General features: G+C 69.5%; 42 protein-coding genes, 2 tRNA genes and 1 pseudogene (2 of these 45 running past the window's edge). 22 read left to right on the top strand and 23 right to left on the bottom strand.

What is annotated here, in order from left to right:
- Positions 1-1,217 carry the 5' portion of an acetyl-CoA acetyltransferase gene (locus ACWIFB_RS09260; protein WP_454058074.1) on the bottom strand. Its footprint begins 382 nt before the window's first position, so only the first 1,217 of its 1,599 coding nucleotides appear in the window; it begins with the start codon at positions 1,215-1,217; its stop codon lies off the left edge, out of view.
- 148 nt (positions 1,218-1,365) lie between these two features.
- Here ACWIFB_RS09260 and ACWIFB_RS09265 point away from each other — a divergent pair, with 148 nt between their 5' ends.
- Both ACWIFB_RS09265 and ACWIFB_RS09270 read left to right on the top strand, forming a co-directional pair.
- Positions 1,366-3,189 (top strand): thiamine pyrophosphate-requiring protein, encoded by a 1,824-nt coding sequence (locus tag ACWIFB_RS09265; RefSeq protein WP_454058075.1) that lies wholly within the window; start codon positions 1,366-1,368, stop codon positions 3,187-3,189.
- Positions 3,186-3,407, top strand: a complete 222-nt coding sequence (locus ACWIFB_RS09270) for a hypothetical protein (protein ID WP_230930010.1) — start codon at positions 3,186-3,188, stop codon at positions 3,405-3,407. Before ACWIFB_RS09265 ends, ACWIFB_RS09270 begins: the two co-directional genes overlap by 4 nt.
- Before the next feature lie 49 nt (positions 3,408-3,456).
- Here ACWIFB_RS09270 and ACWIFB_RS09275 read toward each other — a convergent pair.
- Positions 3,457-3,528: transfer RNA gene (locus ACWIFB_RS09275), tRNA-Gln, on the bottom strand.
- Positions 3,529-3,737: 209 nt separating this feature from the next.
- Here ACWIFB_RS09275 and ACWIFB_RS09280 point away from each other — a divergent pair.
- Both ACWIFB_RS09280 and ACWIFB_RS09285 read left to right on the top strand, forming a co-directional pair.
- Positions 3,738-4,409: a TetR/AcrR family transcriptional regulator gene (locus ACWIFB_RS09280; protein ID WP_452100639.1), complete on the top strand. Its 672-nt coding sequence runs from the start codon at positions 3,738-3,740 to the stop codon at positions 4,407-4,409.
- Between the two features lie 24 nt (positions 4,410-4,433).
- Complete coding sequence (locus ACWIFB_RS09285) at positions 4,434-5,108, top strand: hypothetical protein (protein ID WP_454058076.1); 675 nt, start codon at positions 4,434-4,436, stop codon at positions 5,106-5,108.
- A 132-nt stretch (positions 5,109-5,240) separates the two neighbouring features.
- Here ACWIFB_RS09285 and ACWIFB_RS09290 read toward each other — a convergent pair whose 3' ends face one another.
- From ACWIFB_RS09290 to ACWIFB_RS09300, 3 genes are all read right to left on the bottom strand, one after another.
- Positions 5,241-5,411, bottom strand: a complete 171-nt coding sequence (locus ACWIFB_RS09290; protein ID WP_454058077.1) for a DUF4287 domain-containing protein — start codon at positions 5,409-5,411, stop codon at positions 5,241-5,243.
- Positions 5,412-5,808: 397 nt separating this feature from the next.
- Positions 5,809-6,378: an HdeD family acid-resistance protein gene (locus ACWIFB_RS09295; RefSeq protein ID WP_454058078.1), complete on the bottom strand. Its 570-nt coding sequence runs from the start codon at positions 6,376-6,378 to the stop codon at positions 5,809-5,811.
- A 195-nt stretch (positions 6,379-6,573) separates the two neighbouring features.
- Positions 6,574-7,275: a vitamin K epoxide reductase family protein gene (locus tag ACWIFB_RS09300; RefSeq protein WP_344994256.1), complete on the bottom strand. Its 702-nt coding sequence runs from the start codon at positions 7,273-7,275 to the stop codon at positions 6,574-6,576.
- A 186-nt stretch (positions 7,276-7,461) separates the two neighbouring features.
- Here ACWIFB_RS09300 and mfd point away from each other — a divergent pair, with 186 nt between their 5' ends.
- The 4 genes from mfd to ACWIFB_RS09320 all read left to right on the top strand — a co-directional run bounded on the left by mfd (position 7,462) and on the right by ACWIFB_RS09320 (position 14,273).
- Positions 7,462-11,211 (top strand): transcription-repair coupling factor, encoded by a 3,750-nt coding sequence (gene mfd / locus ACWIFB_RS09305; protein WP_454058079.1) that lies wholly within the window; start codon positions 7,462-7,464, stop codon positions 11,209-11,211.
- Entirely contained in the window at positions 11,208-12,035 is an 828-nt protein-coding gene (locus tag ACWIFB_RS09310) for a MazG family protein (RefSeq protein ID WP_454058080.1), read from the top strand. The genes mfd and ACWIFB_RS09310 overlap by 4 nt, the downstream gene beginning before the upstream one ends.
- 335 nt (positions 12,036-12,370) lie before the next feature.
- The gene (locus ACWIFB_RS09315) at positions 12,371-14,119 is read left to right on the top strand and encodes a sodium:solute symporter family protein (RefSeq protein WP_454058081.1); all 1,749 of its coding nucleotides are present in this window, start codon (positions 12,371-12,373) and stop codon (positions 14,117-14,119) included.
- Positions 14,120-14,141: 22 nt separating this feature from the next.
- Complete coding sequence (locus ACWIFB_RS09320; protein WP_230930000.1) at positions 14,142-14,273, top strand: putative transporter small subunit; 132 nt, start codon at positions 14,142-14,144, stop codon at positions 14,271-14,273.
- A gap of 245 nt (positions 14,274-14,518) precedes the next feature.
- On the opposite strand, the gene ACWIFB_RS09325 is transcribed toward ACWIFB_RS09320, so the two are convergent.
- The 6 genes from ACWIFB_RS09325 to ACWIFB_RS09350 all read right to left on the bottom strand — a co-directional run bounded on the left by ACWIFB_RS09325 (position 14,519) and on the right by ACWIFB_RS09350 (position 20,125).
- Positions 14,519-15,115, bottom strand: a complete 597-nt coding sequence (locus ACWIFB_RS09325) for an N-acetyltransferase family protein (protein WP_454058082.1) — start codon at positions 15,113-15,115, stop codon at positions 14,519-14,521.
- 5 nt (positions 15,116-15,120) lie between these two features.
- Complete coding sequence (locus ACWIFB_RS09330) at positions 15,121-16,185, bottom strand: CNNM domain-containing protein (RefSeq protein ID WP_454058083.1); 1,065 nt, start codon at positions 16,183-16,185, stop codon at positions 15,121-15,123.
- A complete protein-coding gene (locus ACWIFB_RS09335) occupies positions 16,185-17,561 on the bottom strand; it encodes a hemolysin family protein (RefSeq protein WP_454058084.1) in 1,377 nt (458 codons plus the stop codon). The genes ACWIFB_RS09330 and ACWIFB_RS09335 overlap by 1 nt, the downstream gene beginning before the upstream one ends.
- A 44-nt stretch (positions 17,562-17,605) precedes the next feature.
- Positions 17,606-18,052 (bottom strand): hypothetical protein, encoded by a 447-nt coding sequence (locus tag ACWIFB_RS09340; RefSeq protein WP_452100626.1) that lies wholly within the window; start codon positions 18,050-18,052, stop codon positions 17,606-17,608.
- On the bottom strand, positions 18,049-18,738 hold the full coding sequence (locus ACWIFB_RS09345) for a hypothetical protein (protein WP_454058085.1): 690 nt from the start codon (positions 18,736-18,738) through the stop codon (positions 18,049-18,051). Before ACWIFB_RS09345 ends, ACWIFB_RS09340 begins: the two co-directional genes overlap by 4 nt.
- Before the next feature lie 175 nt (positions 18,739-18,913).
- Entirely contained in the window at positions 18,914-20,125 is a 1,212-nt protein-coding gene (locus tag ACWIFB_RS09350; protein ID WP_454058086.1) for an oxygenase MpaB family protein, read from the bottom strand.
- 46 nt (positions 20,126-20,171) lie between these two features.
- On the opposite strand from ACWIFB_RS09350, the gene ACWIFB_RS09355 reads away from it, so the two are divergent.
- The 8 genes from ACWIFB_RS09355 (at position 20,172) to ACWIFB_RS09390 (ending at position 28,281) form a co-directional block, all read left to right on the top strand.
- On the top strand, positions 20,172-20,768 hold the full coding sequence (locus ACWIFB_RS09355) for a TetR/AcrR family transcriptional regulator (protein WP_454058087.1): 597 nt from the start codon (positions 20,172-20,174) through the stop codon (positions 20,766-20,768).
- A gap of 141 nt (positions 20,769-20,909) precedes the next feature.
- A complete protein-coding gene (locus ACWIFB_RS09360; protein ID WP_454058088.1) occupies positions 20,910-21,668 on the top strand; it encodes a lytic transglycosylase domain-containing protein in 759 nt (252 codons plus the stop codon).
- 40 nt (positions 21,669-21,708) lie between these two features.
- The gene (locus tag ACWIFB_RS09365) at positions 21,709-22,509 is read left to right on the top strand and encodes a helix-turn-helix domain-containing protein (protein WP_454058089.1); all 801 of its coding nucleotides are present in this window, start codon (positions 21,709-21,711) and stop codon (positions 22,507-22,509) included.
- A complete protein-coding gene (locus ACWIFB_RS09370) occupies positions 22,506-23,051 on the top strand; it encodes a TIGR03086 family metal-binding protein (protein ID WP_452100618.1) in 546 nt (181 codons plus the stop codon). Before ACWIFB_RS09365 ends, ACWIFB_RS09370 begins: the two co-directional genes overlap by 4 nt.
- Positions 23,052-23,232: 181 nt before the next feature.
- Entirely contained in the window at positions 23,233-24,975 is a 1,743-nt protein-coding gene (locus ACWIFB_RS09375) for an ABC transporter ATP-binding protein (protein WP_454058090.1), read from the top strand.
- Positions 24,972-26,735 (top strand): ABC transporter ATP-binding protein, encoded by a 1,764-nt coding sequence (locus tag ACWIFB_RS09380; RefSeq protein ID WP_454058091.1) that lies wholly within the window; start codon positions 24,972-24,974, stop codon positions 26,733-26,735. Before ACWIFB_RS09375 ends, ACWIFB_RS09380 begins: the two co-directional genes overlap by 4 nt.
- A 141-nt stretch (positions 26,736-26,876) precedes the next feature.
- Positions 26,877-27,944 (top strand): zinc-binding dehydrogenase, encoded by a 1,068-nt coding sequence (locus ACWIFB_RS09385; protein ID WP_454058092.1) that lies wholly within the window; start codon positions 26,877-26,879, stop codon positions 27,942-27,944.
- A 160-nt stretch (positions 27,945-28,104) separates the two neighbouring features.
- On the top strand, positions 28,105-28,281 hold the full coding sequence (locus ACWIFB_RS09390; RefSeq protein ID WP_454058093.1) for a hypothetical protein: 177 nt from the start codon (positions 28,105-28,107) through the stop codon (positions 28,279-28,281).
- Between the two features lie 17 nt (positions 28,282-28,298).
- On the opposite strand, the gene ACWIFB_RS09395 is transcribed toward ACWIFB_RS09390, so the two are convergent.
- From ACWIFB_RS09395 to ACWIFB_RS09410, 4 genes are all read right to left on the bottom strand, one after another.
- Positions 28,299-29,114, bottom strand: coding sequence for a hypothetical protein (locus ACWIFB_RS09395; RefSeq protein ID WP_454058094.1), 816 nt, complete (start codon positions 29,112-29,114; stop codon positions 28,299-28,301).
- 17 nt (positions 29,115-29,131) lie between these two features.
- The gene (locus tag ACWIFB_RS09400) at positions 29,132-29,893 is read right to left on the bottom strand and encodes a MerR family transcriptional regulator (protein WP_454058095.1); all 762 of its coding nucleotides are present in this window, start codon (positions 29,891-29,893) and stop codon (positions 29,132-29,134) included.
- Positions 29,894-30,002: 109 nt separating this feature from the next.
- Positions 30,003-30,560 carry a hypothetical protein gene (locus ACWIFB_RS09405; protein ID WP_454058096.1) on the bottom strand — a complete coding sequence of 186 codons (558 nt, stop codon included), beginning with the start codon at positions 30,558-30,560 and terminating at the stop codon, positions 30,003-30,005.
- 114 nt (positions 30,561-30,674) lie between these two features.
- The gene (locus tag ACWIFB_RS09410) at positions 30,675-31,757 is read right to left on the bottom strand and encodes a DEAD/DEAH box helicase family protein (RefSeq protein ID WP_454058097.1); all 1,083 of its coding nucleotides are present in this window, start codon (positions 31,755-31,757) and stop codon (positions 30,675-30,677) included.
- Positions 31,758-31,981: 224 nt separating this feature from the next.
- On the opposite strand from ACWIFB_RS09410, the gene ACWIFB_RS09415 reads away from it, so the two are divergent.
- Positions 31,982-32,455: a hypothetical protein gene (locus ACWIFB_RS09415; protein ID WP_454058138.1), complete on the top strand. Its 474-nt coding sequence runs from the start codon at positions 31,982-31,984 to the stop codon at positions 32,453-32,455.
- A gap of 188 nt (positions 32,456-32,643) precedes the next feature.
- Here ACWIFB_RS09415 and ACWIFB_RS09420 read toward each other — a convergent pair.
- Positions 32,644-32,871, bottom strand: a pseudogene (locus ACWIFB_RS09420) (hypothetical protein); the annotation flags it as partial.
- 328 nt (positions 32,872-33,199) lie between these two features.
- Between ACWIFB_RS09420 and eno the strand changes: the two are divergent.
- The 5 genes from eno to ACWIFB_RS09445 all read left to right on the top strand — a co-directional run bounded on the left by eno (position 33,200) and on the right by ACWIFB_RS09445 (position 37,143).
- Positions 33,200-34,477 (top strand): phosphopyruvate hydratase, encoded by a 1,278-nt coding sequence (gene eno, locus ACWIFB_RS09425; protein WP_454058098.1) that lies wholly within the window; start codon positions 33,200-33,202, stop codon positions 34,475-34,477.
- A gap of 318 nt (positions 34,478-34,795) precedes the next feature.
- Entirely contained in the window at positions 34,796-35,470 is a 675-nt protein-coding gene (locus tag ACWIFB_RS09430; protein WP_454058099.1) for a septum formation initiator family protein, read from the top strand.
- A gap of 22 nt (positions 35,471-35,492) precedes the next feature.
- On the top strand, positions 35,493-36,044 hold the full coding sequence (locus tag ACWIFB_RS09435) for a DUF501 domain-containing protein (protein WP_454058100.1): 552 nt from the start codon (positions 35,493-35,495) through the stop codon (positions 36,042-36,044).
- Entirely contained in the window at positions 36,041-37,018 is a 978-nt protein-coding gene (locus ACWIFB_RS09440; RefSeq protein WP_454058101.1) for a Ppx/GppA phosphatase family protein, read from the top strand. Before ACWIFB_RS09435 ends, ACWIFB_RS09440 begins: the two co-directional genes overlap by 4 nt.
- A 51-nt stretch (positions 37,019-37,069) precedes the next feature.
- Positions 37,070-37,143: transfer RNA gene (locus tag ACWIFB_RS09445), tRNA-Leu, on the top strand.
- Positions 37,144-37,146: 3 nt separating this feature from the next.
- On the opposite strand, the gene ACWIFB_RS09450 is transcribed toward ACWIFB_RS09445, so the two are convergent.
- From ACWIFB_RS09450 to ACWIFB_RS09480, 7 genes are all read right to left on the bottom strand, one after another.
- Complete coding sequence (locus tag ACWIFB_RS09450; RefSeq protein ID WP_454058102.1) at positions 37,147-38,829, bottom strand: TY-Chap domain-containing protein; 1,683 nt, start codon at positions 38,827-38,829, stop codon at positions 37,147-37,149.
- Between the two features lie 102 nt (positions 38,830-38,931).
- On the bottom strand, positions 38,932-39,828 hold the full coding sequence (locus ACWIFB_RS09455) for an LEM-3-like GIY-YIG domain-containing protein (protein WP_454058103.1): 897 nt from the start codon (positions 39,826-39,828) through the stop codon (positions 38,932-38,934).
- A gap of 15 nt (positions 39,829-39,843) precedes the next feature.
- Positions 39,844-44,535, bottom strand: coding sequence for a DEAD/DEAH box helicase (locus tag ACWIFB_RS09460; protein ID WP_454058104.1), 4,692 nt, complete (start codon positions 44,533-44,535; stop codon positions 39,844-39,846).
- 9 nt (positions 44,536-44,544) lie between these two features.
- Positions 44,545-48,879: a hypothetical protein gene (locus ACWIFB_RS09465; RefSeq protein ID WP_454058105.1), complete on the bottom strand. Its 4,335-nt coding sequence runs from the start codon at positions 48,877-48,879 to the stop codon at positions 44,545-44,547.
- Positions 48,876-51,203 (bottom strand): 3'-5' exonuclease, encoded by a 2,328-nt coding sequence (locus ACWIFB_RS09470; protein WP_454058106.1) that lies wholly within the window; start codon positions 51,201-51,203, stop codon positions 48,876-48,878. The genes ACWIFB_RS09465 and ACWIFB_RS09470 overlap by 4 nt, the downstream gene beginning before the upstream one ends.
- Position 51,204: 1 nt before the next feature.
- Complete coding sequence (locus ACWIFB_RS09475) at positions 51,205-57,600, bottom strand: DEAD/DEAH box helicase (RefSeq protein ID WP_454058107.1); 6,396 nt, start codon at positions 57,598-57,600, stop codon at positions 51,205-51,207.
- Positions 57,597-57,671: the end of a class I SAM-dependent DNA methyltransferase gene (locus ACWIFB_RS09480; protein WP_454058108.1), read on the bottom strand. 4,539 nt of this gene lie beyond the right edge of the window; only the last 75 of its 4,614 coding nucleotides appear in the window; its start codon lies off the right edge, out of view; it ends in the stop codon at positions 57,597-57,599. Before ACWIFB_RS09480 ends, ACWIFB_RS09475 begins: the two co-directional genes overlap by 4 nt.

Raw genomic sequence — 57,671 nt, forward strand, 5'->3', positions numbered from 1 at the left:
ACCGAGTACTTGTCGAGGATCCCGCCGTTGGCGCCGACCAGACCGTATCCGCCACCTGCCGCACGCAGTGCGGAGACGGTCTCGGCGATCGCGTGCGTGCTGTAGCCGTTGCCGGGCCCGCCGAAGAACGGCAGACCGCCGGTCACGGTGAAGCGGCGTGGATCGTCGACCCGGAGCCCGAGCCCGTCGAGAACCGCGAACACCGGCGCGGCAAAGCAGCTGTAGAGGTCGAAGGTCGTCACGTCGTCGACGCCGATCCCCGCCATGTCGAGCGCCGTCGACACGGCGTCCACCGCCGAGGTCCCGCGGTCCAACCTCGGCCGCTCGAGCAGCGGGAGGTCCGTGACGTCGGCGTGTCCGTGCAGGTACACCCACCGCTCCCGTGGCACACCCGCCGCCTGCGCCGCGTCCTGGGACATGAGCAGGACCGCCGCTCCGAGGTTTACCTTCTCCCGCGCGATCGTCCGACGTGGATAGGGAGACCACACCATGCGGTTGTCCGGGGTGACGGTGGCGAGTTTCTCGGCGGTGAACGCCCGCCGCACGGCCGCGAGCGGATTCCCGGCGGCGACCTCGGTGAACGGCGCGAACAGCTCACCGATCGCGCGGCGATAGGCCGCCGGATCCATGCCGAGCGCGGCCCGACGGGCGGTATCGACCAGCGCATAGGCGGCCGGGGCGCTGAACAGTTCGTGGGTGAGCAGGTTGTCGTCGAGGTAGTAGTCCCACCCGGCGCCGCGGTCCTCGAGAGGGCCGTCGGTGTGATCGGCGAAATCCGGCCGGTCGTTCCTGTCGGCGAAGTGAGCCTCCGTCGACAGGGCCTCGCCGCCTGTGATCAGTACCGCGTCGCAGTCGCCGCGGGCGATCCGGCCGCTGAACTCGGTGACCAGGTGCTGCGGGCTCTGCCCACCCACCATCTCCAGCACGGCGCGGGGCGGGTCGATCCCGATGCGTCCACAGACGGCGCGCGGGTAGTTCGACGCCCCGCCGAGAGGTGGCTCGACCGGCCCGGACAGCTCGAACGGTCGGATACCCGCGAGCACATCGATTGCGGTCGAGACCCTGCCCGGCGACCCCGCCGCATCCTCGATCGCCGCCCGCCCGGCCGCGGCCGCCAGGTCAGCGGACGACCAAAACCGATAATCGGCGGAGTCGAGCGGGTCCGACGCCTGCCCGACCCCGACGATCACCGGCGTGGTTCCAGGGGCTGGATTCATGGGCCACTCCTCATCGCATGTCCACCCGATCATCCCGCGAGCGCGCCCGGAGCGGTGGAGACATCATTGAAGGTTCCCTAACCTCGGGCCACGCCCGACCTGAACCGGCAGCGGCGTCCTCAGGTGCGCCGGTGGAAAGGGGATCACCATGTCCGAGGACACTCGGTCCGCAGAGAAGGAGTCGGTGGCCGACGTCGTCGTCGAACGACTGACGGCCTGGGACGTCGAGAGGATCTACGGCTACGCGGGGGACGGCAACAACCCCCTGCTCGGCGCGCTGCGCCGATCCGGTGTCGGCCCGCGCTTCATGCGCGCCCGCCACGAGGAGGCGGCCGCGTTCATGGCGGTGGGCGACGCCAAATACTCCGGCCAGGCGGGCGTGGTCTGCTCCACCCAGGGACCGGGCGCCGCCCACCTGCTCAACGGTCTCTACGACGCCAAGCTCGACAGCGTCCCCGTGGTGGCGCTGGTCGCGCAGCAGCACACGAGTGTGCTCGGCTCCGGCTACCAGCAGGAGATCGACCTGGCCGCCGTGTTCGCGGACGTGGCCGGGCCGTACATGCAGACCGTGGCGTCGGCCGAGCAGGTGCCGATGGTCCTCGACCGTGCGTTCCGCGCCGCGCTGACCTATCGCACGCCCGTGGTGGTGGTCCTGCCCCACGACGTGCAGAACCTGCCGGCGCCGGAGCTCGGTGACGAGCTCGACCAGGAGCACGGCGTGGTGGTGACCGCGCCCGAGTGGACGCACGGCGTGGTGACCCCGCGCGACGACGACGTGGCCCGCGCCGTAGAAGTCCTGGACGCGGGGGAGCGGATCGCGATCCTGGCCGGGCGTGGGGTGGCCGGGGCGCGCGACGAACTCATGGAGCTGGCCGAGCGCCTGGACGCGGGCGTCACGATGAGCTTGCTCGGCAAACCCTACGTCGACGAATCGTCGCCGCTGGTGGGCGGCACCATGGGGCATCTGGGGACGACGGCGAGTGCGCGGATCCTCCAGAACTGCGACACCCTGCTGATCGTCGGTTCGAACGATCCGTGGACGGAGTTCTATCCGCGCCCGGGGCAGGCGCGGGCGGTGCAGATCGATCTGGATCCGGCGAATCTGGCCAACCGCTATCCGGTCGAGGTGGGGATGGTCGGTGAGGCGGCGTATGCGCTGAGGGCGCTGACCGAACGGGTCGCCAGCCGGGATCGCTCCACCTGGCGTTCGGATGTCGAGACGTGGGTGGGGCAGTGGCGGGAGATCTCCCGCGAGCGGGCCGAGGTGACCGCGCGGGGGCTGAACCCCGAGCTGGTGGCGCGGCGGCTGGCCGAGTGTCTGCCGCACGATGCCCGCCTGTCGGTGGACGTGGGCAGCTCCGTCTACCACTACGTGCGGCAGATGGACCTGCCCACCTCGGTGCCCGCGCACCTGTCCAGCACGCTGGCGTCGATGGGGTGCGGGGTGCCTTACGCGCTGGCCGCCAAGGCCGGGGCCCCCGGCCGGCCCGTGGCGCTGCTGGCCGGCGATGGCGCCATGCAGATGCTGGGAATCAACGAGCTCATCACGGTGGCCGAGTCCTGGCCCGGGTGGGAGGACCCGGTGATGGTCGTGGTGGTGCTGAGTAACCGCGATCTGGCGGAGGTGAGCTGGGAGCAGCGCGAGTCCGAGGCCCAGCCCCGGTTCGCGCGGTCCCAGGAGGTGCCCGGCTTCGACATGGCCGGTTATGCCGAACTGCTCGGACTGCGCGGGGTACGGGTGGAGACGGCCGAGGAGGTGGCGCCGGCGCTGGAGGCGGCGTTCTCGGCGGACCGGCCCACTGTGATCGATGCCGTCACCGATCCGGATATCCCGCTTCTGCCGCCGTTCCCGCACGGACGCGAGATGCTGGAGAGCATGCGGGCGGGCCTGCGGGCCGAGGGCGAGGCGGGGTCCCACGCGCTGGAACTGTTGGAGACCTACGCACGGATGGAAGAGGAGCGGTTCACATGAGCGCACCGAACACACCCGGCGGAAATGGCGGCCGCGAACCGGACTTCCGCCCCGGGCCGGATCCGAACTTCCGTCAGGACGAGCACGCCGGCTTCGGGCCCGACGCGGAGGTCGAACGCACCCCGCGCCGCGGCCGGCAGCCGGTGCTGGCGGTCCTGGCGATCATCGGCATCGTGCTGCTGGTGCTGGCCGTGGGGATCTTCGGCGGGATCTTCTGACGGCTCGGCGGCGCCGGCAGTCGGGAAGGGCGCGGCCACTGAGCTTGTGCTCCCCCGCCAGGACTCGAACCTGAAATGCCTGAACCAAAATCAGGAGTGTTGCCGATTACACCACGGGGGAACGGTCCGCGAGCGGGCCAGCACCAGTCTGGCATACGAGCACGGCCCCACCGCCGCGTACCCGTTCGCGGATGGGTGGCCAGGCTCACACGGGGGAGTCCGCCCCCCGATCGGTCGGCCGCGCCCAATGCTCCGACTAGGCTTTTCCGTCGAGGGAGGCCACACCACATGACAGGTCAGTCGGAAATGACGCCGGCGCCGCGTACCAGGATGTCAGCGGCCAAGCGCCGCCAGCAGTTGGTCGAGGTGGGCCGCCGGATCTTCGCCGAGTACGGCTACGACGCGGCCACTGTGGAGGAGATCGCGTCGGTCGCAGGCGTGTCCAAGCCCGTCGTCTACGAGCACTTCGGCGGCAAGGAGGGCCTGTACGCGGTGGTGTGCGACCGCGAGTTGGCCTATTTGGGTGCCGAGATCACCGAGGCGTTGGAGGGCGAGGGGTCGCGCCGCCGCATCGAGCGCGCCGCGATGGCGTTGCTTCGCTACGTGGAGGAGCGCACCGACGGGTTCCGGATCCTCGTGCGTGACTCATCGCTGAGCAATGGCGGCTCGTACTCGACGCTGCTCAACGACGCCACGGCCAGTGTCACGTACATCCTCGAGGAGGAGTTCGTGGCCCGCGGGTTCGACCCGGTCACGACGAACGTCTATGCCCAGGCCCTGGTCGGCATGGTCTCCGGTACCGCACAGTGGTGGCTTGACGAGCGCACTCCGCCCAAGGAGAACGTGGCTGCGCATATCGTCAATCTCTGCTTCAACGGCCTGTCGCACCTCGATCCCGCGCCGTCGCTCGAGTCCGACGTCATGGCGAAGTACTCCGGCCACAGTCATCCGGCCGGCGACTCGGCCGGGCGCGATCTGCGCCCGGGGCCGGCCCGGCCCTGAGCGCACCGGAAGTGATGCGGGCCCATGAGCGCACGCGAGGTCCACGGCGAGTCCGCCACCTTCTGCGAGGCACCGGCGGACTACGTCGTCGAGACGTACTTCGTCCTCCGGATGGTCATCGCCGGCGGCGCGATCGCCCTCCCGGTCGCACTTCTCGTCTGGGTGGCTGTCGACCCCGACCTGGCGATGAGGGATTCGATCAGCGCCTTCTATTACACGCCGGCGCGCGGCCTTGTCGTGGGAACGCTGGTGGCGATCGGCGTGGCGCTGGTGGCGTACCGCGGGTATACGCGCGGTGAGAACCGGCTGCTCAACGCCGCAGGAACTCTCGCTATTGTCGTGGCCCTGTTTCCGACCGTGGATCCGGCGCTACCAGGGCTGAGTCCGGTGAGCGTCATCCACGCGGTGGCCGCGGTGGCGTTTTTCGTCCTGGCCGCACTGTCGATCGTCTTCTACGGGTCCGAGACCATCAGCTCTCTTCCCGATCCCGGTGTGCAGCAGAGGTACCGCGTGACCTACCGGACGTTGGTGGTCCTGCTTCTCCTTCTCCCGGCCGCCGCCCTGCTCATGGCGTGGTTGTGGGAGTCCACCGCCGCGCTGTTCGTCGTCGAATCGGCGACGCTCTTCGCATTCGCCACCTTCTGGCTGGTCAAGACCTACGAGCTGTCCCGATCCCACACCCGGACGCGGATCGTGTGAGGGGCACGCAGGGGGCACGCAGTCACCGATCCGGGTTGGTGGCCGCGCCGTCGAGCCAGAGCGTGGCGGAGGCGTCCGCGTGCGAGCCACCGGTACCGACGTGTTTCTCGCTGATCTCGGGTCCCTTGGTGATCACGTGGACCAAGGCCATGCCGTGGCCGCGCCCGAGGTTTTGAGCCAGGCCAGAATCGGGCCGGCCTTCGTCCCCGGACCGAAGCCATTCTCCGACGCCTTGGCCACGAGCTCGCGCGGCGTGAGCCCGGTCCTCTTCTCGATGGTGTCGAGGTACGCCTGGAAGGACATGCGATTCTCCCGTGAGTGGTGGCTGGACCGGCGGTGTGCCGTCGATTATCGCGCAGACCCCGGGCCGACCGACCGCGGTTGGTCGTAACTGCTGCGATCTTGGTCGTCACCACTGCGGCGGACACGCGGGATCATCGCAATGGTGACGACAAAGTCGGCAGTGAATCACGGGCACTCAGTATCGCGGGCGCTGAGAGGACGCCCGCAGCAGACGGAGCAGGCGCCGAGGGCGTGGCCACCGAGAAGAACAGGGCCCGCCGAAAGAACAGGGCCCGCCGAGAAGAACAGGGCCCGCCGAAAAGAACGATGCCCCCGCAGCCCTCGAATAGCGGGCAGCGGGGGCATCCGTGTCAGCAGGGACGGCAATCACGCCCTGCCTGAACGGTCGGTCCGACAATCAGACCTCGTCGGCCACCGGGGCGCTCGGGAGCTTGGCGGCGTCGCTGCGCAGGCGGAGCGAGACCGCGATCATGATCAGCCCGACGATCACGCCGAACCAGCCGGCGAACGGCAGGAAATTCTCGATGGTCGACGGCCCGAACAGCGCCAGGCCGAGTCCCACCACGGCGATCACAACGCCGACCGCACCCATGATCCACGCGTTGGCGACGACCGTCCGGAGGGTGGAGGCGCCGTAGGCCAGCAGCGCACCGGAGGCGATCAGCCAGATCGCGAAGAGCAGCACCAGCGCGGTCACGGTGATGGACGGCCAGAACAGCACGACCAGGCCGAGCACGATGAAGAGCGCGCCGCCCCCGATGAACAGGCTCGAGGAGCCACTGTGCCCGCGCAGCCCGAGGCCCGTGGTGATGGTCATGGCGCCGTCGGCGATCGCGAACGCGGCCACGAGGAACACGGCGAGCGTGAGGCTAGAGCCGGGCGCGACCAGCGCGGTGAGGCCGAGGACGAGCGCCAGGACACCGCGGATCAGCTGGACCCACCAGTTGCGGGTGAGGGACGTGATCATTGCTTCCACCTCTCTGTCAGCGGGCTCTCAGCCCGTACGCCTAGTGATCATGCCCGTAATTCGGATCTACGGCAGTCCACTGTGAGGCATTGGACTCTAGTAGGTATCCGCCGGTGTCCGCGGGTGCCGGCAGCGCGCGCCGGTGTCTACGGGTGACCGCCGACGCCGGCGGGGGCGTGGGGCGAGGCCGCCAGATCAGAGGTTGGCGAAGAAGTCCGCCCAGTAGAAGTCCCAGAACGCCCACAGGATGATCCCGGCAACGGCGAGGTACCAGATCACGACGGGCACGAGGTGCCAGCTCTGCAGTGCCCGGACCCAGCCGGCGCGGGTGAGTTTGCCCAGCACGTGCAGCAGCGTGTACCAGAACATGGGGATGGTGGTGGCCCACACGACCATGCACCACGGGCACAGCACCTGGATCTCGAAGATCGACTGGAACGCCAGCCAGTGCACGAACCCCGCGGCGAATGTCAGGCCGAGCAGCGCGCCCACCCAGTACCAGCGCGGGAACCGCACGCCGGACGCGGCGGCCACACCGATCGCGATCACGATGCCGTAGCCGATCAGCCCGATGAACGGGTTGGGGAACCCGAACGCCGCACCCTGCTCGGAGTTGATGACGCTCTTGCAGCTCATCAGGATGGAGAAGTTACAGGCCGGCGTGTAGTCCGGGTTCTCCAGCAGCCGGATCTTGTCCAGGCTCAGCTGGAACGACGCGAGCAGCGCGAGGGCGGAGCCGATGGTCAGCAGGACGCCGATCCAGCGGTCGGTGAACAGCCGCGAACCCACGTCGCCCCGGTCGGCCGGCGCCCGGTCGGTGGCGGTGGGGGCGATGGTCACCGGGCCGGCCGGCTCGTCGGCGGGGTCGACCTGCTCGGCGTCTGTGGTCTCGCGCATAGGCACAGGGTACCGGCGCGCCGCCGCCTCTAGACTGAGAGATCTGGTGCGTCGGTCGTGGCGCACCCCCCGTCGGGCGCGGGCTGTCGTAGGTCGCTGGTTGACTGTCCCTCGACGATCGACCGCCGGCCGACATCCCGTCCGAACAACACCTCGCACCGTTTCTCACCCGGAGGCAGAACACGCGTGACCACCACCGCCACCGCCACGAACATCCCCGCCGCGGGCGCTCCCGCAGCCCTCGCCGGTCTGGCGGGTGCTGTTCTCGCGAACCCGGCGCTGGCCGACCTGCGTGAGGGGCTGGGCCGGGACGCTGCGGTGGTGCGCTCGCCGGAGTCGCTGCGGCCGTTCCTGGTGACGGCGTTGGCGCAGCAGGCGCCGCTGCTGGTGGTCACCGCCACCGAGCGCGAGTGTGAGGAGCTGGCCGACGAGCTGGCGGGGATTTATGACGACGACGAGGTGGCCCAGTTCCCGAGCTGGGAAACCCTGCCCCATGAACGTCTCTCGCCTGCGGCTGACACGATCGGTCGCCGCCTGAGGGTGCTCAGTGCCGTGATGTCCGGTCACGCGCCGCGGGTCGTGGTGGCGGCGGCGCGATCGGTGGTGCAGCCCATCTCTCCGGGGGCGGCCCGTCGGAAGCCGGTCCGCTTGGTCACGGGGGCGGAGCTCGACCCGGCGGACCTGCTGGCGGAGCTGACGGAGTTCGCGTACGTGCGCGAGGACATGGTGGCCCGTCGCGGGGATGTGGCGGTGCGCGGCGGCATCGTGGACGTGTTCCCCACGACGGCGGACCACCCGCTGCGCATCGAGTTCGAGGGCGACACGATCGCCGAGATCCGGGAGTTCTCGGTGGCCGACCAACGCTCGCTGCCGGAGGGCGAGAAGGACTCTGCCACGCTCTACCCGTGCCGCGAGCTGCTGCTGGACGAGGACGTGCGCGCCCGGGCCCGCGAGCTGGCCACCGAGCACGACGCCAATCCGACGCTGGTCGAGCTGCTCGATTCGCTGGCCGAGGGCATCCCGCGCGACGGTATGGAGGCGCTGACCTCGGTGTTGGTGCCGGGCGAGATGGCCACGCTGCCGATGCTCATGGCCGAGGGCACCCGGGTCGTGGTGTGCGACCCGGACAAGGTCCGCCGTCGCGCCGGTGACCTGGCGGCCGCCGGCCGGGAGTTCCTCGAGGCCTCGTGGACCGCGGCCACCATGGGCGGCGACGCCCCAGTGGACAGCGAGACTCTGGACCTGTCCGGCTCCGGGTACCGCACGTTCTCGTCGATCCGCGAAGAGGCGCAGGAGGCCGGCGTGCCGTGGTGGCAGCTCGTGCCGAGCGGCTTCCTCACCGAGGCCGAGGACGGTCTGACCATCACCGTCGAGGCCGGCGACCCGCCCTCACCGCGTGGCAAGGACTCCGAGATGGAGGCCATGTTCACCCGGCTGCGCGCGCTCGTCGGCAGCGGGGGCCGGGCGGCGGTCGTGGTCCCGGGCCACGGCACCGTCGCCCGCGTCAAGGAGCGCCTGGCCGAGGCGGAGGTCCCGGCCACCGCGGCCGAGGTCGGCGCCGAGCCCGCCGCCGGATTGGTGACGATCTACGAGGCGGTCCTGCACGCCGGCTTCGCGCTCACCGGAGGTGAGGGTGCTGCGGGTGGTGACGGTCTCGTCGTCGTCTCCGAAACGGACCTCACCGGCAACCGGCTCGGCGCCACCACACGCCCCAAGGCGCGACACTCCAAGCGCCGCAACCAGGTCGACCCTCTCGCGCTCAAGGCCGGGGACCTGGTGGTCCACGACCAGCACGGCATCGGCCGGTTCGTGGAGATGGTCGAGCGGCAGGTGCGCGGCGGTGACGGCTCGTCGCGGCGCGAGTACCTGGTGATCGAGTACGCGCCCGGCAAACGAGGCGCCGCCGGGGACCGTTTGTACGTGCCCATGGAGTCCCTCGGCCAGCTCAGCCGCTACGTCGGCGGTGAGGCTCCGACGCTGTCCAAGATGGGTGGCGCGGACTGGCAGAACACCAAGCGCAAGGCCCGCAAGGCCGTCCGCGAGATCGCCACCGAGCTCGTCCAGCTCTACGCCAAGCGGCAGTCCGCGCCCGGGCGCGCGTTCGGGCCGGACACCCCGTGGCAGCGGGAGATGGAGGACGCGTTCCCGTTCACCGAGACCATCGATCAGCTCAGTGCGATCGAGGAGGTCAAGGGGGACATGCAGAAGCCCGCGCCGATGGATCGCGTGGTGGTGGGCGATGTGGGCTACGGCAAGACCGAGGTCGCGGTGCGGGCGGCGTTCAAGGCCGTGCAGGACGGCACCCAGGTTGCCGTGTTGGTGCCCACCACGCTGCTCGCGCAGCAGCACCTGGCCACGTTCACCGAGCGCATGACCGGCTTCCCCGTGACCATCCGCGGACTGAGCCGGTTCACCTCCGATGCCGAGGCCAAGGAAGTCCTCGCCGGGTTGGCCGACGGGACGGTCGACGTGGTGATCGGAACGCACCGCTTGCTCGCGACGGGTGTGCGGTGGAAGAACCTGGGCCTGGTGATCGTCGACGAGGAGCAGCGCTTCGGCGTGGAGCACAAGGAGCACATCACCTCCCTGCGAACCCACGTGGACGTGCTGACCATGTCCGCCACGCCGATCCCGCGAACGCTGGAGATGTCGCTCGCGGGGATCCGCGAGATGAGCCAGATCCTCACCCCGCCCGAGGAACGCCTGCCCGTGCTGACGTACGTGGGCGCGTACTCGGACAAGCACGTCGCGGCCGCGATCCGCCGTGAGCTCCTGCGCGAGGGGCAGGTGTTCTACGTGCACAACCGCGTGCGGACCATCGACTCCACGGCCGCCCGGATCCGGGACCTCGTGCCCGAGGCGCGCGTGGTGGTGGCGCACGGGCAGATGGGGGAGGAGCAGCTCGAGCAGACAGTCGGCGGCTTCTGGAACCGCGAGTACGACGTGCTGGTGTGTACGACCATCGTCGAGACCGGCCTGGACATCTCCAACGCCAACACCCTGATCGTGGACCGCTCGGACCAGTTGGGGTTGTCGCAGATGCACCAGCTGCGCGGGCGCGTGGGCCGGTCGCGCGAGCGCGGCTACGCCTACTTCCTCTACGACCCGGAGAAGACGCTCACCGAGACCGCCTACGACCGGCTGGCCACGATCGCCCAGAACAACGATCTCGGCGCCGGCATGGCCGTGGCCATGAAGGACCTCGAACTGCGCGGGGCCGGCAACGTGCTGGGCGCCGAGCAGTCCGGGCACATCGCGGGCGTCGGCTTTGACCTCTACATCCGTCTGGTCGGCGAGGCGGTGGAGGCGTACCGCGCGATCGCGGACGGCGAGAAGGTCGAGGTGGAGGAGGAGCTCGGCGAGATCCGCATCGAGCTGCCCGTCGACGCGTTCATCCCGCCCGAGTATGTGGACGGCGACCGGCTGCGGCTCGAGGCGTACCGCAAGCTCTCGCAGGCGCGCGAGCCGGCTGACATCGACGCGGTGGTCGAGGAGCTCGTCGACCGATACGGTCCGCTGCCCGTCGAGGCACGTCGGGTGGTGTCCGTGGCGCGATTGCGGCTGGTGGCGCAGAAGTACCGGGTCCGCGAGATCGTGATCGCCGGTTCCCGGCTGCGTGTCGGCCCGCTCGACCTGCTCGATTCCCAACAGATGCGGCTCAAGCGCATGTACCCGGCCGCGCAGTACCGGGCCACGCAGAAGACCGTGCTGCTGCCGCTGCCCAAGGCGGCGGGCGCGCGAGCTGGTGCGGGGGGCGAGAAGGCGCGCGACGACGAGATGCTGCAGTATGCCGCCGACTTCCTGACCGCCATGGCCGGCGACCCGGAGGGCTCCAACCCGGTCGTCCAGCCGGAGACCGCGCCGATGGCGACGTCGGCCGGGGCGTCGGGGACTGCGGCGGCGGGGCCCGGTGCGTCGCGGCCCGCGGCGCGATGAGCCACGAGCCCGCCGACCATCGAGAAGAGGGTTTCGCGCAGAATCACTCGGGCGATGTGGGCGAAACCCTCTTCTCGACGGGGGGTGGGCCGACGGCGGGGGACCGCAACGAGGGTCACGACCGGCTGGCCGAGGCCGTGGCCCTCATGACCCGGATCCGTCGCGACGGGGAGTGGGAGTCGTCCCAGACGCATGCCTCGCTGCTGCCGTACCTCATCGAGGAGTCCTGGGAGCTGGTCGACGCGGTGGCCGACGGCGATCGCGACGAGCTGATCTCCGAGCTCGGCGACCTGCTGCTGCAGGTGCTGTTCCACGCCGCGATCGGCGCGGAGCGGACCGAGGGTGCGTTCGACGTTCAGGACGTGGCCGGAGCACTGCTCGACAAGCTTCGTCGTCGGGCGCCCTACTGGTTCACCGACGCGGACGGTGACGGTACGTACCAGTCGGACAGCCTCGACTCCGCCGAACAGGACCGGCTGTGGCAGGAGGCCAAACAGGCGGAGAAGCGCGCTGCCGAGCGCGCCGGCCGCCCGCCCCGGTCGGTGGTGGACGGCATCTCGTGGGACCAGCCCGCGCTCGCACTGGGACAGAAGGTGCTGGGCCGCGCCCGCTCGGCCGGCCTCCCCGACGACCTGATACCGGAGGTCATGCGGATCGTCCGCGTGGACCCGGTGGGCGTCTTCCACGAATCGGGCTCAGCCGAGGTCTCCTACCGGCAGGTCGTCCGCGCCTTCGCCGACCGGGTTCGCGCCGCCGAATCCGCGCTCCGCGTGCCTGCCGCCCAGGCCACTCCGGCCGACTGGCGCGCCGCCTGGCCCGCCTGACAAGCCCTGCCTGACGCACTCGCCTGAAGCACTCGCCTGACGGGCTCGCTTGAAGCGCGGCCGCGCGCGTGACCTGCCATTGCACGCATGCCTGCCTGCGGGGGGGCGCGTTGTGGAATCGGCCAAGACGACCTCGGCGCGGGCGAGGTCGCCCCACCAGCGAATTCGTCAAAAAAGTCTGTGCGCTGCAGTCCAGATGTCGCGAGCGGCGCGGGGCCGGGAAGCCGCGTTTGTAGATTCCGACAAAGCGGTCTGACCAGTACGGTTCTCAGTTTCTCCCCAGGTTTCACTATGCTCTGATCGTTCGTACAACAAATTAAGAGGGAAAGGGGCAGATGGGTTTGCTCAGCACAACTGCATTGAGCGCTACGGCTGTCGTTCTTCTCCTGCTGTTGTTCTATGGCGGGACGATGTTCATGTCGATGCGGATCGCGCGTCGTGACGAGAACGCGGACAGTTACATGACGGCTGGCCACAAGATCGGCTTCGGCATCTCGGCCGCGTCGATGACCGCGACCTGGATCTGGGCGTCATCCATGTACGCCTCGGTCAACTCGGGCTACCTCTACGGAGTGTCCGGTCCGATTCATTACGGGCTCTGGGGTGCCCTGATGATCCTGTTCATCTACCCCTTCGGTCGGCGGATCCGGAAGGTCGCGCCGCAGGCACACACGCTCGCAGAGGTCATGTTCGCCCGCCACGGCCGGTCCTCCCAGCTCATGCTGGCCGGATCCAACATCCTCGGTTCCGTCATCTCGTTGACGTCGAACTTCATCGCCGGTGGCGCGCTGATCTCCATGCTCAGCCCGTTCAGCTTCATCCAGGGCGTCATCGTGATCGCCGGTGGCGTGCTGCTGTACACGCTGTGGTCGGGTTTCCGCGCCTCGGTCCTGACGGACTTTGCGCAGGTGCTGGCGATGCTGGGTGCGGTGGTCATCATCGTGCCGTCGATCTTCTTCTTCCTGGGCGGAGTCGAGTTGTTCTCTTCCGGCGCCCAGAACCTGACGCCGCAGCAGCAGTCGTTCTTCTCCTCTGACGCGTTCCTCAACCAGGGCGCGCCCTACATCGCCGCCGTCCTGGCGTACGCGATCGGTAACCAGACGATCGCGCAGCGCCTGTTCGCGGTGCGCGAGGATCTCATCAAGCCGACGTTCATCACGGCGACGATCGGCTACGGCGCCACGATCATCGGCATCGGCATGGTCGGCGTGCTCGCGCTGTACGCGGGCATCTCGCCGGCTGATGGCGACCCGAACAACCTGTTGCCGCAGGTGGCGGCCGAGTACCTGCCGGGCCTGCTGGTCGCGGTGTTCTTCATCATGATCATCGGTTCGCTCTCGTCGACCGCGGACTCGGATCTGGCGGCCATGTCGTCGATCGCGATGACGGACGTCTACGGCCAGAGCATGCGCAGCCGGGGCCGGATCCCGAACCCGCGCACGATGCTCACGATCGGCCGCATCACGATGATCCTGGCGACGGTCGCCGCGCTGGTGTTCGCCAACATCCGGTTCAACATCCTGGACCTGTTGGTCTTCGTCGGCGCGCTCTGGGGCGCGTTGGTGTTCCCGGTGATCGCGAGCTTCTACTGGAAGAAGGTCACCAACTCGGCGTTCACGGTGTCCGTGCTGGTGGCGCTGGCGGTCTTCCTGCCCACGCGCTTCGGGCTCATCCCGGACACGGGTGTGGCGCCGTGGATCATCGAGGCGCTGGCCGTCGTCGGTGTCGGCGTGGTGTTGGGCCTGATGGTGTTCGGTTTCTTCGGCACACGCGCCGCGCTCATCATCGGCGGAATCGCCGCGGTGGTCAGTGCGCCGTTCGTGTTCGGCTTCCTGCGCGACTACGACACGCTGACGGCGTCGCTCGTGGCGTACGCGGTGAGCACGATCGTCTGTTTCGCGATGTCGGTGCGCAGTTCGATGGAGTTCGACTTCGCCAAGATCGCCCGTCGCACCGCCGACTACGACACCGAGGAGGTGGCCGAGGCCCTCGAGGAGGAGGCCGAGGAGCACTCCGAGGCGGTGTCGGCCGGGCGCGATGCGCGCCGGTCGGATGATGACGACGACGACAAAATCCACGTCTAAAGGAAAGGAAGGCGGACTACTCATGTCACCGATTCTGCTGACGATCTATGTACTCATCTGGCCCGTGATCGTGGCCGGCACGCTCGCCGTGATCGTGCGGGGCTTCGCCAAGGAGGCTCTCGAGGCGAAGGAAGAGGGCGTGCCGATCATCTAGGACGGCCACCGTCGTCTCGCTGCTGACAGGCGGACGGGCGGGTCTCCGGCAGGGGCCGGGCTGCGCGACCACGGGTTGCGCAGCCCGGCCCTTGCTTTTCTGACGCCTATAGTCCGGATTCCCGGGTTCTGTCGGCACAGCTGCGAAGAGTGTTGGGGCCAGCGCGGCGACACCCCGGCCCCGTCGCAGTGGTGTCGACAAACTTCGGCCGGTCGGCCGGCCGGCTGGTCAGCCCGGGCCGCGTGTCAGGCCGGGCGGCGGATCATGACCGTCGACGCCTGACCGGGCAGGGTGGGCACCCGGCCGACGGCCTCGAACCCGAAGCGCTCGTAGAGGCGGCGGCTGCCCGGGGAGGTTGCCTCGAGCGCCGCCAGAGTCGTTGCGGAGGCGTCGATCGCGGCGAGGCGGTGCGTGAGCAAGGCCGACCCGACGCCTTTGCCGCGGGCCTGCGGGCCGGCGGCGATGTCGTGCAGGTACCAGTGCGGCTCGAGCGGCCGGTACACCTCCACCGCGAGGGTGTGGGCGAGGCCGCGGGCCCCCGGCAGCCGGCTCACGATGCGCTGGACGACCCGCCATGTCGAGCGCAGGAGGGCAGTGGGACGCGATTCGGACCGGGGTGCCTCCCACAGCAGGGCACCGACGATCTGATGCCCGTCCACGGCAACGTCGGCGAGCTCGGGGTGGCGGCGCACCCGGTGACGATAGTGCGCCTCGAGTTTCTTCGGTCGGGTGGCGGGGTCGGAGTAGGACATCGCCCACGCGGGGTCGTCGCGGAACGCCTCGGCGAGGAGGTTCGCGACGTTCTGCGCGTCTGCTGAGGTCGCGGGGCGGATGGTCACCATGTGGTTCAAGATATTCGTTCGGGCCCGGCGGAGTCGAGGAAGGGTCGCGGCTCGGGCAGGATCCTTCGCAGGATGTCGGCCACGGTCAGCACCCCGACGAACGTCCGGTCCTCGGTCACCACCATGAGTTGCTCGCTGCGCTCCCGCGCTTTGGCCAGCGCCTCGTACACGGGCGTCGCCCGGTCCAGGCACATCGCGGTGCGGGCCAGTGGTCGGGCGGGGGCGTCGTCGGGTTCGAGCAGCGTGTCGCGCACATGCACCACCTCCGGATCGCGGCGCCGACCGCCGTCGGGCCCCGGCTCCTCGAGGATCAGGATCCGCATGTGGTCGGTGCGTGCGGCGGCGTCCTGCACCTGTGCCACGGTGGCGTCGGCGGCCACCGCGGTCGGCGCCCGCCCGGAGTCCACGAGGCCGCCGACGGTGAGGTGCTCCAGTTCGAGGGCGCCGGCCAGCGGGGAGCGGATGGACGCCTCCAGCGCGCCGACCGACGCCGAGTGCTCGACGAGTTGCCGGATGGTGTCGGCGTCCTGCCCGCCCACTGCCGCGCGGTCCACCGGCTCGACCCCGCTGGCGGACACGAGCCTGTTGGCCATGCGGTTGATCCACAGCAGCAGCGGCCGGAACACCCAGGTGAACGCCCGCGCCGGCACGCCGACCAGCCGGGCGGCCCGCTCGGGATCGGCGATCACCCACGACTTGGGAGCCATCTCGCCCACGACGAGGTGCAGGAACGTCACCAGCAATAGCGACAGCACGAACGATGCACCGCCGGCCACCCCGCCGGGAATCCCGAGCGAGCCGAGCGCGGGCCCGAGCCAGGCGTCCACGGCGGGTTTGGTCACGGCGCCGAGCGCGAACGTGCAGACGGTGATCCCGAGTTGCGCCCCGGCGAGCATCACGGTGAGCTCGTCGATGCCGCGGATCGCCGCCCGAGCCGACGCGCTGCGCGGGGCGTCGACCTCCAGCCGGTGGCGGCGTGCGCCGAGGAGGGAGAACTCGGTGATCACGAAGAACGCGCTCGCCGCGATCAGGCCGAGAGTGATGATGACGACGACAACGGGACTGCTCATCACAGACCGCCGATGTCGTCGTTGTCGTCGTCGACTTCCACCAGGCTGACCAGTACCTCGGCGGGGACGCGGTGTTCGACCCTGGCCACCGTGATCTCGACGGCGTACCGGCGCGGATCGGAGGCGACGAACTCGCGCGGTTCGACCGGCAGTCCGACGGTGATCGTCTGGCCCTCCTCGGGGAGTTCGCGGTGGGCGGCGATGGTCAGGCCGGCGATGGTCTCGAAGTCGCCGTGCGGGAGTTGGTGGCCGAGGGCGCGCTCGACCTCGTCGATGTGGACCCCGCCGTCGATGCGCCAGCGGTTCTCGCCGTCGGCCACGATGACGTTGTCGAACCGCGCGTCGTGCTCGTCGGTGAGCTCGCCGATCACCTCCTCGGCCATGTCCTCGATGGTCAGCACGCCGGCGAATCCGCCGAACTCGTCGACCACCGCCGCCAGCTGCGTGCGTTCGCCGGTGAGCTTGGCGAGCGCGTCGGGCAGCGGCATGAGTGCGGGCAGCACGACCGGAGGGCGCATGAGGTCGGCGACGGTCGCGTCCGGGTCGGCGCCGTGGTGCAGGAGGTCGGACAGCTGGATCACGCCGAGGGGCTCGTCGTCGGCGACCACCGGGTAGCGGGAGTGGCCCCGGGCCATGAGTTCGCGGACCTCGGACACGGTGAGCTGCGGTGGGACGGTGCTGGTCTGGGCGCGTGGGATCATGGCGTGCTCGACGGTGCGGTCAGGAAAATCGAGGATCCGGTCGATGAGCATCGAGAGCTGCACGGGCAGTTCGCCGCTCGCTCGGGAGTCGGCGACGATGCGCTCCAGATCGGCCGCCGTGGCCGAGGAGTCCAGATCCTCCGCGGGCTCGACCTTGACCAGCCGGAGCAGGCCGGCAGAGGCGCGGTCGAACACGATGATCAGCCAGCCGAACACCGCCAGATAGATGCGGGTCGAGCGGGCGAGTGCGCGGGCGAGCGGTTCGGGGGCGGCGATCGCGAGGTTCTTGGGGTACAGCTCGCCGAAGATCATCTGCACGATCGTGGACGCCGCCAGGGCGAGCACGGTGCCGACGCTGACGCTCACCGCCGCGGGCACGCCCGCCACGCCGAGGAGTTCACCCAGCGATTCGCCGACCAGCGGCTCGGCCACGAAACCCACGAGCAGGCCGGTCACCGTGATGCCCAGCTGCGCGCCGGAGAGCATGAAGGACGTGCGTTCGGTGATCTTGAGGACACGCCCCGCCGTGGCGTCGCCGGCCTCGGCCTGCGCGGCCAGGCGGTTGCGGTCGACGGACATGTACGAGAATTCCTGCGCCACGAAGTAGCCGTTGGCCGCGATGATCACCAGGATCGTCACGATCCCCAGCAGGAGAACCAGAATCGTCGTGAACATGGTGTGGCCGAGGGTACGTGCCCGACCGGCCCGGGCTCACCGCTTCAGGTCACGGCGCCCAGAACGACCAGGCCCGCGGCCCCGCAGGCGGCCGCCACCAGCAGGGAGGCGAGGGTGCCGATGATGAAGCGCTCACTCACCGCCGGGTTCTCCCGGATCTCGGGGTAGCGGCCCAGGGCCTTGATCGCCACCACCACGGCGGCCAGCTCGAACCGGCCCGCGAGGATCGCGGCGGTCAGGCCCACGCGTTCGAGGATCCCGATCCACATCCCGCCGCGCAGCACCTCGCGGACCCCGCCGTCCGGGGGCGCGCTCTCGCGTCGGCTCACCACGGGGCTGCGCTTGTCTCCGCTGATCTCGACCGTGGGTGGCTCGGGCACGCGCGCCGAGCGCAGGACGAGCGAGGCGATGGGCGAGCCGATCGCTGCCGAGACGACCAGCGTCGACAGCACCACCACGGCCACGGCGAGCCAGTCCGGCCAGGCGCTCATCGGTCGGCTCCTGTTCCCGTCGTGGGATCGGATCCGACGCGAGCGCGGCCGCCGTCGCGGGGGTCGGCGCCGGTCGCGGCGGCGTGGGCGCCCGCGAGGAGCCGGTCGAGCGCGGGGTAGGCGGCCCGCTCCTGCCGGATGTGTGACAGGCGTAGAGCCCCGGCGACGGAGGTCGGTGTGATGCCCAGCTCCTCGGCGGCCGCGGCCTGGGTGGGGGAGCGGTCGACCGCGTCTACGGCGCGCCACTGCGCCTCGGTCCGCTCGAGCACGAGCCTTGCGACGAGCGTCCACACGGCTTCGCAGTCGGCGGCCCAGGCGGTCGCCTCCGCGCCGGAATCGCCCGGAACGCGCACCGCGACGGAGCCGGTCATCGACTTGGCCGCTTCCACCGCTTCACGTGCTGCCAGGTAGGCGGGCCCCCGGCCGGCGCGGGTGCCGGTGGCGAACGAGTCGTCATCGACCTCTCCCACCCCGACCCCGCAGTGCCAGTCGCCGTCGCGCAGTGTCGTGAGTAGCGCGGCGCGGACGGCGGCCGGCTCGTCGAGCAGCCCCTGGACCTCGTCGCCGGCGGTGCGCTCGAACGCGGCGACGCACGGCACCTCCGCTTCCGCGAGCGCCTCGAGGAGCCGCGGCACGCGGTCCTGGCTGGTGCGGCTGTGTCGCTGGTCGATCGTCAGCACGTACATGCGGTGATCGTGCCACACACTGCTGACATGAGGTGGAATAGCCACATAGTCGTAAATGTGCCGAAAGTGCCTCATCTCGCGAACTGAGGTCCGAGGGTCCTGTGGGCGGGTGCGTGCGCGGGCACCGGGCGGATGGGCGATGCGCGAAGGGGTCGGCGTCCGCCCGTCCCGAGTTTCAGTCGATTTTGGGACGCCCGATGTCCGCCTTGGCCGTGCCGAACGTCTCGCGCTCCTGGCGGGCGTACACCCTCCGGCCCCAGTCCTCGAGGCGGGCGCGACCGAACGGCGTGCGGTAGCGCAGCGTGTTGAGTCCGGCGATGTAGAAGTGGGCCCACGGCGGACGGACGGGCAAGCCGAACTCGCGCATCGACTCGCGCCCGAGAAACACGGTGAGCATGCTGAGCAGCCGCTCGTAGGCGAACCACGCCTGGACGCGGGGGAGCGGCCCCGCCCGGTGGCGGTCACGATGCGCCTGCACCAGTGCCTGCGTGAGCTGTGGGCCGGCCTCGCTGAGGTCGGCCTGAGCCTGCAGGATGTGGTAGTTGATGCGGTGCCGCTCGCGCTCGCGCTCGACCAGCATGTCCTCGTCCACGCCGAGCAGCCAGCCGACATAGCGCCACACGTGCATGATGTCGGCGGACTCCTGCCTGCTGACCGGCACGCCGAGCACGCGCACGCCGAGGAGCACCACGGCGTCGAAGAGGCCGAGAGTCGAAGCCAGGTCCGTCTGATTGATGGGCAGGCCCCACTGATCGACGTCCCACCGCGGCTCCATGGAGTCATTGACGACCGCGTGCATGGCCCGGACATGGCCCGTGAGCCGCCAGGCCTCACCGTGCGGGTCCAGCCCGCCGGGCAGCGAGAGCTTCATGGCCCAGTGCTGCGTCTCGGCGAGGCGGCGCAGGGTGGTGCCGCCGGTCAGGCCCCCGGTGGCCACCAGCAGGTCGGATGGGCCGCCGAAGCGGTAGCCGCCGATGAGCGAGAGCTGCAGCAGTACGTCGGCCGCATTCTGTCCGAACCGCAGGTAGGCCTTCTGGCCGCGGGCGATCCGGTCCCAGTCGACCCAGTCCGGGGTGGCTTCGAGTGTCTCGAGGTATTCGACGAGGACCGGCGCCACGCCGTCGCGCTCACGCAGACCCGCGGACCCGATCTCAAGGGCCTCACTGAGCTGCCGGTGGGTCACCGAACCCGGCTCACCCTTGCGCTTGCGCATGGCCTTGGCCAGGCGACTGCCGAGCTCGTCCTTCTCGGTGAAGCCACGGCCGAGACGGTCCATCAACTCCTCGTCGAGGTCCTCGACCTTGGCCACACGCTTCAGCGTGCGACCCATTCGCTCAGACCGCTCCTCTGCGGCGCGGTGACGGCCCGGAAACATGGTGGTGGTCATGGAGGTAACTATGACGCGAGTATTTACTCGCATACAATTCGCGTTCATGAGAAGGGTTCCCCAGCAGGCGCGATCCCGCGCGATGGTCGAGCGGATCGTGGAGGCGGCTCGCATCGTGCTCGTGCGCGACGGCTACGAATCGTTCACCACCAACCGCGTCGCCGACGAGGCCGCGGTCAGTCCGGGCTCGCTGTACCAGTACTTCCCGGACAAGTCGGCGCTGGTCACGGAGGTGATGAATCGCTGGTCGGCGGAGATCTCCGACCGGGTCGCGGCCTCTCTCGCGGCTTCGGGTCCCGTCGACGTGCGGGACCCGGGGACCGTCCGGGCGATCGCCGATGCGTTGCTCACCGCGATCGAGGCCGATGCTGGTCTGCTGCGGATCGTGTGGGAGGAGTTGCCCGCCGTGCGTCATCGTGCCGCGCAGCACGCGCTCGAACAGCGGGTCCGCGAACTGCTGGCCGTGTACCTCGCCGCCGCGGGCGCGACCTCGGTCGACCCGGCTGCCCGCGCGTGGGTGATCGTCATGGCCGTGGAGAACGTGGCCGTGCGCTGGGTGCTGGACCAGCCGCCGATCAGTCGGGACGCCCTGCTCGACGAGTTCAGCGCGCTGGCCGGCGGGTTCGGGGCGCGGTCGCGCTGAGTTCCCGGCCGCGGATGGGCGGTGCGGTGTAGCGGTGCGGTGAGGCGACAGGACGGTGAGGCCGAGATCACGCCCGGCCCGCCGGGGATCCGGGAAGACCCCGAGGCACGGCCGGACCGGGCTCGGGCAGACTGGCCTGCGATGTCCACTCGATTCACTCGCGCTCAGCGCGCCACCACAGCGACTGCGGGACTGCTGGTGCTGGCGGTGTTGTCGTCGTCGTGCTCCTACGGCCCCACCCGCGAGGCGCCCACGCCCATCCCGCCCGGGATCCCGCCCGGCGCCGGCGCCCCCGTGCCCGCCGTGGACATCCACGCGCCCGGCCGCACCTCCGACCAGCTGCGGCCGTGGGCCGAGGGCATCAACATGCAGATGAACATCCCGCTCGCCGCACTCGCCGCCTACGGCAACGCCGCCGAGACGATGCGCCAGACCCGGCCCGAGTGCAACCTCGCCTGGACGACGCTGGCGGGGATCGGGCATGTGGAGACCCGTCACGGTCGGTACCGGGGGGCGTCCCTGAACGACGACGGCTACGCGCTCCCGCCGATCATCGGCATCAAGCTCGACGGCTCCCCGGGCTTCGCCGAGATCCCCGATACCGACGGCGGTGAATGGGACGGCGACACCGAGCACGACCGCGCCGTGGGCCCGATGCAGTTCATCCCCGAGTCGTGGCGCAAGTACGGGCGCGACGCCAACGGCGACGGGCGGGCCGACCCCAACCAGATCGACGACGCCGCGATCGCCGCCGCCCGTCTGTTGTGCGAGAACGGGGGCGACCTCTCGGTGGCCGAGAACTGGCAGCGGGCGATCCTGGCCTACAACGCCTCGCAGGAGTACGTCATGCAGGTGCGGGACGCGGCTGCGGCGTATTCGGTGGGGACCACGGCGCCGTAACCCCCGGGCTCCCCGGCCGCACCCACCTACGATGGCTCTCATGCTGCGCACCGGCTGGTACGTCCCGGTCGAACCCCCCGACGAGTGCCTGCACCTGCTGCTGTGCGCGTGGACGGCCGTGCCCACGGGGCGACATCTGCTGGTCCCCGACGCGTGCTGCGACCTGCTGTGGCTGTCGTCGGGGCGCCTGCTGTTCTGCGGCCCGGAGACCACGGCGTGGTCGTTCGAACTGCCGCCGGGAACCACCGCGGTCGGCATCCGCTTCCGCCCGGGCGTTCCGGCTGCCCTGTTCGGACTCGATCTGTCGCGCTACCGCGAGGTGCGCGTGGAGGCCGCGGAGATTCTCGGCGAGGAGACCGCGGCGGGCTGGTCCGGGCGGATCGCCGCCGCGGGCGACCTCGGCTCGAGGCGAAACGCGCTGTGCGGCCTCGTGTCCGACCGATACGCCGCAGAGCGCCCCGATCCGTTCGCCGAGGCGATTCTCGCCCGACTGGCCGCTGCGCCCCACGACGACGTCACCGAGTTGGCGGCGGCCCTGTCCACCCACCCCCGGACCCTGCACCGGCGATGCCTGCGCCTGTTCGGCTACGCACCGTCCACCCTGGCGCGCCTGCTCCGGCTGCAGCGGTTCCTCGCGCTGGCGGCCACAGAGGAACGGCCGACGCTCGCCGGGCTGGCGGCGGACTCGAGCTACGTCGACCAGGCCCACCTCGGCCGCGAGTGCCGCCGGATCTCGGGGAGGGCCCCGGCCGCGCTGCTGTCCGAGTACTTCTCGACGTTTCCGGACATGTCCGATCCGTACAAGAGCGGACGGCGGTTCGGTGCTTCGATGAGGCCATGAACGACACAACCAGTGAGCGCTACCGACGCCTCTCCCGCCAGTTCTCCGAGATGCTCGACGATGTCCCTGATGACGCGTGGTCCGCGCCCACGCCGTGCGCGGGCTGGGACGTGCGGGATGTGCTGCGGCACGTCGTGGACACGAACCGCGACTTCCTGGGCCGCCACGTCGAGCTCGATCCCGCGACCGGCGATCTGCGTGCCGACTGGGAGTCCGTGCGCACGCTCACCCAGGAGGTCCTGGACGACGGGCGTGGCGAGACGCAGTTCGAGGGCTACTTCGGGCCGACCACCATCGCCGAGGTGATCGACCGCTTCTACGGCACGGACCTCCTCGTGCACCGCTGGGATATCGCCCGCGCCGCCGGCACGCCCGAGCACGAGAGGTTGGACGACGCCGATGCCGCCCACTATCTGGAGGTCGCGCGCTCCAACGGCGACGCGCTGCGGATGGACGGTGTCTGCGGTCCGGAGGTCCCCGCCCCGGCCGACGCCACCACCGGTGAGCGACTCATCGCCTTTCTCGGCCGGCAGCCCCGCTGAGCGCCTGAGAGCCTGAACGCCGGTCCCGGCCGCCCGGGTGACCTCGCCGATCCGCCAACTCCGATCATCCACAGTGGGCGCTGTGGCAAGCCCGGTATGGCGCCGCGAGATTAGGTCACACTAACCTACTGGGGCGGCGACGCCCGGTCGCCGACACCACCGGCGGCGGGAGCTGACACACATGGCGGTACCCACAGTGACGCGCGAGGCGACGGCGCACGACACCGCGCCCGCGCCCGCCACGGCGAACGGGCTCCTGTGGCGTGCGATCTCCCGGCGCTGGCGTCTCGTGGTCCCCGGCCTGGTCCTCATGACCCTGTGGCAGCTGTCCGAGGCGCTGGTGCCGATTGCGATCGGCTGGATCGTCGACGCCGCGATCATCCCGCTCGATCGGCAGGCGATGCTGTGGTCGGTCGTGGGGCTCGTCGCGCTGTTCACGGTGCTCAGCTTCAGCTACCGCTTCGGCGCGCGAATGAGCAACCGGGCGCTGAACGAGGAGGCCCACGACCTGCGCGTCGAGGCCACCCGGATCCCGCTGGCCCGGCGCCGCGCGATGGAGGGGGCGAGCTCGGGCGGGGTGCTGTCGGTGTGCTCGGCCGACGCCGACGTGGCCGCGCTGATCTTCCGGCAGGTCGCGCTGGGCGGGTCGGCGGTGATCAGCATCGTGGGGATCTCGGTGTACCTGCTGTGGACCGATTGGGTGGTGGGCCTGATCGTGCTGGTCGGGGTGCCGCTGAGCCTGGTGCTGGTCGCGCTTCCGAGCCGGGCGATCTCTCGCCACAGCACCGCGCAGCAGGCCGCGATCGGCGAGGCGAGCAGCCGCGCGACCGACATCATGACCGGGTTGCGCGTCCTCAAGGCCGGCGGCGGCGAGCGCTGGGCGGCCGAGCAGTACCGCGTGGCCTCGCAGGGCGCGGCGGACGCCGGCATCGTCACCGCCGAGCGGTCGGGGCGGGTCGCGGGGATCGGGTCGCTCGGCATGGCCGCGGTGCTGGTGTTGGTCCTGGTGGCCGCCGGGTACCGCGTCGTGGCCGGCGAGATGGAGATCGGCACGCTCGTCTCGGTGGTGGGCGTGGCGGTGTTCTTCGAGGAGCCGGTGCGGATGATCACCATGATGGTCAGCGTGTTCGCGCGCTCCCACGGCGCCGCTCAGCGCCTGGTGGACCTGCAGGGGTCGGCGCCGGTGGACGAGTCGGGCACCGAGGTCCCGGAGGGATCCCGCCTGGAACTGCGTGACCTCCCGCTGCCCGACGGCCGCGCGCTCGACCTGGAGGTGGCGCGCGGCGAGGTCGTAGCGCTGGTGGCTGAGCAGCCGGCCGCCGCCGACGCGGTGACCCTGGCGATCGCCGGCCACGGCGAGCACACCGACGCGGTCCTGGTCGGCGGGCACCGCCGCAGCGCCCTGGTGCCGGAGCTGGCGCGCCACCTGGTGGTGGCCCCGCACCGCGTCGACCTGTTCGTGGGGACGATCCGGTCCAACATTGCCCTGCGGCATGGGGAGGTCGGGGACGAGGGGGTAGAGGTCGACGACGACGTCGTCCACGCGTCGGCGGTCGCCGAGATCGTGGAGCATCTGCCGGACGGTCTGGACCATGTCGTGCAGGAGGGTGGGCGCAATCTGTCGGGTGGTCAGCGGCAGCGAATCGCGCTGGCCCGGGCCCTGCACGCGGACCCGGACGTGCTGGTGCTGCACGAACCGACCAGTGCGGTGGATGCCGTGACCGAGTGGGAGATCGCGCAGGCCGTGCGGGAGATGCGGACCCGCCGGTCGGGGCAGGCCACGTTAATCGTGTCGTCGTCGCCCCCCTTCCTCGCGACGGCCGACAGGGTGGTCCACCTGCCCGCCCACGGTGAGCCGCGCTCGGGCACCCACGCCGAGCTGCGCGCCGACTCGGCCACCTACCGGACGGCGGTTGATCGATGAGCTCTACATCTGTACAGGAGGCCCCGGCCGCTCCCGAGGCGCTGCCCCTGGCCAGCGCGCGCGAGTCACTGGCGGTGCTTTGGCCGCTGCTGCGGGAGCGCCGCGGTTTCCTACTGCTCGTGGGCCTGGCCGGGCTGGTCGGCTCGGTGGCAGGTTTGGTGGCGCCGTGGGTGATCGGCTGGCTGGTCGACGTTCTTCCCGACGCCATCGACGGCGCCGTGGTGCTGGTGGGCGCCGGGGCGATCGCGGTGGCCGGTGTCGTGGGCGCGCTGTGCACGTGGGCCGGGCAGACCTGGCTCGCTCGGCTGACCGAGCCGACGGTGGCCCGGCTGCGCGAGAGGGTGATGGACCGGTCGCTGCGGCTCGGTGCAGCGCAGATGGAACGGACCGAGACCGGCGACCTGGTCTCCCGCGTGGCGGAGGACGCCCGCGAGATCAGCCAGGCCGCCACCACGGTGATCCCGCTGGTGGTGCAGTCGCTGTTCACAGTGGTCGTCTCCGGCGTGGGGCTGGTCGCCGTGGACTGGCGGCTCGGGCTGGTGGGGCTGGTGGCGCTGCCCATGTACTGGACGACGCTGCGCTGGTACCTGCCGCGGTCCGGCCCGATCTACGCGGAGGAGCGCGCCGCGTTCGGCACGCGGGCCAGCCGTCTCCTCGGCGGGATCTCCGGCTCGCGGACCCTGCACGCCTACGACGCCCAGGACTCCGAGCTCGAACGGATCACCGCCGCCTCGGGTCTGGCCCGCGACCTGTCGATCCGGGTGTTCTACTTCGTCACCCGGGCCTTCAGCCGGAACAACCGCGCCGAGGCGACGGTGCTGGCGCTGCTGCTGGTCGTGGGGTTCTTCCTCGTGGAGGCGGGCATGATCACCGCCGGTGCCGTGACCACCGCCGCGCTGCTGTTCCACCGGCTGTTCAACCCGATCGGTGCGCTGGTGGGGATGGCCGATCAGGTCCAGTCCGCCGGCGCCTCGCTGGTGCGGATGGTCGGCGTGATCACCATGCCCGTGCCCGAGCGGACCGCCGTCCCGAAGCCCGGCCCGCTGGAACTGTCCGACGTCTCGCACACCTACGGCGGGGACATCCCCGCGCTCGTGGACATCGACTTCTCGCTGGCTCCCGGCGAGGTGGTGGCCGTGGTCGGCTCCACCGGTGCCGGCAAGAGCACGCTCGCGTTGGTCGCCGCGGGGTCAGTGGTGCCGTCCCGCGGCGCCGTCAGCCTGGGCGGGGTGCCGATCGCCGATATCGATCCGGTCGCACTGCGCGAGCACATCACGATGGTCTCGCAGGATGTGCACACCTTTGCCACGACCGTGGCCGAGAACGTGCGGGCGCCCCGCCCCGAGGCCGACGACGCCGCCGTGCGCGCTGCCCTGCGAACCGTCGGCGCCGACTGGGTGGACGATCTGCCGGACGGGATCGACACCGTGGTGGGCGAGGGCGGGCACCCACTCGATCCGATGCAGGCCCAGATGATCGCCCTGGCCCGCGTGGAGCTGGCCGACCCGGACGTGGTGATCCTCGACGAAGCCACTGCCGAAGCCGGCTCCGCCGGGGCTCGCCGGCTCGACACCGCGGCCGCTGCAGTGTTGAAGGGGCGCGCCGGCCTGGTGGTGGCGCACCGGCTGAGCCAGGCGGTCACCGCCGACCGCGTCCTGGTGATGGAGCGTGGGCGGATCGTGGAGGCCGGTACTCACGACGAGCTCCTGCGGGCCGGCGGCCGGTATGCCGAGCTCGGCCGCGCGTGGTTCGGGGGCTGAGGCGGGGACCGGTGGCTCCGGGCCGAGCCGAATCTCGCCAAGTTGCGCCCTAATTGAACTCGATTCATTTAACGTCATGTGAGCTGTCCCACACACAGTGGCCGGTCAGGGCCGCCTCTCACGACGGAAGGCGGGTCCTTGATGACCAGCACAGCTACACATGCACCGACGACCACAGGGCGGGACCGGGTCAATCGCGAGGTCCGCCTCGTACGCCACCCGGACGGTGCGCTCGCGGTGGACGATCTCGAGGTGGTGCCCACGGACATGCCGGTCATGGCCCCGGGGAACGTCCTCATCCGCAACCTGCTCCTGTCGGTGGACGCGGCCACCCGCCTGCGGCTCGACCCCGTCTCGCCTCCCGGATATCTGCCCGCGCTCAAGCCGGGTGAGGCGCTCGCCGGGATGGTGGTGGGCGAGGTGGTCGAGTCCGACGTGCCCGGCTTCGAGCCCGGCGACCTGGTCCACCACGACCTCGGCTACCGCGACTACGCGCTGGTAGACCCCGGAAACCAGGCGCTCGGCGTGGCCGGGTCCCTGTCCAAGCTGGACCGTGAGCTCGGCCCTCCGGAGTTGCAGGTGGGCCTGCTCGGAATGACCGGGCTGACCGCATGGGCCGGGCTGTTCGAGGTGGCGTCGCTGAAGCCCGACGACGTGGTGTGGATCTTCGCCGCGGCGGGCGCGGTGGGCAGTGTCGCGGCGCAGGTGGCCAAGGCGCACGGCTGCCGGGTGATCGGCAGCGCGGGGAGCGCGGAGAAGGTCGCCTACCTCACCGAGAAGCTGGGCTTGGACGGGGCGTTCAACTGGCGTGACGGGCTGGACGGCCCGCTGGCCGAACTCGCGCCGGACGGCATCGACGTGTACTTCGACAGTGTCGGCGGTGACCATCTCCGGGCGGCGCTCGCGCACATGCGCCCGTACGGTCGGGTGGCGTTGTGTGGGGCGATCGCCGGCTACGACGGTCAGCCGCCGGTGGCCCCGGACAACCTCTTCGCCGCCACCACCAAGGACCTCAACCTGCGCGGGTTCCTGGCGGGCACGTTCGCCGACAGGCTGCCCGAGGCCCGGCGGCATCTGGCGGACTTGTGGGAGTCCGGCCGACTGACGCTGGACCTGGCGCGGTACGAGGGGCTGGAATCCGCGCCGGAGGCGGTGGTGGACATGCTCTCCGGGCGGACGACCGGAAAGTGTGTGGTGGCCCTGGCCTGAGCGGTGCCAATGCGAAACCTGCGTGCTGACCGCGAGACGCAGCAGGCCAAGACGCGGGCTGTGACACGGGTAACGGGGGCGACGCCGCGGACGATTCATCAAGTGTCGCAACCGCACTCGCGTAGCCCACCGGGGCCGCGCTCAACAGGAGGTGACTCCCGTGGGAGTTATTGATGCCGCCAGCGTGGCGGCGGGCGATGCGCTCATCGACGTGTTCACCCTCAGCTCGCACCTGTACCCGTACCCGCCGCCGCGCCCGGAGAACCCGTGGGACGCGTTCCTCGGCTCACTTGAGATGGCCGGCGGCTGGGTCTCCTCGATCGCTGGGGGAATCTGACGGTCGGAAGGCGAGAGTCAGGCCCGGCCCGCGGGTGAGGGCACGGCTCCGCGGAGTCGGTCGGCGGCGTCGTCGTCCACATGGAGGCGCACCTCGGTGACCTCCCGCGCCGGCGGTGAGCTCCACGGCATCCCGGGCATGGTCGCGGTGACCGGTCGTGCGAGGGCGAGGGTGAGGCGAGTTCCGTCGGGGCCGGGCAGGGCCAGGATCTCGCGGCCCGGTTCGCTGACGAGCTCTGCGTTTGTCGGTGACAGCCGTCGATCGTGCCGCGCGGCGGCCAGGGCGTCGAGCGGGATCCGCGCGCAGACGTGCGGCCCGCTGCGGAGGATGAGCTCGTCGCTGGTCAGCAGGTGTGGTCGCACAATCCGCCCGGCGACCAGGCCCAGAACCATGATCAGCGCGTACAGCCCGAGCAGGTCCAGCACGAGTCGCACGGTGGGCCACGGGATCAGCAGGTGGAGCGCCACGAGTTCGATCAGCGCGGCCACGGCCAGAGCGGCGGGCATGCCGAGCGTGCCGCGGGAGTAGCCGATCGCCACCGCTCCGTCGGGCACGTCCGGGCGCCGGGCGATCCAGCGTCCGAGCGAGGCGAGCGTGCGGGCCTCGGCGACGATCATCCGCAGGTAGGGGTCGTCGGCGGCGAGGGCGCGGAGCGCGTTGGGGCGCGAGTCGGTGCCGGCGCGGTGCGTCCGGTAGCGGCGGACGTATCCGGTCACCACGGCCGCGCCGAGCGGGGCCTCCACCGCGAGGAACAGGGCCAGCGCCGCCGCGGGGCCGATGACGCCGGTGGCGAGCAACGTGGCGTCGATGACGACGACAACGATCGCGATCACCGGCAACACCCGCCGCATCACGGGATCACGTCCAACGCGGAGAGAGTGCGACGCACGACCTCGCGCTGGGCGGGATCGGGGAGGAGCTGCTCGAGCGTCGGCCCGGTGTGCTCGGCAGGGGCGGGAGGGCCTGCCACGAGCGCCCGGATGTCGGGGTCCGCAAGCAGTGCGTCGGACAGCCGGGCGATCTCGTCCTCGACGTCGGCCGGACGCTTGCCCTCGATGTGGTGGAATCCGCGGAGCATCTCGAGGTAGGCGTGTCGGCGGTCGGGGTCGGCGGCGATCGTGGAGTAGCTCGAGGTCAGTACGTCCGGGAACTCGCCGGCCAGGGCGAGCAGGTCGAGCATGTCGCGCTCTCGGTCGAGGAGCTGCGCCAGGGAGGGGTCGTCGTCGGCGTCTTCTCTACAGACCTCGAGCGCACGGGTGACGGACGCGGGCAGGAGTCCGGGCGGCAGTCCCTCAGCCACCCGGTGGGCTATCACGTCGAGCCGGTCCCGTTGCCGGGTGAGCTGGGAGATCTGGTGGTCGATCCCGTCGCGGAGGGCGGCGAGGTCGGCCGAGGCGTCACCCTGGGGCTCGAGCAGCGCGCCCACCTCGCGGAGCGGGACACCGGAATCGGAGAGGAACGCGATGCGGGCGATCCGGGCGAGGTCGGCGACGGTGTAGCTGCGGTACCCGCCTGGGGTGCGCGGGGGTTCGGGCATCACCCCGAGCCGGTGATAGTGCCGGATGCTGCGCGCGCTGATCCCGACGATTACGGCGACCTCGCTGATTCTCATGCCTCGATCATCAACCTTGACACTGTGACAAGGTCAAGTGGTCGGGGTCGGGTCGGGTCGGGGGTGGGGTGCACGTGCTGCTTGCAGGAATGCACTGCGAGCGCGCGCCTCAGCTGAGTTCGTCAGCCAGCCTGGAGGCGGGGATCCAGTCGATGCCGAACACGCGGGCCACGTCGGCAAAGGTCGAGGCGTCCGCGTCGGTGCTGGTCGCCGAGGCGATCAGGCGGGACAGCATCACTGTTCCTGCTCGTTCTTCGATCGTGCCGGCCGCGGCGAGGAGCGACCACGCGCAGACCTGGTGGTTCCGATGTGCGCGGCCCATCGTCTGTTCGGCGAGCAGGCCGCTGTATCGAGCTTGGTGGAAGAAGCCTCTGCGCGGGGTGGCGGTGGCTGATGAGCCGTCGGCGAACTGCTCGGATGCCTGCAGGTTGATCGCGGTGGGTGTATTGAACACCACCACCTCGGCCTCGCCGCGCTGAAAGCGCATACGTTCGGATTCGGCCTCCGGGTTGGAGCCGTAGATGCGTGCCACCGGGATCCCATCGGCTTCGAGCATCTCGGCCACCGGGTGAGCTGCCGTGGTGACCATCTCGGTGGCAACCAATACCTGGTACCCGCGGGCGAGTTCGGCCTTGACCGCAGCCACGGTGTGTTCGACACGGATCATCGACGCCTTCTGTCGTAGCCGGACCAGCGCCGCCAGTCCGCGGGCGACATTATTGCCCGTCCGGGCCAGCTGCATCTCCCGCTGAAAGTCGCCCCATTCGAGCTCGTACGCTCGCTACTGGTCGGGGGTCAACTCCACCAGGCCCACCTCGAACGGTGGAGGCCCCCACGGCGCCGACCGGGTGAGCATCAGTGGCGGCTCGTGCCGCAGCAGCATGTCGCGCACGTCGCTAATGGCCGCCTGCTGGGTCTGTAGCGAGTCTTTTGCCTCGGCGTTCCAGGTCCACTTGCCGTACGAGGTCTCCAGGGGAACGCCTCGCTCGCTCAGAGCCCTCCCGAAGTCCGCCCACCGGGCGGGCGGATCACCGTGGACCTGGGCGAACAGCGAGGACAGGTAGCCCCATTCGCCGGGGTGATGACCGGGCGTGGCGGTGATGGTCAGCACGAACTGGGACGTTTCGTGCGGAGAGTCCATGCGGGTCAGTCGCCGCATGTAGCTGGTGCGCTTGCTGGCGAACCGGAACTGGTGGGCCTCGTCGATCACCGCGACGTCGACTCTGAGCCGTGGGCGACCGTTCCGGGCCATGAGTTTGCCGAGGCTGTCCGACGACATGATGATCCACCGCAAGCCGTCGTCGCCCAGCGCGGCGATGGTGCGCCGCCACGAGGGGATGGTGATGCGCGCCGGCCGGTCCACCGTCACCAGAACCGTGCGGGCGCCCCGCATCTGCGCGATGGATTTCGCCGCAGCCACGGCCACGAGGGTCTTGCCGGTGCCCACGTCGTTGGCCAGGTGGAACTGCCGGTACTCCTGTTCGGCGGCTGCGACGATCGTGTCCACGTCCGCGCATTGCTCCGGGCGGAGTGTCAGGGGAGCAGCGGTCGCACCGGGGCCCTCACTGCCGTTGAGTTCGTCTTCCAGCCACCGCAGGTAGGAGTAGGGCTTGCTGGCGTACGGCTCCAGCGGGTCCGGCAGGGTGGTGCCGACATAGGCGTGTGCGGTGAGCGACTTGTAGTAGGTCACCCCGGCCGGCATGCCGCCGCCCAGCCCGCCCCACGGGAGTTCCAGGAGCCACACCCGCTGGCCGGAGGGGATCGTCGGGACGGCCTGCGCCGCGCTGGACTTCTTGGTCGACTTGGCCCGCTTGGAGCTGGTCTTGCGCCTTGTGGTGGTCTTGCGTGAGGTCCGGGTCGCCATCAGATTGCTGCCCAGCTGCGGGCGGTGACGAGCGCGGGGGAGTTCACGATGTTCTCCTGGGTGGTCCGGGTGTGTCGGGCTCACTGTAGGTGCCGGGTGCGACATCGCCGGGGTCGGAGTCGGTGACCGGAGGTCATGACGACAACATCCACGACACCATCGACAGTGAGCGTGCCGCGCCGTGCTCGGTTTCGTATCGGGACGGCGTCTGATCTAATCCGCCCATGGTCGATTTCGGTGATCTGAGTGTGGCGGAGTTGCTCCGCCTCTGGTCATCCAGCACGGCAGAATTGAAATCTCGAGGTATCATCCAGACCCGCAATATGGTCGGTGAGATCGCTGAAGCGGTGGCGCACACGTATCTCGGTGGGACGCGTGGCTCCTTCAGTCAGGCCGGCTGGGATATCTGCACTGACTCTGGAGAGCGAGTCCAGGTGAAAGGCATCTGGCGTACGTCGGATCGTCGTCGTTCGATCACCAGCGCGCTTCGCGGTGAGAACTACGACTCTGTGCTGATCATCGAGTTCGATGACTTCTTCGAGCAGGCACACGGTTACAAGGTCGAACGGCTCTTGGTCGAGGAGTTATTCGCGGTCACCGCACACGTGAATGGTCGAATCATCAGGATGACGGAGAGGTTCCGCAACGACGATCGTGTGACGCGGGTCGATCTCACACCGTTCTTGGAACTCCTGTAACGACAGAGCGTTATGTGCGCTTCTCCCTGAAGTTCTCCGAGTGTGAGCGAAGTCGGAGGAGTGGGATGTGTCAATAGCGCTCTGTGATGTGGCGGTAGATCGTCGAGCGTGGCGCCGGCATGCTGGGCGAGATGCTGCAGGAAGATCCTGGTGGTCCGCCCGTTGCCTTCGCGGAACGGATGGGCGAAGTTCAGGCGGGTGTGTACCTCGGCGAGAGCGTCGGCCACCTCGCCGAGTTCAAGGTCGTGCCATGCAGTGGCGTCGATGCGGCGATGAATCTGACGCAGGTACATGTCCATGCTGTTGTGATCACCGAAGTGGTGGACATACCTGCCGGCACCGCCCATGGAGATGTTGACGGTCCGGAACTGCCCGGCCCAGTCGTAGATGTCTCCATCAAACCCGGGGCACTTCATAGCCGTCACTCCGGTCAGCGTTGTCCCAGGACGCGTTCGGCAAAAACGTACCGGAGTGACGGCTGACCTTCCGTTGCGCTGCCACGTCGCAGACTTGGGCTCGTTCGGCGCAGCCACGTCGCAGACTTGGGCTCACTCGGCGCAGCCACAGCGCAGACTGGGGCCGCATGGCGCATCCTCGGCGCAGCCAGTGACGGCCGCTCGGCGCAGCCACGGCACAGCCTGAGGGCGGTCCGCAGCGGGACGTGGAACAATGGCCCCCGGTACCGCCGCCGGAGCGTGGTGCCAGCCCACAAGGCCGTTACCCAAGTCTTCCCAAGGAGTACAGATGGCGCTTATCGAGCAGGTCGGAGCCCGGGAGATCCTCGATTCGCGAGGCAACCCCACCGTCGAGGTGGAGGTGCTTCTGGACGACGGCTCGTTCGGCCGTGCCGCAGTGCCGTCCGGCGCGTCGACCGGTGCCCACGAGGCCGTGGAGCTGCGCGACGACGACGAGCGCTACCTCGGCAAGGGCGTGACCAAGGCAGTGGAGGCCGTCCTGGACGTGCTCGCGCCGGCCGTCATCGGGATCCCGGCGGAGGATCAGCGGCTGGTCGACGAGGCCCTGCTGGATGCGGACGGTACGCCGAACAAGGCCCAGGTCGGCGCCAACGCCGTGCTCGGCGTCTCGCTGGCCGTGGCCCGCGCCGCCGCAGAGTCGGCGAACCTGGAGCTGTACCGCTTCATCGGCGGTTCCAACGCGCACGTCCTGCCCGTGCCGATGATGAACATCCTCAACGGTGGCGCCCACGCGGACTCGGGCGTCGACGTCCAAGAGTTCATGATCGCCCCGATCGGCGCGCCGACCTTCCGTGAGGCGCTTCGCATGGGCACCGAGGTGTACCACCAGCTCAAGGCCGTCCTCAAGGACAAGGGCCTGTCCACCGGCCTGGGCGACGAAGGCGGATTCGCGCCGTCGGTCGATTCCACCAAGGCCGCCCTCGACCTGATCGTCGAGGCCATCAAGAAGGCTGGCTACGAGCTGGGCACCGACGTGGCGCTGGCGCTGGACGTTGCCGCCACCGAGTTCTACTCCGACGGCAAGTACCACTTCGAGGGCAAGCAGCTCTCCGCCGCCGAGATGGCTGACGTCTACGCGGGCCTGGTGAAGGACTACGCCCTGGTCTCGATCGAGGACCCGCTCGACGAGGACGACTGGGACGGCTGGAAGACCCTCACCGACATGATCGGCGACAAGGTCCAGCTGGTGGGCGACGACCTGTTCGTCACCAACCCGCAGCGCCTGGCCGACGGCATCGAGAAGGGCCTGGCCAACGCACTGTTGGTCAAGGTCAACCAGATCGGCACGCTCACCGAGACCCTGGACGCCGTGGACCTGGCCCACCGCAACCGCTACGCCACCATGATGAGCCACCGCTCGGGCGAGACCGAGGACACGACCATCGCCGACCTGGCGGTGGCCTGCAACTGTGGCCAGATCAAGACCGGCGCCCCGGCCCGGTCGGAGCGTGTGGCCAAGTACAACCAGCTGCTGCGCATCGAGGAGATGCTCGGGGACGCGGCCCGTTACGCCGGCGCCGGTGCCTTCCCGCGCTTCAAGGCCTGAGCAAGCAACGCAGTAAGGCCTGACGGTAGACGTCACGGCGAGACGGACAGGTAGTCGAGAGGAGGGCTGATGGCCCGCCCACCGCGCCCCTCGGACCGCCGGGGTGGCGGACGCGATCGCGCGTCGTCCCGGCGGCCCGGGGAGGCGTCGGGTCCTGTCCGGCGCCGCAGTCCCGACCGCCGCAGTCCCGACGGCCGTGGCACTGACCGTCGGACTACGGACCGCCGTGGCGCAGATCGCACCACCGGGTCGGGCGGCAGCACAGCCAGCGACAGCGGGGCCGGCTCCGGCTCGGGGGCCGACCCCAGCCGCCGAGGCGTGCCGCAGCGGCGTACGCCCTCGCGCGAACGGGATCGGCCCGCGCCGGCATCCGCCAGGTCCGGCCGGGTCGGCACCACCGCGCATCCGGAGGCCCATCGGCTGACCACCCGGACGGATCTGTCCGAGACGGTCCTGGGGCCGAAGAACTACACGCCCCGGCGGATCGGACTCCTCGCCGTCGTCGCCCTCATCCTGCTCGTCACCGTCTCCTTCCCGCTCCGGAACCACTACCAGTTCCTCCGCGACGAGAAGGCGGTGGCGCAGGAGCGCGCCGCGCTCGAGCGGACCATCGCCCAGCTCGAGGCCGAGCAGGAGATGCTGTCCGACCCGGCGTTCATCGAGCAGCAGGCCCGCATCCGGTTCGGCGCCGTCAAGCCGGGGGAGACCCCGTACAGGGTGAGCACGGTGGACCCGGTGGAGCAGGCGGCGGCCGAGCAGCGGGCGGCGGAGATCGCGGCGTTGCCGTGGCAGACGCGAGTGTGGAACTCGATCTCCGTGCCTGCCGATCCGGTCATGCCGGAGGAGTCGATCCTCGACGGCACGTCGATCCCGGGCGGTCCCGACACCCCGCCCGTCCCCGTGATGCCGGATCCGGGCGGCGTCACCGACCCCGCCGAGCAGAACCCCGACCAGCCTGAAGCGGCCGATCCCGGCGCCGAACCGGCTCCGTAACTTCGCACAGGAGGACCCCAGCGTGAGCGCTGACCCAAGCGTTTCCCAGGACGATCTCGACGCCATCGCCGCCCAGCTCGGCCGGCCGCCGCGTGGCGTGCTGGAGGTGTCCTACCGCAGCCCGGACGGGCGGCCCGGCGTGGTCAAGACCGCCCCGCGGCTCGAGGACGGCACCCCGTTCCCCACGCTGTACTACCTCACCGATCCGCGGCTCACGGCCGAAGCGAGTCGGCAGGAGTCGGCGGGGATCATGCGCGGGATGCAGGCGCGCCTGGCCACCGAGCCGGACCTGGCGGCGAACTACCAGGCCGCGCACGAGCGATACCTGTCCAAGCGCAACGCGATCGAGGACCTGGGCACCGATTTCTCCGGCGGCGGTATGCCGGAGCGGGTCAAGTGCCTGCACGTGCTCATGGCCTATGCGCTGGCCGAGGGGCCGGGCGTGGTGCGGCTGGGGGACGAGTCGGTGGCGCTGGCGTGCGAGGCCGGGCTGCGCGGCACCGCCCTGCCCGCTGACTGGCCGAGCCCCGAGGAGCTGGGCGTGCCTGACTACCTCGCCATGGACGAGCAGTGACCGCTGCTGTGCGCGTCGGTGCGATCGACTGCGGCACCAACTCCATCCGGCTGCTCGTCGCAGAGGGCGTCCCCGGCGAGCCCGGGTTGACCGACGTGGTGCGCGAGATGCGGATCATCCGACTCGGCGAGGGTGTGGACGCGACCGGGCGGCTGTCCGAGGGCGCGATTTCCCGCTGCCGCACGGCCCTCACCGACTACGTGGCCACGATGGCCGAGCTCGGCGTGCAGTCGGTGCGCATGGTGGCCACCTCCGCGACCCGCGACGCGGCGAACAAGGACGAGTTCTTCGGCATGACCGCCGAGGTGCTGGGCGCTCAGTTCCCGGGCGCGGTGGCCGAGGTGATCTCCGGGCAGACCGAGGCCGAGCTGACCTTCGCCGGCGGGGTGTCCGACCTGTCGCCGACTGACGGGCCGTTCGTGGTGACCGACCTCGGCGGCGGGTCCACGGAGATCGTGGTGGGCGAGCTCGCCGGTGGCGAGGTGCGTCTGCTCGGGGCCCGCAGCCTGGACATCGGGTGCGTGCGCATCACCGAGCGGGTTCTGCACTCTGACCCGCCCAACCCTGACGAGATCGCCGAGGCCCGCGGGGTGGTGTCGGCAGCGCTGGCTGAGGCCGGCGACGTGCCGGTGGGCCGCGCGGCCCGCTGGGTGGGCGTGGCGGGCACCTTCACCACGATGAGTGCGCTGGCACAGAACCTGGGGGAGTACGACCCCGAACGTATCCACGGCAGCGTGATCTCTCTGGACCGGATGCGCGAGGTGTGCGACCGCCTGGTGGCCTCGTCGGTGGCCGAGCGGCGGAGCCTGGGGCCGATGCACCCCGGTCGCGCGGACGTGATCGGCGGGGGCTCCATCGTGGTGCAGGCGCTGTGTGATGTGATGGAGCGCGCGGGTTTGTCCGAGCTCACGGTGAGTGAGAAGGACATCTTGGACGGCATCGCGATGTCGGTGCTGACCCGCCTGGCCGGTTAGTCCCGCACAGCGGTCCGCGCGCCACCGGTCCCGCTCGGGCGGGGCCGACTAGCCCCCATAGCCCAATTGGCAGAGGCAGACGGCTTAAAACCGTTTCAGTGTCGGTTCGAGTCCGACTGGGGGCACCTCTATTCGATGGTGAAGGGTAGTGCTCGCCGGAGCAGCGACGACAAGGCCTCCCACGCGGCGAATTCTCCCCTGCAGACCTGTGCCGTCTCCTCGTCCTCCTCGCCTTCGGCGGATTGGTGCCAGCTGATCGCTTGCTCCTCACTCAATCGGATGCACGTGAGAATGAGCGACCGGTCGCGCCGCATCAGCCGTGCCGCCAGTTCCGGGTCCACGACGACGTCGGGCTCGTTGTCCATGTGGATCAGCGCCAAGAGCTCGTCGGGTAGGTCGTCGTCGCCGGACTCGTCCTCGGCAGGTTCGACGTTGTCGTCTCCGTCCGTGCTTCCGCCGAAGAGGACGGTGCCGCCGGTCCGGGAGGCGATCTCCTCGTCGGACTCGTCGATGATTCTGCTCGCTGTGACGATCACGTCGATGAGGTGCGCCGGGACGAACGGTTTGGCGGGGAAGTCGCAGGTGGCCATCACGTCGTCGTCATGGATATGGAAGCGGACGTACAGCGACCATGAGTTCAGAACCCTGAGGATTTCAGAGGCACGTTCGGGGTGCCGCATCTTTGTGACGGCGAAAGCAGTGACGGAGACGGCCATGGGTTCGCGCACCTGGATGAGCAGTCCGGCGCTCCCGGCACGGATAGGGAAGACGCCGTCGTCGTCTGGAGGAACGTACATCCCGTACATATTTCGCAACACATGCGAGACGGCCCACTGCAGCTCTTCCAGCGTCCCTGCGACGTAGGGCTGGTCGATCGGTAGAAGCTCCTCGTCCTCGTGGGGGTCAGCGGAAGGCGGGGGTGCGTGGAGCTCGTCCTCGACGGGAGCGGGCTTGAGGAACGACGGGTGGGGAATCCCGAACACCCGGCGGAGCGTATCGACCACGAGTACGGCGACCGCGTCGATCGCGTCTACGGGAGCCGACACGTAGAAGTTCTGGATAGAGGGTGTCTCGCCAGGTGCGGACGGAGGGTTCCACCCCAGAGCGAGCAGGTCGCCGATCTGGATTGCGGACAGTCGGGAGGTGGCCGGCAACTCTTGATTGCTCGATACCTCGACTCGAACGGTCTCGCCTTTGTCAATCACGAACGCATTAATGAACGGCGAGGCGTCGCCGAGTGAATTGTCAATGCATAGGGAGATGTAGGTGTCGTCGTCGAGTGAGAGAATACGTCCGACAAACCCATCGCCGAATTCTTCCCATGCGCCGCTGATCTGTCTTTCGTCAGAATCGCCAGGTGAGATGGTTCCTTCCTCGGCATCGAGATCGGCATCCTCGAACAGCTCACTCGGGTGATGAATCCCGAAGACCTTCTGGAAGGTGGTGGTGATGACCTCGGCCATCTCGGCGGCGAACGTGATGTCGACGACGGCATGGAAGTGAGGGCTTCCATCGGGATCCGCTGGCGCGGTGGGAGCGAACCAGCCGACCTGGAGCAAACTCTGCTCTTGGTCGCTAGTGAGTTTGTGTGACCCACTCAGGTACTGATTGCTCGAGACCTCAGCGCCGACCTGGTCGCCGTCGATTGACTTCACGACCTGGACAAACGGTGCGCCATCGGTGCCCATGTCGGTGAGTTCGACGGTGTAGACAGCTCCGGGCTTGAGTTCGTCGATCCGTGTTGTGAGGTAATCGGTGAATCGCTTCCAGTCGGCGTTCGGTCTGTCCGAGACACCAGTGTCGTCAGTCATTCCTCGAACAATATGCGGTTGGGCTGCGCGCACGCGCCGGTTTTCGCTCTCAGGTAAGGCTCGGCTCGAGTACTCATGTCGCTCGTGTCCCAAGCCCGTTGGTCAGGTGGCGTAGGGCCAGTACCGGAGACTGCCCCGTTCGCCGCGCTTCTTAGCAGGTAGGGAGTGGCCGTGAGGGCCCACCACCTCTTGCCACAGCGGGTCTGCGTTGTCCACGATGGGAATGACATCGCATCCGCGACGATAGTGCGGAGCATCGTAGATCTGCCGGAATGTGCCGGGAACTATCTGGAACAGTCCCCGGGTGACCCCCCGATAGACGGCGACTAGATGCGTAATGCCAGAGTTTTGGATTCTCCTCTGATCCCACCGCCACCAGCAGCAAGTCGAATTGGCAAGCTCGTCGATGGAGGATTCGAGAAGCTTCTTGTCCATCCACTCGTTCTTGAAACCGAACCCAGATCGGATTCGCCCGTTGGGCATCTGCTCCTCCGCGTCCTTCCAGTCGCCGAGGGTGATCAGGAGCAATGGATGTTGCGAGATGAGCGCCGGTGCTCGGAGCTCATCGATGATGTCTCCGAGTCTGGTGATTCCCTGCGCGGCGTCCCCTCCCCGGACCTTGTTGGTGAGAGGTGTCCCGTTCGTGAGCGGACGAATCCGCTCCGGTGATGACGAGATGGGGAAGGTTCGGACGAAGTCGATGAGAGTGGATTCGACAGCGGAGTACTCAGCGCGAGTCATCCCGAACCTCAGGATCCAGATGTCGACTTCTTCACCGGAGTCCTCGATCGACGAGATCCGATCAAGCTTCTCGTTCAACCCTGCAGGGTTTTCAGCGGCGACCCAGGCCTTGGCCTCGAGCCCGTGGTGTTCGACCCGCGCGCTGGTGCCCTTACCGATGTAAAAGGGGATACCGTCGCGAGGGTCGACGAGCGCGTAGACGTAGTTCCCGAGCCGGTGCGCCACGTCAGCGTTGATCGACATCACTTGGTCAGTCATCGGCCGTCCCCCTTGTCAGCGGTGTGAAGGTGGCGCTGGTACGAGGTCGGAGTGATCGATTGGACTGTATGACCGCATCTGCTCGAGAAGCGCGAGCGCGCCTCGGCGGCTGAGCTTCTCGTGGTGCCGATCGTTGAAGGCGTTGCGCAGACATCCGAAGCAACTGGTCTCCTCGCCGCAGTCACAGGAGGAGACCCTGCGGTAGGCCTCGTCGAGGACTGTGGGGAACTCCTCCGTGATCTTCCTCGCCGCGCCGGCGCCGGCCGGCACAGTGTCGAAGATGACGATGGATCTGACGCCACCCTTCCACGAGAGAGTGGCGGCGATGTCGTCACGGGAGATCTCGAGACCTTCGGACGCGCCTTCGAGTAGTGCGTACATCAGAGAGAGCATGCTGTCGGAGTCTGCATTGACCAATCCTCGTGCAACGATCTCCGCGGAATCGGTCTGGTACCGGTGCCCCAGGGAGAACACGTCAAACGAACCTCGGCACTCCGCGCCGGAGAGCGGATTCTCGTGGGCGGTCGAACGGTCGCCGTCGTTGGCTCTGGCCCAGCCGCAGATGTTGCACACCCGGAACCCCATCCCGATTCCCTCGGATAAGACCACCATCTTGGCGCGCACGCCCGCGGTCACCGTCGTGGTTGCGGGGTTGCCCTTCAGCGTGATCTCGGAAAGTGAATCGCCTGGGTACTCCACGTGGGATGAACCGAGCGTCCTACGGGAGGGCGGCGAAGATCCCACGGTGTCGGGAGTCCGGTCCGCGACGAAACCCCACTCGGGAATGATGAACCGCCTCACGCTCTTGCCGGTGTGCTCGGTGCCGCACACCGCGCAGGTGGAGGCGGCGTCGGAGAGGTCGAGACCGCTCTCGAAGGCGTCGCAGTTGCGGCAGACCCGGTACTCGTTGCGGACGAAGGCCTTGCCGGGCTTCTTCGCCACGGCCCGGGAGGTCCACAGTTTTCCCGCGGCCACCACCTGGTTCCCAGGGGCATAGTCGAGGATCGCCAGCGCCAGGTCGCGGTCGAGCTCCAGCTTCGATCCGGCGGGGTCCGAAGAGTGGTTGGTACGAAGCCCTACCGTGTCCACAGGGAAGCCGTATTTCGGAAGCACGTTCCGCTGGGCGAGGACACCCAGCGTCTGGCGTCCTTCGACAGTCTTGAGCGTCCGCTCGAGGAGCGCGGCGAAGCTGAACTTCTTCTCCGAGGAAGCTGCGCCCTGCAGCTCGGTGAGCTGCGCACGCTCGAGCCGGATCTCTTCTGCAACGCGGTCGAGTAGCTCGAGTAGCGGCTCGACCCACGAGTTGTCGGCGACTCCCAGCTCCTCGTGTAGCTCCACCGGAACCACCCGAGCAACTGAATCGGCGATCTCCACCGGAACCGGGGTGAGGAACTGACGGATCTCCCGCCATGCTTCGTCGGCGGGGTCGTCAGCACAGAACAGGTCTGCGATCTGCTGGAACTCGACACCCCTCTCGACGTACATGTGCCGGAAGAACTCGGCGAACACGATCGAGTGGATGTGCCTGCGGGCGATTCGTTCGTTGTCGATGGGTACCCACGGAACGCGCATGACCCCGTTGATCATCTGAGTCGGATCCTGGAAGCGGGAGAGGTCGCGTGAGCGCCGCTGGGCATAGGTGGTCACGAATGCGGCGGAATCGGTCCGGCGCCCGGCGCGTCCGGCGCGCTGGACGTAGTTCGCCGTTCGTGGGGGCATGTTGCGGAGGACGACGGCCTGGAGATCACCCACGTCGACGCCGAGCTCGAACGTGGTCGAGCATGACAAGACGTTGACCTCGCCATGGATGAACTGGTTCTGGATCTCTAGTGCCTGCGACGAGGTCCACTGGGCGGTGTGCTCCTTCGCGGACATCGGAGCGATGGCGATCGAGCGGTAGAGATTTCGGTAGTGGTTATTCTCCTGCTCCAGGAGCGGGATCGGGTACGAGACTAGTTGACCGTCGCAGTTCAGGGTCGGACACACATCGGCAGCGTTGTGCGCGGTGAGGTTCCGGCATACATCGCACCGCCACCACTCTGCCGTTGTTCCGGGCCGCAGCTCGATGCGGCGATGGTCGAGTTGGTATGAACCGGTCGTCGGTGTATTCGGGCGCATCCAGCCCAGGCCCGGTCGTCCCGGTTCAGCGGGCGTGGAGAAGAGATTCCAGAGGTGATTGAGGAACTCCACCGCCTTGTCCTGCTGTCCCACGGTGGACAGGACGCGGCGGAGGTAGTCGAGTCGCTTGTTGGTCCCTCGAGTCGGGGCCCAGGACAGTTGCTTCTTGCGCCGATCGGAGCCGTCGGACCGCATGGAGATGACGACGTTTCTCGGAGCGAACAACTCGTCGCCGACGTCGACGCCGTCGGGGACCGTGACCGCACCTTGACGACGCACCATCGTGGCGAGTTGTTGGAGAAGCGCCCGAGCACTGTCCTCCCCGAGAGCGTCCAGGAGTGGACGCGGAATGACTGTGCCGGCAGGCAGCGCCATGCTCACGTGGAGAAGGCCGAGTCCCTCGAGCGACTGCCTCACGTCCGTCCCGATGAGGTCGGCCATGACCCACGTCCCCACGGCACGGTGCTGGCCGTGGGAGGTGACGGTGGAATCGAAGAGGTGGGCTTTACGTCCGGCGGCTGCGGCATCGGCGACGAGGTCGTCGATCGCTGCGGGCGTCGTTGCGAAGTGCGGCGCCTCGATGGTGCGGGCGAGCAATCGTCGCTGGATCAGCCTCGAGTACGTCGAGTCGAGGTAGGGGGCGGCGTAGGCGGCGGCCTGTCGGGAGTCGCTGAACATCAGGAGTTTGCGACCTTCACCCACGAGTTCGCGGGACTTGTCACGAGCGATGGGCAGCTGTTGGTAGAGCGAGGTGGTGACGACGGCGGAGGGGGCGTCGTTGCCCAGATCCAGCCGGCGGACGAGGTTCGATTTGCGGGCGCCGCAGTGATTGCAGGTCGACAGTCCCGCCTTGGACACGCGGAGCGCGACGATGGGACGCATCTCGCCGCGTCTGCAGCCATCGGGACACCTCAGGGTCTGAGAGTCCGACAGGCGGCCGCATCCGGTGCACAGCCAGGAGGCACGAGCGTCCACCGCCTTCTCCTCGGCGGAGAGGAGGTCGTCGTCGTCGTCCACCACCGCCTCCTCGGAATCGAGTAGGGCGAACCACGAGGCCTTTGTGACGCGGGCGGTGACGGGGACTAGTCGTTCGTCTTCGATCTCGCCTGCGAGGTGGACGGTTCCGCACGAGGTGCAGGTGGCGAACTCGAACACTGCCGCCTCGCAGGCGGGGCACGTCTCGTGGCGGGCGAGAGCGACATGGGGGCCGGACTCGGAGAGGCAGGTGAACGCGCCTTCGGTGGCACGGACGAAGAAGTGGTACCTGGCAGAGAGGACGGGGTGCCCGTTGTCCAACTGAACCCCGCCCCCCAGGCGCACGAGGATCTCCACCAGCCTGTCGGCGTCGTCCCTGTCGGGCCACAGCTCGCCGGCGACGGTGTGGATGTCGACTGGACCGTCCTTGAGAAGGCCGCGGAGAGCGACAAGGTGGGCCTCGTGGTCGAGCGCTTGACCGGGGGTGGGCAGGCCCGAGAGCGCGGTGAGTCGCTCGATATCGGGCCCGCCCGGGTCCGACGTGCCCCACTCGTCGTTGGCGCCCTCGACGATCGACACGAGTTCCTCGGGGGACAGTTCCCACGTGGAGTCGACGGTGGCGGGGATCCGATCGGCGTGGACGACGTCCTGCTGTGCGGGGTCGTCGGTGTACGCGAAGTCGGCGTTGAACAGGTCGGACGCGAACTTCGTGACTTCGGTGGGATGGCCGTCCAGGGACGCGGACGTGGCGATGTACTGCAGGCGATCGGACGGGGCGACACGGTCCTTGAGTCGCCGCAGGAGCATGCCGACCTCGGAGGCCTGGGCGCCGTCGTAGACGTGTGCCTCGTCGAGCGCGACGAACCGCCAGGTCTGGTGACCGTGCGAGGCGAACAACTCGATGTCCCTGGGGCGCAGCAGCAGGTACTCCAGCATCGCGTAGTTGGTCAGCAGGATGTGGGGTGGCTCGGCCTGCATCTCTTCACGGCTGAGTCGCTCGTTGGGGAGGACCTCCTGACCGGGGTTAAGGGACTCGAAGTGCCGCCGGGCGTCCTTGGCGGTGTGCTTGGTCTCGCCGGTGTAGCGGCCGAAGGTGATCTCGGGGACGTCGGCGAGCATCGTGCGCAACCGCTTGAGTTGATCGTTGGCCAGGGCGTTCATGGGGTAGAGCAGGAGCGCCCTGACGCCGGGCCCGAGAGTCCCGGCAGCTTGCTCGGTAAGAAGATGGTTGAAGATCGGTAGCAGGAAGCTTTCGGTCTTTCCGGAACCGGTGCCGGTGGTTACCACGACGTTCCGGCCGGCGACGACCTTGCGGATGGCCTTTTCCTGGTGGGCGTACAGAGGTCGCTCCAGAGGGAGGGCCTCGCTCGCCATCCGCCGGAACGAGGCGCCCAGGACGCCCTCGTCGATGAGCTCCTCGAGCGACAGTCCAGGTGCGTACGGAGGCGTCGTTTCCAGCAGCGGTCCCTTGGTGAGGCTCCGGGTCTCACCGACGACGCGGACGAACTCGTCGTGCAGCGCGGCATCATTCGGGCTGAGCAGAGTTGTGATGTAGCGCTTGTACGTCGTCTCGATGGCGTGCGCGGTGGCGAGCGGGTCGAGGATCTCGGTCACTGGGAACTCCTAGGTGCGGAAGATGGCGTCGACGAGTTCTTCGTCCGAAGGCTTCCCGACGGGGATATACGGGTTGGACTGACGCTGGGCAAAGTCGAGCGCCGTAACCAGGGCATCCGCGGTCACCAGGTCGATCATGGTCTGTTCCGGCTCGCGGAGTGCGAAGCGAGACCAGGCTCGGTCCAGGTCGGGCGGAAGCGAGAGCGGAATCCGGTCTGCTGCGGCAAGCCGGGCGTAGAGACAGACGATGAGGCTGGCCACAGGTGCGTTGGCCCACGCGAAGCGATCTCCGAGGGTGCCGAGCTGTTTGCTGCGGACGGAATAGTTCTTTCGCAGCGAAGCGAAGCCTGCCACCACGGACATCGGGTTCCTGTCGCCGCGGACGACCACTTCGAAGAACTCTCGGAGTTCCACGGGATCGGCGGTGGCCTGGTGCCGGAACAGCGCCAGGTACGCATCGTATCGAGAGGCGGGATCGATGAGTCCACCCGGGATCAGCTTCCGCTGCTCGAGGTAGTCGGCAACCGCGCCCGGCTCGTCGCTCCGCAACACCAGATCCCGGCTCAGTGCAGCCGACTTCGCGAACGGGTCCCAACCGCGTTCGAGGATCGTCGAGAGTGCGTAGCCTCCGACCTCTCGAAGCCGGCGCCTCATACCGCCGCGGAAGGCCTCTGGGGTCGCGGGGAGGTCGGCGATCGTGAGGAGCATGTCGAGCCAGGGTTCCGAGGCGAGGACGCGTCGGTCGATCGCGACGGAATCCGGATCGTCCTCGTCGGGTCGGAAGGAGTCGAAGACCAGACCGGTGCGGATGAGGAGTGCGAGTTTGTCGGCCGTGGAGAGCTCCGACGCCGCCAGGGAGAGGAGCGACGGGCGAGGGTCACGCCGGATCTCGCGAGCGAGCAGGCCGAACCGCTCGTCGTCACCCGGTTCGAGTTTCCGGTCGAGCAGGGCGAGCGCGGACCAGATCTCGGACAGCGAGGGATCCACATCGGGGACAACGTCGAGTCCGAGGAGGAATCTGGAGATTCCCGCCGTGGTCGGGCTGCCGAACTCGGCCTCCCGTGGGAACCGGATGCTCTCCGGCGGCGGGAAGCTCTCCGGCGGGACGGGGTCCCAGGCGTCGTCGACGACGGGCGTTACTCGGATGTCTCCGGACCCGAGGACGGAGGCGGGGAGGGTGCCGCGGCCCTTGACGAGCGGGACGGTGGTCACGGGCGCCCACGGACGCGCGATGCGCCACACGTGCAGGACGATGTCGGTGCGCACGTCCAACCCGAGGACGTTGACCCGGTCACCCTCGACCTCGACCCGGACGTTCGCGCCGATGGTGCTGAATCGGACGAGCGGCGCCTCGTAGGTCTGCGCGTCGGGGTAGCGAAGGATCAGCACGACCTCGCCGACCTGAGCTTCACGAGCGGCGCCGGCAAGCCGGTCGGCAGGCATCGTCAGGACCCCGGACCGCGTGCGCCGGGGAAAGTCCTCGTTGCCGTACTCCCGCCCGTTGAGGCTGCGTACGACGGCGCGGACCGAGACGTCGGCAGGAACGCCCCGGACGGCGAGCGTCGCCCGGGAGAAGTCCTCTGGGCGGCGGCCGATCCGACGATCGCTCCACACGGCGATGCGTCCGACGGGGGTGAGGCGGAACTCGAGACGCGGAGGCCGGACCGTGACCACTGCAGATGCCGCACCATTGCGCAGGCGGACCGTCTTCTTGGAGTCCGTCGGTCCGAAGGCGAGCGTCTGATCGAGCACTTGGAGTGCCGGTGACGTGGAGCCGCAGTCGGCGTGCACCGGGGTGAGGTTCTCGTCGTCTGGTAGACGGAGGTCGTCGTCGAACTCGACGGAGAGCCCTTCGGCGACAAAGACGCTGTGGTCGAGTCGCGCTCCGTCCGGGCCGGTCACACGGACGTCGAAGCGCCCCAGTTGCTCTGGTTCGCCGTCGAAGAGCGGGACGTCACCGCCGTCAGGCGCCGCGTACTGCCCCTGGAGGGTCCACTCGCGGGCTCCTGACCGTCGGTACCGGATGGTCCACTCGTCCGCCGACTCCGGACCCAGGGCGGGGAGGCTGATCCAAGGACGTGAGTACAGGACGGGAAGCTTCTCGCTGAATACCCCGGGCAGAACGGGGAGTGGGTCGTCCGGAAGGTCCAGGAGTACGGGCAGGGGCCGGCTACCGACCCGGAGGTCCACCGTTGTGCCGTCCCCGGTCCTCGCGCGGACGGATGTGGTCTCGGAGAGATCCCACTGGCGGATCTCCCAGCCGTCCCAGCCGATAGGGGCGCCATATCCACCCAGATCACGGGGAGCGTGAGGGGGTTCGCCCAGAACATCAAGGTCTCCGGGGACGATGGCGACGATCTCGGATCGAGGCAGGACGGCGGCGTCCGGGAGATGTTCACCGCGGGTGGAAAAGGTGATGATGGGTCGGGCGTCCTCGTAGAGACGCATCTCCACTGGGTTCGCGTACGAGGGGTGGGTGACCACGACGCGCCGCGCCGGCTGATCGACGGGGACCTCGACGGCCTGGTCGCCCCGGAACCGTTCCGGTGCCACCCGGACGACGGCCGTGTCGATCGTCACCGTCCATGGTGCCGAGGTGTGGCTGGAGGGTGCGGGTATCCGGACGACGATCGAGTCGTCAGCCTGCAGGTGGAGGGTGGGGACCTCGCGGGACCGTCGACGCTCGGACCGGACGCGATCGACCACGTCGGCACGGAGGAGCGCGTCGCGGAGTGCGTCGACAACGATCTCCGGAAGACGTGTGGTGTCCGCGGTGAGGGTCGTGGGATCGGCTGCCGGGTTCTCCGCGATCTCGGCGACGATGCGCGCCAGTTCGTCGAGGTATTCCCGACCGCGGTCGCCTCCGTACTGGATGAAGTCGCGAGTGGACACGTCGAGCTGGTGCAGCACCTGCTCGTGGCTCGGTTCGAGGATCCAGTCCCGGAACCGACGGCTCTCGCGCGACGTGACGTTGCCGACGTAGGCGCTCAGCGCGTCGAGGAGTCCGTCGAAACTCGCGGTGGGGATCCCGGCGTGCACAGCGAGACGCTGCACGTACCTGGCCGCCGGCAGATTCTCGAGGGGGTCGAGCCCGAACCGCTGGAGCAGGGCCGGGATCGCGGTTCGGAGCGCGGCCTCGTCTGACGAACGACGCTCGACGCCCAGCCGAGCCCAGAACGCGTCCCAGTACGCATTGTGTTCCAGCCCGATGGAGGCCATTCCCACCAGCGCGACGAGAGTGGTCGCGGGGAAGTGGTGGACGATCTGGGCGACCGTGGTACCCCGACTGCGGGAGAGGCGGTAGCGCGCTGCGTAGACGTCCAGGAGGACGTCGAGTTCGACGGACGAGAAGTCGGCCTCGACAGCCAGAACCGCATCAGCGAGCCGGCCCCGGACTGCCTGTTCCCAGCTGTCGATGTCGTCGTCCGCGGTAAGGACTCTCCGTGAGCCGGTCGGGGCGACGGGGGTGAGCGGTGCATCGACGGCGAGAGTGGGGGGCCGAGGCGACGAAGACTCCTCGGCAGCGGGCGGCGCCGGGACCGGTCTCGACGCCACGGGCTTCGCCTCACGGGGTTCCGGAACGGCCGGTGTCTCTTCTGGCGCTGCCCGCAGAACCGCGCCCACCTCGGGCACGAGGAGTTCGCAGACCTCGGCCAGGGTCACGTCGAGGAGCCCGACGGGGCGCATGAGCTGCGGGTGTGTGCTCACCGCGTGGCCGGAGGAATCGGCGACGAGGGTGTCGACCCAGTGCCGGACCTCGGTGGAGTCGAGAATCGTGCGTGCGTCGGCGACGGCGGCGTCGATCACCGCGTCGAGATCGCCGTTGAGTTCTCGCGCGACGTACGCCCGGGCGGTCTTTATGTCGCCTCCGAGCAGCCGGACGTCGACCAGAGCGTAGAAGCGCTCGGGGTCGAGGGAGAACAAGACGGAGCTGACCGCCCGGAGGACGGGTTCCTTGGGCCAGGTCCCCGATCGGGAGGCCGCCGTCGCGGCGTTGGCCTGGGCGAGCGAGCCGTGTAGGCGTCGGCTCTCCGCGCGCGACAGTGGTTGGGAGATGTCGGACGGTGGGCTGGAGGCGATCGCGGAGAACGGCACCTCCGTGCCGCCGCCCCGGCGAACGCCGAAGTCCGAGGGGACGAGCGGGTACAGCTCGCCGAGAGCGTAGTCGGGTGTCGTCCGATAGGTGGAGGCGATCTCCAGGATGGTCTCGACGCGATCCTCGGGGAGGGTGTCCGCCACGGCCAGCGCCCCGCCGGCCGGGACATGATCGACGACAAGCTCCCAGAAGGGGAACGCCTCACTCCAGGTGGTCGGGCTGGGACCCCTGGGTCGAGGGGGAGTCATGACGACGCTCCGGCGAGCGCACCTTCCGGCAGCAATGTCGATGGCTTCTCGCCGGTGGTCACGACCAACTGGTCGCGGGCCCGCGAGGAGGCCACGTACAGCAGCGACCGTTCCCGGCGGAGGAGGTGCTCCCGGTCCTCGTCGGTGAGCCCGTACGTGCCGTGGGACGAGGGGAGCGTGCCCTCGGAGACGCGGGCCAGCACCACGTGGGTGAATTCCATGCCCTTGGAGGAGTGCATGGTGAGGACGTGGACGCCGGCGCCATCCTCGGTGCTCACGTCGATCCCGCGGGACTCGAGGCCGTCGATGATCCGGTCCACGTCCCGCCGGTTGTGGGTGAGGACTCCGATGGACGCGCCGTCGTCGTGGGCGAGCCATTCCCGGATGTGCTTCTCGGCCACGTCGAGTTCGCCGGCGAGGGTCTGCGCCTGGGCCACCTGCGGGACGGGGCCGCTGCGGGCGGAGCGGTATCCCGCGGTGGAGTCGGCGTCCCCCTCGGTGTCGACGAAGGTGTCGCCGTGGAGGATGTTCATCGCGAAGCCCAGGTTCTCGGCGGTGGTCCGGTAGTTGAGGGTGAGGCGGTTGGCTCGACCCACGATGTTGATGCCGTAGTGGGACAGGCGGGTGGGGCGACCGTAGATTCGCTGGTGGCCGTCCTCCGCGATGAACAGGTCGTTGGGGGAGTCCGCGACCACGGCGCGGAGCAACCGCCAGTGACCCACATGGAAGTCCTGGGCCTCGTCGACCACGGCGTGATCGACGAGCCGACCGCCGCCGGCTTCGGCGCGCAGGTCCAGCACCGTGGCGGCGAGGCAACCGAGCACCGGGAACGTCTGCTTGCCCTCGCGGCGGGTGATCGCCAGGTAGGCCTCGATCACCGCCCACACGGCGGTCCGTGCCTTGCGGTTGAGCGGGGTGCCCCGGCCGGACCGGTCGGCCTTGAGGTAGCCGGCCTTGGTGGTGACCCGCTGCGCGAGGACCACCGTCTCGAGTTCTCCGCGGAGGAAATCGGGGGAGGAGGTGGGGCCGCTGGGGGCGTCGGAGGTCCGTTCTGCCGCCTCGAGCCACAGTTCACGGTCGTCCTGGTCGCTGAGGGGTAACGGCATCGACTGCAACGGCGAGCCGAGGAGGGTGCTGGAGGCCTCTCGCAGCTGGTCGGTGGAGGTCGTGCGGAGAACTGCCATCGTCACCTGGTCTATCCCCGCCACGCACACCCCGGGTTCGCCGGCCGTCTTCGCCCGCGGCAGGTTCGGGTCGAGCACCGAGAGCTGTCGACCGAGCGAGGCGGCGAGCACCTTGGTGAACGTGGTGAGCAGTACCCGAGGCGCCGTCCCGTCGGCTCCGGGTCCGTCGATCGTGCCGTCGACGAGCGCCTTGGTGCGGTGCAGCGCCACAACGGTCTTGCCCGTCCCCGCTCCACCGGAGACCCGCCAGGAGCCGTTCCGGGAGCGGGTCGCGAGGATCCGCTGAGTCGGGTGGAGGAAGGTGGTCCACGCCTCGAAGTCGCCGCTCTCGATGATGTCGCGCATGACGTCCTTGGACTCGCGCGAGTCCCCGAGGTAGGTGAACTGCATCGAGGACGCCGGCTTGGTGACGGCACGGACGAACTCGTCCTCGCTGGTTGACTCGGCGCCGAGGTCGAGTTCCGTGCGGACCTGCTCGATGGTGTAGCCGACGGCCAGTCCCAGCAGCGCGTCGCGCTCCCACGGGGCGGCCTCGGAGAGCACGGCCTCGAGCTCCGCAAGCGTGGATGCCGCCAACGCGGGCCCCGCGACCGAGGGCTCGATACCGAGTTCGCTTCGGAGGACGTCGGCGGTGATGCCCCCCTCGCCGAACGCCGGGGCCGGGGTCGCGGCCGGGGAGGGGGGCGTGGACGACGACGAGGTGTCCGACTCCGGTGCGGTGGCCTCTGCGGCGGCCGCCGCCTTAGCCTCCGCCGCGGCGATCTGCTCCTGCTTGGTGTTCTCGGCGGCCAGCGCGGCGTCGATCTCGGCGGCCTGCTCCCGCACGAGGGAGAGCACACCGTTGACCGGATTGACCTTGAGGGTCAGAGTCGCGGCGGTGTCATATGCCTCGTCGTGGTTGTAGGTGCCCACGTAGACGTAGTGTGTCTCCGCGCCGCCGTCGATCCGGAACACCAACGACCGGAACTGGTCGTTGACGCGGACCGAGCGGATGCGCGGATCCACGGAGTTCTTGATGGGCTCGACGTGCGCGCCGACCGAGGTGTCGTCCTCCTGGAGCTTGGACAGCATGTCGAACACGCGCTTACGCACGGAGCCGTCCAGGTTCTCCTTCTTGTTGATGAGAGTGATGGTGGGCATCTCAGCTCTCCTCTCCGCCTGCCGCTCCGAGTGCGTCGCGCAGGCGCGCCTCGGACCCTTCCGTCCAGTCGATCACCGTCCACCCGGCGTCGGCTATGGGCTGCACCGTATCCGGTGACTGCGACACGAACAGTGCGACCTTGGCGTCCGACCAGGAATAGTTGGCGATCACGCCGCGCACCTCTTCGCCGTGATCAGGCAACGGTGCCCCCATCTCGGCCAGCGTGCGGAGGATGTCGAGTTCGGCGGTGGAGTCGGGATCGTCGGGGTCGATCTCCTCGGCGAGGTCCTGCCAGCCGCCAGTGAGATCGGGGGCGGGCCCCGCGGCCGTCGTTGTGGAGGCCTGGGCGGAGGCGGCCTCGTCGACCATCGCGGCGAGCTCGGCCTCCACATCGACCGTTCCGGTGTCGAGTCCGTCGACGGCATGGATGCGTGAACCGCCAGGGCGCAGTGAGAGCAGGTTGGACCAGCGTAGCCACCACTGCCAGTCGTCTCGATAGGTGGCGGCCCCCACGGCGGCGTCCGATGAATCGATCACCAGGTCTACCCACACCGCCGACGCCTGGCGAGGGCTGCCGGAGGCGGACAGACGTGCGTGGGTGCGGGCCAGCGTGCGCCCGCCGGCACCGGCGACGCCCGTCGCCAGCGCGTAGGTGGCACAGGCGTGGCCGACGTCCTGCCACTGCTTCGGGTCCGGGTCGGCGACGATCCGGGCGAGGAGCTGAACGGGATCACCAGCGGTCATGTGGATCAGCGCAGGCGCGATGCTCAGTGTCTGCGCGAGGGCGGTGACGATGGTCGTCTTGGCCCAGGTAGCGGGGGCGCTCACCGCGTCGGCCTCGTCGAGGTCGGCGTGGGTGACGGCCCAGGGGATCCACCCCTCCGCCCGGGCGGCCTCGCGTTTGTCGGCGTCGTCGGCGACCCGGTTGCATCCGGGGCTGGCGTGGTAGGCGGCGCCGTCGGTGTAGATCGCGAACCGCGGCAGGTTGGGGTCGTCCGGCCGGAGCAGGTAATCCGGTTGGGTCCACGCGTTGTCGATGGGGACCTGCGCGAGCAGATCCCACGTGACCTTGGAACCGGGCATGCGGATGCGTAGCGCGCTGTATTTTCCGGCCGGGACCGTGTCGATCTTCGCGCCGGCGTCCTCCAGGAGGGCGGCGAAGCGGTGGCGAAAGCGCACCTCCAGCGCGGAGTCCCCTTCGATGTCGAACTTCTGTGTTTCCACGATGTGCCAGTTCTCCAATGTCGGCTCGGTCTCGTCGTCGTGGTCCGTCCCCACCAACAGGTTGAACAGAGCGGTCTCCGCGGCGGCTCGGGAGGTGCGGTCCACGTCGGATTGATTCGAGTGCGGGAGGAGGCACTCGGGACACGCCAGTCGGTTCTCCGCCGCGCACGGGCAGTCGCGCACCGCGGTCCAGGCGGTGTGCAGGAGTCGCCAGACGTCGGCTGGTGTGGCGAACTCGGCCAGGTAGCCGGTGCCGCCGGGCACGCTGTCGTGCAGGAGTAGCGCGGGGGAGGGCGAGCCGACCTGTGGGACTGTCACCGACGCCACGTCGAGGTGGCTGGGGTCGCCACCGAGGGCCCGGCGGAACCCGAGCTTGAGTGCGGCCACGAGGCTGGGCATGACCATGCCGTCGTAGGTGGAGACCGTGCTGGGCAGGTAGAGCAGCACGCCCTCGGTGTGGAGCGTGCGTCCGAGCGCGACGTGGACGTTGTGCTCGTCCGCGGAGTCGGCGTGGGCGCACCACGGGCGGTGGTCTCGACGGGTGTTGCGGCCGGCGTCGGAGTCCAGGTGACCGCAGTACTCGCAGAGCCGGAACTGCGGTGCGGCGGGCTGGTCGCCGCCGATCATCCGCGGGGCACCGGGCCCGGTCCCGAGGTTGATCCAACGGATGTCAGCGCGGCGGAGGTAACGGGCGCCGAAGCCGTTGTCGTCGACGAACCAGGCCGCGGCCCCGTCCTCGGGTCGGAACGCCAGGGTGCGCGCCACAGAGTAGCGACGGCTCAGGCGTTCGTCGTGCCGCTCGTCCACGGTGGCGGAGTCGCGGCTCACCTGGGCGGCCACGCGGCGCAGCGGCACCACGTCCAGCACCTGCGCGGAGTCGGCGTATCCGGCCGCGCCGCACGAGGGACACCCGCCCACGGTGTCGCCCACCACGGTCTTGGCGTGGCTGCACGCCGGGCAGACGCGCCAGCGTTCGACCTCGTCCCGGTCGGCCCCCATGTCCACGCTGGAGATCTCGATGCGCATCCGGTCGGCATAGAAGGAGTTTCCGGGCGCGAGCTCGGTGAGCGCGGATGCCACGGACCGCGTGAAGGTGGTGGACTCCACGCTCCACTCGTCGGTTTCCGGATCCTGCGAGGAGATCGACGTGTGCAGGTCCACCGTGTCGTCGAGGAGCTGGTAGCCGGGCAGCAGGCCGAGGCGTTCGAGGGCCGCGATCCAGTACTCGCGCATGTGCTGCTGCCGCTGGCGGATGGTGGCCTTTCGGGACGCCTCGGCGGCGCGCAGGTCCTCCTTGTCCTGCTCGCCCGCGCCGGGGCTCTCGGCCCGTTCGCGCAGGTCCACCAGAACCGTGTCGAGCCGATCGAGGCGGCGGGTCAGCTCGGCGGTCTCGTCGTTCCAGCGGTCGAGTGCCAGGGCGAGCGTCGAGTCGAGGGAGCGCGGTGCGGGGTCGCCGCCCGTGGTCTCACCTGTGGCCCACTCGCGCAGGTCGGCCGCGGCGGCATCGGACACGTTCTCGCGGAGACTGCCGAGGAACTGCTCCAGCAGCGCGGGCACGCGGCCGGGCAGTTCGTGGCGGAGCCGGGGCACGAAGCACTCTGCGTGTTTCTTGAGCACGTCCCGGGCGCGTGTGCCGTCGGGGTGGATGCCTTCCAGGACGAGCGAGTCGATCGCGTGGGCGAGGAACTGTCGCCGCAGGATCTCGGCGGCGGAGAGGAACGCCGCCGGCGGCTGCACGGTGCCGTTGACCAGCGAGAGCGGGTCGTGCACCACGGGAAGCGTCTTGCCCCGCCCACGCACCAGCGCCACGACGAGCGAGTTGCCGGTGAGGCGCCCCGCGCGGCCGACGCGCTGGACGTAGCTCGCCACCGAGTCGGGCAGCGAGGAGAGCATCACGGAGGAGAGGTCACCGATGTCGATGCCCATCTCCAGCGTCGGGGTGGCCACGAGGACGTTGGGTGCGCCCGGTTCGTCGGCCGCGCTTTTGAACTGCGTCTCGATCCGTGCACGGTCGGCGGTCTCGAGCAGGCTGGTGTGCTCGCGGGCGACCACGGACCGGCTGTCCGCGGAGTGGTAGAGCCGGCGGTAGTAGTTGTCGGCGGCGATCGGCGTGATCCTCAGCCGCCCGGGGCAGTCCACGGTGAGGCACGGCGCGCCGGCAAGGAGCTCCCGCACCGGGGCCACGGCGGCCGAGGCGTTATGGCAGATGTCGCAGCGCAGCTCGGCCGGTTCGGCCTCGGCGGTCACGATCACGTGGTCGGGCGAGATCCCGTAGACCGATGCGCCGGACTCGGTGGTGATCAGTTCGAGCACCCCGGCGTCGGCGAGCCGGGCCATCAGAGTGGCGGCGAGTCGCTGCGCGGAATCGGGGGTCACGCCGAGGTGCCGGGCGGTCCAGCGCGCGTACCAGGAGCGGCTGTGGGCCACCGCGTCGGTGCCGTCGCGGTAGCGGTCCGCAGCCAGAGCCGGGCCCACGCGCGGGAACGCGGGGTAAGCGCCGATGGGGAAGCCAGGGACCCCCTTGGCGCGGGCCTGCCGTTTGAACAGGTGCCACGTGTTGCCGTCGGTCCGGGCGTACTCGGTGAGCCAGCGGTGGGTGATGCCGCCGCGTTGGAGGATCCGTCGGATCACCACGCGGGCCCACACCTCGAGGGCGTGGTCATCGGGCTCGGTCTCGCTGAGCGCGGACTCGACCGTGGTCGCCTCCCACGCGGCGCGGGCGGCATCGACCAGCTCTGTGGTGGAGGCCTTGACTGTGGGCTGCGCCGTTCCGGTGAGGGCGAGCGTGCGGCCGAGGGTGGAACGCAGGCCGAACTCCAGGCTGAGGTCGAACAGCAGCCGGTCGCCGACGGCCTTGGTGGCGGCCCCCTTGGCGGAGCCGCCGGCGCCGGTGTCCCAGAACGGGGTGAACCGCGTCCGGTCGGCGAGCGAGGGGTGCAGGAGGTGGTAGCGCTGGACGGGCGTCTGCGCCTGGTCGCGGACGAGCCTGGCGAGGTCGGTCAGCGGCAGGGAACCGCCGGCGAGCGCGGTGGTCACGGCTGTTCGCAGAGCGAAGGCGTGCGCACGCGCCTGGACGAAGCCGGCGCGGTGGGAGGCGTCCTGGACCGAGTCGCTGAACACCAGGGTGCGCTTGTCGGTGGCGTCGAGCCCGGTGGTGCCGAAGAGGTTGGACAGCGCCACCGAGAGCAGGGTGGCCACGGCGGAGCCGATGTACCGGATGGAGTCGCGGGTGCCGCACGCCGGGCACGTCTCGCGCTCGGAGAGTTCCTTGGCGGCGGCGCCGGTGTGCAGCAGGACGGGGACGATCCGCGGGTCGGCGTCGGTGGCGGGGTCCACGGCCTCGGCGGCGAGCAGCCGCGCCTGGGCGGGGTCCAGCCACATTAGCGAGGTGGTGGAGTCGCGGGAGCCGCGCACCTGCGAAAGGGGCATACCCTCGGTGAGGGCGGCGTCGACCTCCTGGTCGGCGGCGATGAGTGCGCGGACGGCGGTGCGGTCGGCGATCGATGACTTGCGGATCGCCGCCGCGGAGAACTGGGGGGTCTCCGTACCGGGCTCGTAGGCGGTCATCCAGCCGGCGCGACCGCAGTGCCGGCAGTAGATCGCGGGGAGGTGGTCCTCGGCGGCGAGTGTGCCGGCCTCGCCGGTGTCCTCGGGCAGCGAGTGGGGACCGTCGTCGTGCCAGCGGAAGCGGACGGTGGTGGCCACGGCGCGGTCGAGGCGGGTGAGCTCACGCACCCACAGGTGGGCCTCGATGCTGGGTAGCCGCCGGCCGGTCACGGGGTCGGTGGCGGTGATCGCGGCCCGCATGTGGCTCAAGGCGCCGAGGACGTGGGTGAGGTACCGCTCGGCGTCGGACGTGCGGCGGACGTGGGGAAGAACGGCGACGGCGAGGTCGCTCACGCTCGCGGCGTGGGCCGAGTGCTCGAGGATCCGGGCGAGCAGCTCGTGCTCGCGGGCCCGCTCCATGGCCACCTCCGGGTCGGGGTGCCCGTGTTGGCCCCACACCTCGGTGCAGACGGCGGCGAAGATCGCCTCGGCGGGGTCCTCGCCGGCGGACAGCCGCTCGTCGACCGCGCGGTCGAGTTCGGTCATCCGCGCGGGGGAGGCCACGTCCTCGACGGGCACGCGGTCCGCGGCGGGGGCGAGCATCCACTGGTCCACGGTGAGGCGGGACTCGGTGAGGACGGAGTCGGCGGGGAACTCCTCGCCGAAGACGGTCCGGGCGAAGTCGCGGACCGCGCTGGTGTCGCCCTCGTCCCCGAGGGTGGCCGAGGTGGCCACCGGGGTGATCCGGCCGAGTGGGCGGCCGCTGTCGGCCTCGGTGAGCGGTATCCGCCCGCCGTCGGTGGGCGCGAGGTGGGTGCCGACGACGAGGCCGAGCCGTCGCAGGAGCAGTGCCACGTCGGTGCCCTGCGCCCCGTCGTAGGTGTGGAACTCGTCGAGCACCACGTACTGCAGGCCCTCGGCGGAGATCCGCCAGATGTCCGAATCTTCCGGTCGCAGGAGCAGTTGGTCGAGCATCTTGTAGTTGGTCAGCAGTAGGTCCGGCGGGTCCTCGCGGATGGTGGCGCGGTCGGTGATGAGCCCGGCCTCGCTCACGGTGGTGCGGCCGGAGCCCTGGTGCTCGCCGGTGTAGATGCCGGCCGTCACGCCGGCGAGCCCGGGCTCGGCGAGCAGGAGCTTGGTGAGGCGCTCGGCCTGGTCGGTGGCCAGGGCGTTCATCGGGTAGAGCAGCAGCGCTTTGACCCCGCGCACGCCCTGGGTGCGGGCGCGCTTGGCGTGGTCGAGTACGGGGTAGAGGAACGCTTCGGTCTTACCCGAGCCGGTGCCCGTGACGACGAGTGTCGGTTCCGGTCGCCGCCACGCCGCGGTCGAGTCCGTCGCGGGCTGGCTGGACAGGCGAGCGAAGGCCTGGGCCTGGTGGACGTAGGGGACGAAGGGGAACGAGGACGGCGTCCAGTTCAGCGCCGACGCCTCGTCCGGCGAGGCGGGAGCGAACGGCATGCGAGTGCGCACGAACGGCCCTTGAAACATGCCCGAGTCGCGGTCGCCCACGAAGTCGGTCAGCGACTTCTGCGCCCGTGGGTCGGCGAGCGCGAAGGTGGTGGAGAGGTACTCGGAGATCCCTCCCTGGAGCTCGCGTGCCGCCTGGAGGGGAAGTAGCGCGCTCACAGGGTGCCGTCCGCGAGTTCGCGCTCAAAGCGGGCGTAGGCCTCACGCATATCGGCCTCCCGGTCCAAGAT

The sequence above is a fragment of the Dietzia sp. NPDC055340 genome, from assembly GCF_053645335.1.

Coding starts and splice junctions, on each gene's coding strand:
- ACWIFB_RS09310 (WP_454058080.1), top strand. CDS start 11,208: ATGAGCCACGAGCCCGCCGACCATCGAGAAGAGGGTTTCGCGCAGAAT.
- ACWIFB_RS09330 (WP_454058083.1), bottom strand. CDS start 16,185: ATGAGCAGTCCCGTTGTCGTCGTCATCATCACTCTCGGCCTGATCGCG.
- ACWIFB_RS09335 (WP_454058084.1), bottom strand. CDS start 17,561: ATGTTCACGACGATTCTGGTTCTCCTGCTGGGGATCGTGACGATCCTG.
- ACWIFB_RS09270 (WP_230930010.1), top strand. CDS start 3,186: ATGAGCGCACCGAACACACCCGGCGGAAATGGCGGCCGCGAACCGGAC.
- ACWIFB_RS09285 (WP_454058076.1), top strand. CDS start 4,434: ATGAGCGCACGCGAGGTCCACGGCGAGTCCGCCACCTTCTGCGAGGCA.
- ACWIFB_RS09455 (WP_454058103.1), bottom strand. CDS start 39,828: ATGACTGACCAAGTGATGTCGATCAACGCTGACGTGGCGCACCGGCTC.
- ACWIFB_RS09290 (WP_454058077.1), bottom strand. CDS start 5,411: ATGTCCTTCCAGGCGTACCTCGACACCATCGAGAAGAGGACCGGGCTC.
- ACWIFB_RS09315 (WP_454058081.1), top strand. CDS start 12,371: ATGGGTTTGCTCAGCACAACTGCATTGAGCGCTACGGCTGTCGTTCTT.
- ACWIFB_RS09465 (WP_454058105.1), bottom strand. CDS start 48,879: ATGACTCCCCCTCGACCCAGGGGTCCCAGCCCGACCACCTGGAGTGAG.
- ACWIFB_RS09345 (WP_454058085.1), bottom strand. CDS start 18,738: ATGTACGTGCTGACGATCGACCAGCGACACAGCCGCACCAGCCAGGAC.
- ACWIFB_RS09400 (WP_454058095.1), bottom strand. CDS start 29,893: ATGAGAATCAGCGAGGTCGCCGTAATCGTCGGGATCAGCGCGCGCAGC.
- ACWIFB_RS09450 (WP_454058102.1), bottom strand. CDS start 38,829: ATGACTGACGACACTGGTGTCTCGGACAGACCGAACGCCGACTGGAAG.
- ACWIFB_RS09350 (WP_454058086.1), bottom strand. CDS start 20,125: ATGACCACCACCATGTTTCCGGGCCGTCACCGCGCCGCAGAGGAGCGG.
- ACWIFB_RS09340 (WP_452100626.1), bottom strand. CDS start 18,052: ATGAGCGCCTGGCCGGACTGGCTCGCCGTGGCCGTGGTGGTGCTGTCG.
- ACWIFB_RS09265 (WP_454058075.1), top strand. CDS start 1,366: ATGTCCGAGGACACTCGGTCCGCAGAGAAGGAGTCGGTGGCCGACGTC.
- ACWIFB_RS09375 (WP_454058090.1), top strand. CDS start 23,233: ATGGCGGTACCCACAGTGACGCGCGAGGCGACGGCGCACGACACCGCG.
- ACWIFB_RS09325 (WP_454058082.1), bottom strand. CDS start 15,115: ATGGTGACCATCCGCCCCGCGACCTCAGCAGACGCGCAGAACGTCGCG.
- ACWIFB_RS09355 (WP_454058087.1), top strand. CDS start 20,172: ATGAGAAGGGTTCCCCAGCAGGCGCGATCCCGCGCGATGGTCGAGCGG.
- ACWIFB_RS09415 (WP_454058138.1), top strand. CDS start 31,982: ATGGTCGATTTCGGTGATCTGAGTGTGGCGGAGTTGCTCCGCCTCTGG.
- eno (WP_454058098.1), top strand. CDS start 33,200: ATGGCGCTTATCGAGCAGGTCGGAGCCCGGGAGATCCTCGATTCGCGA.
- ACWIFB_RS09280 (WP_452100639.1), top strand. CDS start 3,738: ATGTCAGCGGCCAAGCGCCGCCAGCAGTTGGTCGAGGTGGGCCGCCGG.
- ACWIFB_RS09365 (WP_454058089.1), top strand. CDS start 21,709: ATGCTGCGCACCGGCTGGTACGTCCCGGTCGAACCCCCCGACGAGTGC.
- ACWIFB_RS09380 (WP_454058091.1), top strand. CDS start 24,972: ATGAGCTCTACATCTGTACAGGAGGCCCCGGCCGCTCCCGAGGCGCTG.
- ACWIFB_RS09385 (WP_454058092.1), top strand. CDS start 26,877: ATGACCAGCACAGCTACACATGCACCGACGACCACAGGGCGGGACCGG.
- ACWIFB_RS09470 (WP_454058106.1), bottom strand. CDS start 51,203: ATGCCCACCATCACTCTCATCAACAAGAAGGAGAACCTGGACGGCTCC.
- ACWIFB_RS09405 (WP_454058096.1), bottom strand. CDS start 30,560: ATGATCCGTGTCGAACACACCGTGGCTGCGGTCAAGGCCGAACTCGCC.
- ACWIFB_RS09320 (WP_230930000.1), top strand. CDS start 14,142: ATGTCACCGATTCTGCTGACGATCTATGTACTCATCTGGCCCGTGATC.
- ACWIFB_RS09360 (WP_454058088.1), top strand. CDS start 20,910: ATGTCCACTCGATTCACTCGCGCTCAGCGCGCCACCACAGCGACTGCG.
- ACWIFB_RS09295 (WP_454058078.1), bottom strand. CDS start 6,378: ATGATCACGTCCCTCACCCGCAACTGGTGGGTCCAGCTGATCCGCGGT.
- ACWIFB_RS09370 (WP_452100618.1), top strand. CDS start 22,506: ATGAACGACACAACCAGTGAGCGCTACCGACGCCTCTCCCGCCAGTTC.
- ACWIFB_RS09410 (WP_454058097.1), bottom strand. CDS start 31,757: ATGGCGACCCGGACCTCACGCAAGACCACCACAAGGCGCAAGACCAGC.
- ACWIFB_RS09300 (WP_344994256.1), bottom strand. CDS start 7,275: ATGCGCGAGACCACAGACGCCGAGCAGGTCGACCCCGCCGACGAGCCG.